Origin of the sequence: Mesorhizobium sp. B4-1-3 (assembly GCF_006439355.1) — a bacterium.
Classification (GTDB): domain Bacteria; phylum Pseudomonadota; class Alphaproteobacteria; order Rhizobiales; family Rhizobiaceae; genus Mesorhizobium.
Window position 1 is genome coordinate 109,607 of sequence record NZ_VFTG01000011.1, and the last position, 56,635, is coordinate 166,241.

Genomic DNA, 56,635 nt, shown 5'->3' on the forward strand with positions numbered 1-56,635 from the left:
TGCGATCGGCGATCCGCCTTGCGTAGAAGGTGAGGGACTGCAAGCCGAATTCCTGCGGCGAGAGCGCGAAATCGAACCCCATCGACAGCGAATGCGCCTTCGATTCCTCGACGCGCTCGACGCCGATGGCGCGCCGCACCGCCTCGCTATAACCGGTGGCCACCACCAGGAGCCTGGCTTCGATGACGGAGCCGTCGGTGAGCACCAGGCGCTGCCGGTCCGGTCCGGTCGAGACTTCGGCGACCTTGCCCACCGTCAGCGGCACTTGCGGCGGCAGCGCCGCGCGCAGGCCATTGACCAGCGGTGCGTAGGAAAAGGCGTATTCCCAAGTCTGCTTGCGCTCGAACAGCTGGCCGAAGCGGAAGATATGGAGATCGGTCATCGGCGTGACGAGCGACCTGAAAACCGGGCCGAGCCCGAGCTTCTCGAACAGCGCCATCTGCTCCGCGCGGGTTTTCTCGGCCCGGAATTCGTCGTGATGGATGCGATGCGGGTCGACCAGCGCTACCTTGCGACCCGCCTTGGCGAGCGTTGTCGCCAGAACGGTTCCGGCGAGTCCCGCGCCGACGATCGCCACTTCGACTTCTGTCCGGCCGCCCGGCACGGCAGGTGTTTCGCGATCTTCTGCGATGCTCATGTCTTTTCTCCGCCGCCCGCAGGCATGGGGTCCTGCCTCTGCGTGCGTTTCCAGCGCGGCGCCATTGCCGAACCATCGATGAATTCCAGTCCGCCCGCCTCGTTGAGCGTGTGCAGCTTGCGGCCTGCCCAGCTGGCGCCTGGGGTGAGGATCGTTTCGACGACTTGCTCGAAGCCGCTCTCGTCAAGCTGTGTTACACGCGCGATGCCAAGCGCGGCGCCGTAGCTCCTGCGGCAGTCCTGCACCGGGCGCAAAAGTTGGCCGCCGCGGTTGACCATGTGGCCCGCCGGCCGCGCCGAAGCGATGTCGATCAGCAACGGGTTCTTCGGATGCGGCGTCCACGGCCCGCGGAAATCCGGCGCCGACCACAGATGCAGCTGATCCGAGAAGGCGCCGCCGCCGTCGCGTACGGTGGCGAACATCCACCAGCGCCCGCCATGTTCGGTGAGCGTTGCGTCGCTGGCGACGATGTCCGACAGAAGCGTCGCTTCCTTGACCCAACTGCCCGGGAAGGCGGTGGCGCGGTAGAGGTCAACGGTCCGGTTGGCGGAGCTTTCCGGCACCATCCACATCTCGCCTTCGCGCTCGAACACGAAGGGATAGGAGAGGTGATAGGGCAGTTCCAGCACCGGCTTCGGGGTGCCCACCGGTCCATTCGGTCCGAAAGCCACCGCCGACAGGATCGCCTTGCCGGTGCGGTGGATATAATCCTCGACGAACAACGTCACCTGGCCGCGATGGAGCACCGGGAACGGGTCGGCGTAGAAGCGGCTGCCGTCGTCCGGGAGATCGCGCCAGCCGGATTGCGGATGGGCGCGCAACTCGTAGAGGTCCTTGCCGCCAGTCTCACGCCAGCCGACCCGCCAATGCGGGGCGTTGTAGCACAGATGGTAGATCTGCTGGACAATGCGGCGGGCCGTCGCCTTGGCCGCCCGCACGCCGAGCTTCGTGGCCGACGGCACGGCGGGGGCCGGCGCCTCCGACGATGGTTCGGGCAACACCGGAAGCGACGAGGGCGCGGCGCCGCTGACCGCCGCGGCGATCAGGCTGGCGGTGCGCGCCAGCATGTCCTGGAAGGAGGCCAGCGCAATGCCGTGATATTCGGTCCCGAGCCGTCCCTCGGAGACCGTCGCGCCGTTCTGTTCCAGACGGACGAGCGGCGTGCGGCCGGCTAGGATCAGCGCCAGCAGGGCCTCTTCGCCGCAGATGCCGTCATAGGCAAGGCGCCAGACCCGTCGGCCCTGCGGCTCGACGTCGCCGACGAGATCGATCGTGAGTTCGGCGGGCGTCGATGGTCTCGCGTGGGTGGCCAGTGTCGAAAGTGGCACACGCTTTGCCGTCCCATTGGCGGGCAGGCGATGGATGAGCGTCTCAAGCTGGAACAGCGCTTCCGCGCTGCGCGGCACACCGCCGGGCGCCGGACGGACATCTACGGCAAGCTCCACGCCGGGCAGCCGTGACAGCCGTTCGGCTAGCGCCACATGGAAAGCGCGCACGCAATCTCCGTTGAGGCGCAGGGTCAGGCGCATGGCCGATCCCCGCGCGCCTTATATCCGGTGCCGGCGGCCCTGCTGGCCAGGACAAGCTTCCGCCGCATGCGCACGATGTCTCCAATCTAGGCTGCACTTAAATTCTACTGTGTAAGTGCAAACTTCGTGCCAGCGTGGCATGAATTTATGAACATAATTAACAGTGTTTTAATCGTTGCCAGGAATAGCTAGGCCAGCGCCGCATTCTCATCCGTGCCGGCCGATGGAGCGTTGTCGGAGCGACCTTTGCAACCATCCCTGCTCATGGTGCCTCAGCAGAACGCTCCGGAGGCGATTCCGCCGGCGCCGGCCTATTACGCGCCTGCGCCTGCGCAGGCCACGGTCGAGCTTGGCGATCTCGGTCGCATCCTGCTGCGACGCCGCTTCCTGATCCTTTCCGTCACCGCGCTGCTCACCGCATTGACGCTTGTCTACAGCTTCCTGACGCCGGCGCTCTACTCCTCGACGGCGCAGATCATCATCGATCCGCAGGATCTCCAGGTCGTCACCAACGACGTCAATCCGAGCCGCATTTCTCCCGATGGCGGCATCACCCAGGTCGAAAGCCAGGTGAGCGTGGCCCAGTCGAACGGCGTCCTGCTGCGCGCCATCAAGGCGACCAATCTGACCGAGAACCCGGACTTCAACGGGCAGGGCGGGCTCGGCCGCTGGCTCGGCATGTTGTCCAGCTCCGACGACGGGGACAGGACGGCTGAGACGCTCGACGCTCTGCGCCGCCGCCTGGCGGTGAAGCGCGACGACAAGGTGCTGGTCCTCAACATCATCATCACCGCCAAGAGCGCCGATCTGGCGGCTGAACTCGCCAACGCCATCGCGCAGGCCTATCTCGACGACCAGGCGGAAGCGCGCTCGAAGGCCGCAGCCGACGCCTCCGACGCGATCAGTGCCCGGCTGGAGGACCAGCGCAAGCGCGTGGAGCAGGCCGCCAACGCGGTCGAGACCTACAAGGCCGAGCACAACATGGTGATGGCGGCCGGCAATCTGGTGAGCGACCAGGAGCTGACCGACCTCAACACGCAATTGACTGCCGCCCAGACGCGCACCGCGCAGCTCAAGGCGCAGGTCGACCAGCTGCGCCGGCAGGGCAGCGCGCCGGACGCGACGTCGGAGGCGATGCGCTCGCCGGTGATCGCCAGCCTCAGGGCGCAGGAAGCGACGCTCGTCGATCAGATATCGCAGTTCAGCACCGCGCTCGGGCCGCGCCACCCCTCGATGATTTCCGCGCAGCAGCAGCTGAGCGACCTGCGCAAGCTGATTTCCCGTGAGCTCGGCCGCCTCGTCGCCGCCGCCGAGACGGACTACCAGCGCGCCCTGGCCAACCAGAAGGCACTGGAGGCCAAGGTGGCGTCGCTGAAGGGCAAGTCGCTCGACACCGACCAGGCCTCGGTCAGACTGCGCGAGCTGCAGCGCGATCTCGATGCCGTGCGCACCGTCTATGCCAATTATCTGCAGCGCGCCCAGGAAACGCGCGAGCAGACCAATGTCAACAGCACCAACGCCCGCATTATCTCGCAGGCGATGCCGGCGCTGAAGAAGAGCTGGCCGCCGACGGGCCTGCTTGTTTTCGGCGCCACCTTCGGCGGACTGGCGCTGGGCATCGGCATGGCGCTGATCGCCGAATATCTGTCTCCGACCGTGCTGTCCGCCAACCAGATGCAGTCGGCCATCGAGGCGCCGGTGTTGGGCGTGTTGCCGGGCAGGGGGCGCCGCCGCTCCGGCGCTGCCGCCCAGAAGACCGATGCCGTGGCCGGGCTCGCGCTGCAGCGCATCGCCGCCGCCACCAGGCGCCCGGCCGACTGGCCACTGGTGCCCTCGATCCTGGTGGCGTCGCCGCCCGAGGACAAGGCGCAGCGGTCTAGGGTTGCGTGGCAGCTCGCCAACGCCGCGGCGGCCAGGGGGCGTCGCGTGCTGTTCATCGACATCAATGCCGGCAAGGGCCAGAAAGACCCGCAACCCGGCGTGCTCGACGTGCTGCGTGGCGAATATCCGCTCGAGGCGGTCAGCCGCTATGCGCCCGGCTCTTCGGTGGCGCTGATCGGCAGGGGCCGGCCGACCGCGGTGTTCCAGGAAGCCCAGGCGCTCTATTTCGCCCACCGCATGCTTGCCGAGGCCAGCCACAGCTTCGAGCTGGTCGTCATTGACGGCGGCGCGCTGGCGGACGACCTCAACGTCCTGCCGCTGGTCGCCATGGCCGACGAGATACTGCTCGTGGCCAGGCTGAACGCAACGCCGATGCGCGACGTCGCCTCGACCTCCGAAGCGGTCTCGGTCATGGGGCGGCTGCCGACCGGCGCCATGCTGGTCGACGAGGCGGCCTGACGTGGCCTCGATCCTGGCGGGTCCTGCCCGGCCTGTTTCGGCTCCGGGCTATGGCGTGGCAGGCCCGCGCACTGTCCCGGTCGACACCTTGACCCGTCTCGGCATCACCGTGGCGGTGCTCCTCCTGTTTTCCATCTCCGGCGGCATGCTGTGGCTGGCCGGCTACAATTACGACGGCTTGCAGGGCAGCCCGCTGAGCAAGATCCACCCGTCCACCTATCTCTTCGTGCTGGTCTTCGTCTGGCGCTCTTGCACCTTCGGCAATCCGATCGGCTATGTGGTCCATGTCACCAACAAGCGGCCGGCAACAATGCTGATGGCGGTGATCTCGACGGTGCTTCTCTTCGTCGTCATCCTCAGGCAGCGTCCCGGCATGGCCGGCATGATCGATACTTTCGTCGCGCCCGCGCTGCTCGTGCTGCTGCTCAGCGAGGATGACGAGAAGACCTTTGCCTGGCTGCAGCTTGTCATCCATGTCGTCATGACCGTGAATGCGCTGCTGGCGCTGTTCGAGTTCGGCACCAAGCATCTCGTGTTCCCCTACAGGTTCGACGGCGCGGTGTTCGTCAACGATCTGCGCTCCACCGCGCTGCAGGGCCATCCGCTCTCCAATGCCACGGTCACCTCGATTTATGTGCTGTCGCTGCTCTCGGGCTCGCGGTCCCTGTCGGCGGCGTTCAGGTTGGCGCTTGTCGGCCTGCAGTTCTGCGCCCTGGTCGCCTTCGGCGGCCGCTCGGGCATGGTGCTGACGATCCTGCTCGGTGGCGTCTATCTGCTCATCCAGGGCGTGGCGCAGCTCGGGACCGGGCGCATCAACCTTCTGGGCGCCGCGCTGGTGATCATGCTGGCCGCGCTGCTGCCGATGGTGATCGCGCTTGCCGGCTATTACGGCTTCTTCGACGCGCTGCTCGAACGTTTCGTCTCCGACAGCGGCAGCGCCAATGCCCGCGTCGAGATGTTCGATCTCTTCAGGCATCTAGAGTTGCGCGACCTGATCGTCGGGCCTGATGTCGACCTGCTCGACAGCATGCGCCGCATCAGCGGCCTGGAGCAGGGCATCGAGAATCCCATCCTGCGCCTGACGCTTTACCAGGGCGCCTTCTTCACGCTCCTGATCTTCTTCGGCTTCGCGCTGTTCATGCACGAAGTCGCGCGCCGCTGCCATCCGGGCATCTGGCTGCCGATGCTGGGCTGGCTGATCCTGCTCAACACCTCCGAGAGCATCGCCTCCAAGACGACGCTGATGACCAAATTCGTGGTGATCGCGCTGGCGCTGTATCGGCCGGTGAGGGCCGAAAGCAGAATGCCTGGAAAACCAAACAGCGGCTTTCGGTCCGTTCTTTCGTAAAACCAAACCCTTGAACCGGTTTGATTGTTCAAACAGTCAAGCGCGCGGCATCCTCAGCCCGAGCGCCTCGACCATGGCCGGGTCGAGCGCGCGGGTTGCGTCGTCCATCATGCCCATGCCGTCGAACAGGTTCCAGAACGCCCAGGGAAAGCCGGCTGCCTCGGCGCTTTGCCGGACATCGGCGATGTAGCGGGCGCGGTCTGGATTGGGCGCTGCGGTGTAGCGGGCATCGGTGCGAAGCGCGCCGAACTCGCCCATGATGATGCGCTCGTGCGCGATGCCATGGATGTCCGCCCAGGCGCTCACCTGCTTGAGATAGCCGTCGATGAAGCGGCGGTCGGGCTGGGCGCCGAAATAGACTTTGAGCACCTTTTCGGTTTCTTCATAGGCTGCCTTCTTGGCTTCGTCGGACCTCTCGGAATCCTGCGCCATCCTTGCCCTCACCGAAGCGAGCGTCCGCTCCAGCGAGCCGGCCGAGGCGGGCCACGGCACGTTGTTCAGCGCCCGGTAGACCGGCTCGCGCATCCATGGCGCGCCCTGATGGCTGAACAGATAGGGCTCATAGAAGTGGAAGGTGAACAGGATCGGCTCGAAATCCGCCAGCGGCGCGGGGTCGAGCGCGGCGAGGCCGCGCACCATCGAGCCGCAGCCGCCGGTGACGACGAGCGGCACGCTCGGCCCCAAAACCCTGGCGTCCGTCAGCAGCGAGGCCTGCACGGCCGGCCATGCCTCGGAGGAACAGTCTTGCGGCGGCTCGTTGACAGGCTCCAGCGCCACCATGCCGGATGTCTTGCTCTGCAGCCTCTCGGCGATTTCGCTCACCAACGCTCGATAGGATTCGAATTCCAGCGCCGCGGTGCTGGAATACATGCGTTCGGGATTCCAATAATGCGTGGCGCCATTGGCCTGCACGTTGACGATGACGGCGAGATCGGCCGCAAGCGCTGCGTCGACCGCCGCGCTCAGCATCGCCATCAGCACGGCGCGCTGGTCCGCGTCGGCGGCGAGAAAAGGGCCGGGATCGACAGGCAGACGGATGAAATCGAGCCCGCTGGCACGCAGCCGGGCAAGGTCGGCCGGCGTCGGCACCGGCCGCTGCGGCTGGAAGGGCGGCCAGCCGTAATCAGTGCGTGGCGCGGGATATTCGCGCGTCAGGGCGAACCACGGCCAGGTGTTGACGCCGCGCCTGAAGCGCCATTCGCCGGCGGCTCGCGCTTGCGATACGCGCGGTGGAACTGCAGTCGCCAGCGGTACTGTCGCCGCAGCCAGCGCCGCGCCGAGGATCCGCCGGCGCGACCAGCCGGTCATGCGTGCTTGGCGCGGTCGGCTTTCGCCGGCGCGGCGGTGGCAACGCCGAGCTGCCGCAGCGCTTCCTTCTCATAGGCGCTGAGAACGTCTTCCCAGCGGAAAGCCTCGCGGGCGCGGGTCCGCGCCGCCCTGCTGCAGCGCGCCGCCAGCGCATCGTCGACCAGCGCCTCGTCGATCCTTTCGCTCAGGCTCTCGGTGTCGCTGAAATAGATCGCCGCATCGCCGGCGACCCAGCGGTTGTAGCGGTTGTCATGCGCGATCACCATGTTGCCCGCGGCCAGCGCCTCGACCAGCGAGGGGTTGGTGCCGCCCACAGTGTGGCCGTGCATATAGGCACGCGCATGGTAGCGCAGCGCCTTCACCACCGCCTGGTCGTAGATTGCACCCGGCATCATCACCACCGAACCTGCCGCATCGCGCACCGCTCGGTGATAGGGCATCTCGTCGTTGAGCGTGCCGAGCACCACCAGCTTCATGTCGCCGCGATCGCGGCGGCGGAAGGCTTCGATGATCGGTAGGATGTTGTTGTCGGGTTCGATCCGCGCGATCGAGACCAGATATTTGCCGGGCTCGAGGCCGAGCGCGCGAATGGGTTCCTCCGGCGCCGAGGTCACCGGGTCCGCGCCATAGGCGATCGTGGCAATGGCGCTGCGCGGCCGCCTTGTCGCCAGGTGATCGGCGATCGCCGGGTGGTCGGCGACAAGCCGGTGCGAGAGCCAGGCGCCGATCCATTCGTTGAGCCAGAACCAGCTACGTGCCGCCGGGCCCCATTTCGGCCGCCGCCACTCGATGCCATCCATGTTGGTGATGATCTTGCGCCGCATGAGCCTGAGCCAGGTCAGGAAGACCGCACCGTTATAGCCGAGCACCAGGCATACGCCCGGCCGCCGGGCGGCATCGAGCACGCATTGCCAGTCGAACTCCAGCGTCGCGCGCGGCCCCTTGGAGGCGACCTCGATGCTGATGAGCTCGATGCCGCGCCAGACCTCGCTCGTCACCCTTTGGCCGACGCGCTCGACCTCCTTTTGGCAGTAGACGCCGACCTTCCAGCCGCGTCCGGCCAGGAAAAGCGCCAGCCGCTCGGCGAAGGTCTCGAAGCCGCCGTGAGAAGCCGGAATGCCGCGCGTCCCCAGGATCAGGATCGAAGGCATTTCGATCAGGTTGGAAGGTCGTTCCGGTTTCAAAATAAAGGAATCCCCGGGGTCCGGTCACGGTTGTTGTTACGTCAATGACACGCCCAGCAACTTGCGTGCCAGGGTACCCCCAGGGCGAATACTCGCATGAAGGAGTAAAATTTCTCTTCCGAAAGCATGGCTTGCTTCATTATCGGTCAACTTTCGCGACGTATCTGTACCGATACGGGGCACGGCCGGGTTCCGGGGTCGCAGCAGGGCGTTCAGGAATCCGGCATGATCCTTGCTACCGGGCCTGCAGTGGCCACCGCTGGGTAGAGCGGCGTGCGGATTTGGCATGAAGTTCTTCCGCGCTTGAAGGGTCCGGTGCTGAGCGGGCTCGGGGTGCAAGGTGGAAAGAGAGTGATGCGCATTGCCTGCGTTCATCAGGGCTACGAGCTCTATGGTTCGGATCGCAGCTTCGCGGAGAGCGTGGCTGCGTTGCGCGCGGCGTTTCCGGCCGCCGAGATCGAGGTCGTGCTGCCGCGCGACGGGCCAATTGTCGATATCCTCAAGCCAAATGCCAGCCGCATCGTGTTCGAGCCGTTGTGGGTGCTCAGGCGCCAGGCGATGCTCAGGCTCGCCACTATCGAGATGGCGCGGCTGCCGGCGGCGCTCTGGCGCGCCTGGCGGCGCTTGCGGGGCAGCGACCTGACCTACATCAACACTTCGATCATCGCCGACTATGCGCTGGCCGCGCGTCTCTTGCCGCGCAAGGCGCTGCTGCACATCCATGAGATTCCCGAGGGCGTCCTGCGCAAGGTGCTTGTCGCCTTGATGCGCTGGAGCAAGGCCGACCTCATCTTCAACTCGCGCGCCACGCGCGCCACCTTCGGCGACCCGCCGGCCATCGATGCCAAGGGACGGCGCACGCATGTCGTCTATAACGGCGTCGCCGGACCGGCAGCCGCCCTGCCGATGGCCTATGACGGCAACCGGCCGCTCAAGGTCCTGCTGCTTGGCCGCGTCAACCGCATCAAGGGGCAGGAGGTGCTGCTCGAAGCGGTCGCCTCGCTCCCCGCCGCGTTGCGCGACCGTGTCGAGGTCCGCCTGGTGGGCGGCGCCTTCGAAAGCGTCGAGCGCGAGCAGGCATTGGCGGAACTGGTCGGCCGCATGGGCCTGACCGGGCATGTCGAGGTGCTGCCTTTCGTCTCCGACCCCGCCGACCACTATCGCTGGGCGGATATCGTGGCGGTGCCGTCGCGCCGCCCGGAATCGCTTGGACGCGTCGCCATCGAGGCGATGGGCTGGGGCCGGCCGCCGCTGGTGTCGGCGATCGGCGGGCTGGTTGAAGTGGTGGCAGACGGCGAGACCGGCTGGCATGTACCGCCCGGCAACGCCGCGGCCCTTGCCGGCAGGCTCACGGAGATCATCCTGCGGCCGGACCTATGGCGCGGCTACGTCGCCGCCGGCCGGGCGCGTTACGAGGCGGTGTTCAGCGAACATATCGCCGCCGCCGCGATCGTGGCGATCGTCGCCGACAAGCTGAAGGCGGCAACGCCGAGGCAGGGGCGGGCGCGCATTGCCCGCGAGGCGGAGACGAGCCCGTGAAGTTCACCTTCCCGGCCCATCTGGTGCGGCGCCTCATGCTGATGATCGGCGGCGAGGCGATGCAGAGCGGCTTCCATTTCGCCCTCAATATCGCGCTATTGCATCTTCTGTCGGCCGAAGGCTACGGCCTCTTCGCCCTGGCCATGGTGATGGGCGGCGTCGGCCTGTCCTATATCCGCTCGCTCACCGCCGTCCCGGCCACCGTATGGATGAGCAAGAGCACCAACAGCGCCGGCGTCGACGCCCATGACGTTACCTTCGGATCGGCGGCGCTGGTGGTGGCGCTGCTGATGGGGCTGGGCACGGGATTGCTGATGCGCCTCCTCGGCGACCCGAGCGGCATCGGCGCCGCCTGCTTCGTCTGCGCCTGGTCGCTGCGCAGCCATATGCGCACGGCCTTCTTCGCGCGTCGCATGCAGCTCGTCGTCTCCATCAGCGACGCCGTGTTCACGATCGCTGGCATAGTCCTCGCAGGGGCGGCGATCTGGTTCTTCACGGACGCGCTTCAGGCCACTTTCTATGCGGTTGCCGCGGCCAATATCGTCGGCATCGCCGTGCTGGTGAGGCTGGCGCGCCGCAGGTTGCGCATCTCGTTCCGCGCGCCGACCTTGCGGCGCTATGCAAAGCTCTGGCCGCAGCTCTGCTGGTCGGGGTTCAGCGCTACCACCACTAACATCCAGGGGCAATCCCTGGCGCTTCTGGTCGCGGGCATCGCCGGGCCCGCCGCTTACGCGCCGCTGGCGGCGGTGCTGGTGCTGTTTGCGCCGCTGCGCATTTCCAGCCTCGCTTTCTCGAACATGACGCAGCCGGAACTCGCAAAGCTGGTGCGCAACAAAGAGTTCGACCGCGTATGGACGCAGGCCAAGATCTGGGCGCTCGTCATGAGCGTCGGCAGCCTGGCCTACGGCTGTGGCGTCCTGTTCGTCTTGCCGATGATCAAATCCCAGGTGCTGCAGCATGCCTCGGTCGGGCTGATCGGAATCTTCGCCATCGCCAACTTCGTGCCGATCATGGCCTATGTGATGCCGCGCGTGGTCCTCGAGATCGTCGGCGACTTCCGCATCGTCGCCTTCATCACCATGGCCGGTGCGATTGTCGGGCTCGCGACAATCGGCCTCCTGTTGGCCGTCGCGCCGTCGACATGGTCGCTGGCCGGCGCCGCGGTGTCCGAGATCTTCGTGCTCGTGGCCTCATGGTATTTCGCGGCCAATCGCATGTGGAACCTCAAGCACCCGAGCGAGCAGCGGCCCACGATGGTCGGCGCATGGCGCCGCGCGGCGACGCTCGCCGTGCAGAGACGATAGGAGAATGATGTGGCAAGCCAGGCAATGCCGATGGCCACGATGACGACGGGCTTGGCCGACGGCGAGGTCGCGCCGCACGCCGCCGGCGCCGCCAGCACAGCCTATGTGGCCGAGCTGCACACCAGCCTCGAAACGGTCAAGCCGCTCTGGCTGCGTCTCGAGGCGAGGGGCGTGTGCACCGGCCACCAGCATTTCGCCTGGGCCGAGGGGATAGTCGAAGGGCTGCTGCCGCAAAAAGCCGATCTTGCGATCGTCGAGGTGAGGGATGCGGGCACGGGCGAGCCGAGGATGCTCATGCCGCTGATGCGGCGCCGCGCCTTCCACCATTTGGTGATCGAATGGCTGAGTTGCGGCGTGTGCGACTATGCGGCACCATTGCTCGCCGACGCGACGCCTTGGACCAGGCAATCCGCCGAAGCTGCGTGGGCGGCGGTGCTTTCCGTGCTGCCGCCGGCCGACCGCATCCACATCGCCGGAATCCCGAAAGAGGTCGGCGGCGTCGCCAATCCCTTGGCGCTGATTTCGCCGGCGCGCGACTCCATCCACTCGCATTACGGCATCGCCATGGATGGCGACGCCGAAACCGTAGTCAAGCGCATCTGCCGCCCGTCCTTCGTCAAGGCGCTCAACAAGGACCTGCGCCGGCTCGACCGCAATGGTGGCCTGGCCCTGGTGGAAGCCGACACGCCGGCCCTTGTCGACTCCATCTTCGGCAAGCTGGTCGAGATGCGGCTCAGCCGTTTTCGCGAGCTCGGCCGGTTCGATCTGCTGGCGCAGCCACCGGTCGTCGACTTCTATCGCAAGGCCGCGCATCGCGGCCTGACGGATGGTTCGGTGCGCATCTTCGGCCTGCGCGCCGGCGACGTCATGGTCGCGGTCCAGTACTTGGCCGTCCATCTGGGCACCTTGCACGCTCTGCTGATCGCGATCGACCAGACCGCGGTGCCCAATGTTTCGCCCGGGCTTTGCATCATGGGCGAACTAATCAGATGGGGGCGAGGCGCCGGCTTCGACTATTTCGATCTCTCGGTCGGGAACCAGAGCTACAAGGAACATATGGGCGCGGTGAAGTCGGTTCTGTCCGAGCTTTGCTACGGCATCACGCTGAAGGGCATGGCGGCGAGCGAGGCCATCAAATACCGCGGCCGGGGCGTTGCCTTCGTGCGCGACAATCCGCGCCTGTTCAAACTCGCGCAGGAATTCATGCAGCGCTGGCGGCGGCTGCGCTCGGGTAGCTGAGCGGCGGCTTTGGCCGACAAATTGACTCACATTCCGCTCTCCGCCATGCTTACGGGCAGCCGCATTTCCAGCGGCAGCTTGTTTGAGTGAGGCCATGGTCAGTCCCGTCGCCAGAGAAAAGTCCCGCCGCGCCGCGGTGAAGACCGCGCTCGACCGCCACAAGGTCTATGTCACCGCGCAGCGCTTTTCCGGCGGTTCCTACAGCGCCCGCGTGCTGGTCGACGGCGAGGCCTACTGGGTCGACGACTTCCGGCTCTCGCAGTTGAGGCAGGGACTTTCCCCCGCCGAGCTGGAATTGACGCCGGCGATTGACGATTGATTTCTGTCCTTTGCTCCGCCGCGATATAGGAAAATCCGAGATGCTGGCGGGACAGCACCCCCCTCTGTCCTGCCGGACATCTCCCCCTCAGGGCGCCTGACCATGCCCGCCAACCTCAAACCCTACCGCGCCAAGCGCGAATTCTCCCGCACGCCCGAGCCGGCGGGCAGCCTCGCGGGCGGAGAAGGCAACCGCTTCGTCGTCCACAAGCACCACGCCACCGCCGACCATTATGATCTTCGCCTCGAAGTCGGCGGCGTCCTGAAGAGTTGGGCCGTACCGCGCGGACCGTCGCTCAACCCGGCTGACAAGCGGCTTGCCGTTGAGACCGAGGATCACCCGATCGAATATATCGACTTCGAGGGCGTCATCCCGGAAGGCGAATATGGCGGCGGGCCGATGATCGTCTGGGACACCGGCACCTGGGCGCCGATGGAGGACGTCGACAAAAGTCTGCGCACCGGCGCCTTCAAGTTCCGGCTGGCCGGCCAGAAGTTGAACGGCGGCTGGATGCTGACGCGCTTGAGGCCGAAGCCTGGCGAGGACGAGCACAAGAAGAACTGGCTCTTGTTCAAAGAGCGCGATCTCGCTTCCGACACCAAGCTCGACATCCTCGAGGCACGGCCGGAGAGCGTGAAGTCCGGTCGCCGCATCGAGGAATTGGTGGCGCCACCGAAGAGGACGGAATGCCTGCCGCCCAGGCGTGGCTCGCTGAGGCCCGACGCGCTGCCCGGCGCGGTAAAAGGCGATCCGCCCGCTCGCATCGAGCCGCAACTGGCCACCCAGGTGGCGGAGCCGCCGGGCAGCGAACACCCTTCACGGAAAACGCCGGAGCTCTGGCTGCACGAGATAAAATTCGATGGCTACCGCACCATGGCTCACGTGGTGGACGGCGAGGTGCGGCTGATCACCCGTGGCGGCATCGACTGGACAAAACGCTATGGCGATCTCCCGCAGGCCTTTTCGCGGCTGCCGGTCGGCCAGGCGATCATCGACGGCGAGATCATGGTTCTCGACGACAAGGGCATCTCGCGTTTCGCGCTGCTGCAGGACGCGCTGGCCGAAGGCGCCGGCTCGAAGCTGCATTTCTACGCCTTCGACCTGCTCCATCTCGACGGCTGGGACCTGCGCAAGGCGCCGCTGCAGAAGCGCAAGGCCCTGCTTGCCGAATTGCTCGCCGGCCAGGCCGCCAATTCCGCCATCCAGTACAGCGACCATGTCGAGGGCGACGGGCAGGGTCTTTACGATCAGGCGTCGGACCTTGGGCTGGAAGGTGTCGTCTCCAAGCGCGCCGACGCCATCTACCAGAGTGGCCGCACCAAGAGCTGGACCAAGACGAAGGCGCAAAAGACAGATGATTTCGTCATCGCCGGCTATACCGTGTCCGACCAGGCCGAAGGGCTTGCGGCGCTCGGCATGGCCGAGTTCGAAAATGGCGAGCTGCACTATCGCGGCAAGGTCGGCACCGGCTTCGACAGCGAGATGGCGCGGGATCTGCTCGCCCGGCTGGAGCGGCTGACCGCCGGCGCCAGCCCGCCCGAAGGCGTGCCGCGCGAGATCATGCGCGAGATGCATTGGGTGAAGCCGCTGCTGTCGGCCCGCGTCCGCTATTCGAACCGCACCGGCGACAACGCGATCCGCCACGGCGTCTTTCGCGGCTTGCGCGATGTTGGCGGGCTGACCACGCCGGTGGCGGTCATGCGCAAGCGGCTGATCGCCGAATCCGACCTTGCCACCATCTGGGTGACCAATCCGGAGCGGCGGCTGTTCGGCAAGACCGGGCCGACCAAGCTCGACATCGCCGTATACTACGCGCTGGTCGGCGATTTCATGCTGCCGCACATCATCGGACGCCCGGTGTCGCTGGTGCGCTGCCCGACCGGCCGGCCGCAGGATTGCTTCTTCCAGCGGCACGCCTTCACCGGCATGCCGCCTTCGGTGGCGGTGTTCGAGTCTACCAATTCGGAAGGCGAGACCAAGACCTATCTCGCGGTCGAGGACGCCAAGGGCTATCTGGCCCTGGCGCAGTTTGGCGTCGTCGAGTTCCACACCTGGGGCACGCACCGGACAAAACTCGACAAGCCCGACCAGATCGTCTTCGACCTCGACCCCGGCGAGGGAATTTCATGGCGCGAGGTGGTGGAGGCCGCCGTCCACATCAAAGGCGGGCTGGAGAGCCTCGGGCTGGTGCCCTTCGCCAAGACCTCGGGCGGCAAGGGCATCCACATCACGGTGCCGGTGACGCGCAAGCAGAACTGGAAGAAACTTCACCAGGCCTCGAGCGCAATTTCGACTTTGCTCGCCGGCACGGCGCCCGACACCTTCACCACCACGATGGGCAAGGAAAACCGCAAGAAGCGCATCTTCATCGACTTCCACCGCAACGCCCGCGGCCACACGTCCGCTGCCCCCTATTCGCTGCGCGCCCGCACCAATTTGCCGGCTTCGACCCCGGTAAGCTGGGCGGATCTGGAGACGATCGATGCCCCGGAGGACCTGAACTACGCCTCGCTGCCGGGGCTGCTGGAAACGTCAGGCGATCCCTGGGCGGAGATCGATGAGATGGCGCGGGATTTGCCGATGTTCGAGCGCTAGTTCCTCGCCCCGCGAGAGCGGGGAGAGGTGGATCGGCGAAGCCGAGACCGAGAGGGGGAGTGGCATACGCCGGCGCTGCCCCCTCTCCGGCCGCTGCGCGGCCACCTCTCCCCACATTCGTGGGACGAGGAAAAGCGCCAGGCATCGACGCTTCCTACAATTTGAATTATCCTCCGCGCTAACCTCCGCCCCGAAAAACATTTCGTCAGGAATTCGGTTGTACCATCACGGGTCGGTGTAGGATTTCCACGGCGCCAACCGTCCTTGAGCGGGAAGCGCTGCGAAGAGCATGGTCCCAAAGTGGGAACCGGTTTTTGGACAAACCATGCTCCAACATAGTGTCAGTGCATGGCCGCGTAGGAGTTCATCATGGCGCCCAGGGCAAGTTGGAAAGGTTACCTCAAGCTCAGCCTCGTCAGCTGTCCGGTCCGGCTTTACCCGGCCACCAGCGCGAGCGAGCGCATCTCGTTCAACCAGTTGCACAAGAAGACCCACAACCGCATCAACATGAAGCCGGTCGACCCCGAGCTTGGCCTTGTCGAGCGTTCGGACCTCGTGCGCGGTTACGAATACGAGGACAAGCAGTACATCATCATCGATGACGCCGACCTCGATGCGGTCAGGATCGAATCCAACCATACGATGAACATCGAGGCCTTCGTCGACGAGGCAGAAGTCGACGTGATCTACCAGGACGCGCCCTATTATCTCGCCCCCGACGGCGCCATGGCGGAGGAGACCTTCGTCGTGCTGCGCGAGGCAATGCGCAAGTCCGGCAAGCTGGCGATCGCCCGCCTGGTGCTCTCCAGCCGCGAGCGCGTGGTGACGATCGGCGCGCGCGAGAACGGCATGTTCGTCTGCACCTTGAGGAATCCCAACGAAGTGCGCGGCACCGCTGAATATTTCGGCAACATCCCGGCCGGCAAGCCGGATCCGGAAATGCTCGAACTGGCCCAGGCGTTGATCAAGCAGAAGGAAACGCATTTCGATCCGAAGAATTACGAGGATCGCTACGAGGTGGCGTTGATGGCGATGATCCGCGAGAAGCTGAAGGGCCATAAGCCGATCATCGCGGCCGCGCCCGAGCGCGGCAATGTCATCAACCTGATGGATGCGCTGAAGGCGAGCCTACAGCAGCAGGCTAAGCCCCCTGCCAAGTCGAAGAGTAAGGCCGAGGAAGCGCCGGCGAAGCCGGCCAGGAAGGCGGCTGCCGGCGGCGCGCCTGAGAACCCGCTGAAGGCGAACCTGTTAAAGGCCGTCGGCAAGAGCAAGAAGTGACGGGAAATGCAGGGCCAGTGATCGTTCCCGGCGCCGTCTTCGGCATCATCGGCGCGCTGGCCGCGTTTCCGCTTCGCCTCGCTGTCCGCGAGGTCGAGCGCCGCCATGCGGAACTGAGGCGCGGCGTCACCCGCCGCACCACGCACGTCGTGTTCGGCCGCGCGCTTCTCGCCAAGGCGGCGAAATCCGGCGATGGCGAGATTGAGCGCCGCGTGAAGGCGGAGCGCGAAGCAGGTCGCCAACTCATCAGCGAGAACGGGTTCCTGCGCCTGCTTGGACTGATGAAGGCGCCCGAGACCTCGTCGCTCTCCAGGCAGTCGCTCGTCGACCAGTCGCGGCTTGCCGACGACGATCTCGACCTGCTGTCGCTGTTCGACGCCTTCGAGCATGGCGGCGAACCCTATTCCTTCCGCGACCTGATCCTGGCCAAGAAATATGCCGGGCTGATCGCCAGCGGTGCCACCTGGGACGCGATCGCGCGCTCCGTCCACCGCTCCGGCCCGGTCGCCTCGCTCACCGCCAAATCGCTCAACCTCGGCTCACAGCATGGCCGTCCGGATGCGATCTATCTCGACGAAGGCAGGAGTGAGCTCGACGGCCAGCTTCTGTTCGACCTCGGCTCGCCGGAAGACGACACGCTGGAGGAACTGTTCGCCGAGGCCGAGATCGCGGAAGCGGAGGGGCGCCACGACGATGCGGCGGCGCTCTACCAGCGTTGTCTGGCTATCGATCCCAAGGATGCGGTTGCCGCCTTCAACCGCGCCAACTGCCTGCGCGGCGCCGGGCGCATAGCGGAGGCCGCGCACGACTATGCCCGCGCGATAAAGCTCGACCCGGGTTTTGTGGAAGCCTGGTTCAACCTCGCCGGCCTGATGAGCGATGAGGGCAAGGTCGCTTCGGCAAGGCGGCATCTGCAGAAAGCGATCGTGCTCGACAGGACTTACGCCGATCCAGTGTTCAACCTCGCGCGGCTGGAGTTCGATGCCGGCAATCTGATGGAAGCGCGGCGGCTGTGGGTGCGGTATCTGGAGCTCGACGCGGAATCCGAATGGGCGCGGACGGCACAAAAGGGGATACAGTTCGTAGATCTGCATATAGCGGGTGAGCGAGATGTTCGCGCTTGAAGAGGAACGCGGGCCCTTCGGAAAATTTACCCCATGACCTACTTCCTCTTCGACGGCCCCGAAGACGCCCCCGTCACCATCGTGCTCGCGCACGGTGCCGGCGCGCCGATGGATTCCGCGTCGATGACCGCCACCGCCAAGGCGCTCGCCACCGCCGGTTTTCAGGTCGCGCGTTTCGAGTTCCACTACATGGCCGCGCGCCGCTACGGTCACCGCAAGCCTCCGCCGCGGGCCGAGACCGTGAACCCGGAATACATCAAGGCGATCGCCGATCTGCGCGCCAAGGGCGTGACCGGCAAGCTCATCATCGGCGGCAAGTCGATGGGCGGGCGCGTCGCCTCCATGGTCGCCGACGAGATGTTCGCCAAGGGCGAGATCGCTGGTCTGGTTTGCCTTGGGTATCCGTTCCATCCGCCGGGCAGGCCGGAGCAACTACGGACAAAGCATCTCCTTGATCTGAAGACGCCGACGCTGATCTTTCAAGGCACGCGCGACGAGTTCGGTACCAAGGAGGAAGTCGCGACCTACGGCCTTTCCTCGGCAATAGAGGTGATCTGGCTGGAGGACGGCGATCACGATTTGAAGCCGCGCAAGGCGATCTCGGGATTTTCGACGGGGGATCATCTGAAGATCGTGGCGGAGACGACAAAGGCGCGGATGGCGAACTGATTGGGCCGCCGCCAAGTCTGCCGAGATTCAGGTCAGGCCGAGACGAAAATGGTGGTTTCCGAGAACCGGAGCGGAGCGTACTGAAGTACGTGAGCACCGGAAGCTCAGGAAGCCGGCATTTGCAGGCCGGCTTCACCTGAATATCGACAGACTTGAATGAAACTCGCCACCTTCAACATCAACAACATCAACAGCCGGCTGGAAAACCTTCTGGCCTGGCTCGCCAAGGCAAAACCTGACGTCGTCTGCCTGCAGGAGCTGAAATCTCGCGACGCCCAGTTCCCACTGACGAGGCTCGCGAATGCCGGCTATGGCGCGGTGTGGAAGGGCGAGCCGACCTGGAACGGCGTTGCGATCCTCGCGCGCGGCGCCGAGCCGGTGCTGACGCGCGAGACGCTGCCCGGCAACGAGGCCGACCGCCAGGCCCGCTACATCGAGGCGGCGGTCGACGGTGTCGTCATCGCCTGCCTCTACGCGCCGAACGGCAATCCGCAGCCCGGCCCGAAATTCGACTATAAGCTCGCCTGGCACCAGCGCTTTGCCGCGCATGCGGCCGAGCTGCTCGACACCGGCCTGCCGGTGGTGCTCGCCGGGGATTTCAACATCGTGCCCGAGCCACGCGACATTTACCAGACACGCTCCTATGACGACAACGCGCTGGTGCAGCCCGAAAGCCGCGCCGCCTTCGCAGCGCTGATCGACCAGGGCTGGACGGACGCGCTACGCAAGGTCTTTCCCAAGGACGAGCGGCTCTACACCTTCTGGGACTATCGCCGGAACCGCTGGCCGCGCGATGCGGGATTGCGGCTCGACCACATATTGCTGTCGAAGAAGCTGGCGCGAAAGCTGAAGGGCGCGGGCATCGACCGCGAGGTGCGGGGAGGCGACAATCCCAGCGATCATGCCCCGGTCTGGGTGGAGTTGGGGTGAGAAAACAATAATCCCCGCCGTGGCGCGGATTATTGAGAATCAGGTTCTGGGTGTGCCCGGTCAGGGCGGCGGAACCGACGGCAAGCCGGCCACAACCGCCGAAAGCTTGCCTTTGCGAACGAAAACCGGCTTCTCGTAACTCTTCTTCATGGGTTGCCCTCCTATAATCTGACAGATGATCTCATACAGCCGCTTCTGTCAAGCAAGCGGTCGGCCCGACCGTTCTAGAGCTGGGGGATATTGTTTCACCGATGGAACAGCGGCCCGATCGTATCCCGATAGACGCCCGCAGTGGCCGCTGGCGGTGGCGATGCTGATCGTCGGCATTGCCTAGGAAGTCGCCACCGCGCCGGCGAAGCCGGCAACTCAGCGGCCCGAGCTGGAGCCCGAGCCGGCAAAACCAGTACGCCGGACGCGAACATCGAGCCAGCCTCATCCGCGCAGGAAGAGGCGGCGAAGCCCGCGCCGCCAGAGCTGGTTGCAGCTCCCGCCCAGCCGATGCCGCCGGCCGCCGCGATGGCGCCGCCTCCGCCGGCGCCTCCGGCCCAGCCGACCGTGCCCGAAGGCCACCGCGACGCCGTCGTCTGGCTGGCGGTGTCGGCCGACGGCCACGAGATCATGAGCACAGCACCGACCGCATGATCAAGCTCTGGGACATCGACGGCAAGCGGCTGATCCGCGATCTCGGCATCCACAAGGACATGGCGCGCAGTGCGCTTTTCATGCCCGACGGCAAGACCGCGCTGACCGCCGGCGACGACGGCGAGATCGTGCTGCGGCAGCTAGCCGACGGGACGGCGCTGCACGTCTTCTCCTCAGGGACGAACGGCGGGGTCAGGCAATTGAAGGTCAGCCGGGACGGCAAGCTCGCCGTCAGTGGCCACGACACCGGTTCTGTCGTCGTCTGGGACCTGGAGAAGGGGACGGTGTCGCATGTGCTGCCGGCCATGACTGGTCGGTGAGCTCCGTCGCCATCTCGCCCGACGGCAGCAGGGCGCTCGCGGGCAGCATCGACGGCGAGCTGAAGCTCTGGGATATCGTTTCGGGCAAGCAACTGCGCAGCTGGCACGGCCACGACCGCGGCGCCTATGGCGCGGTCTTCCTGACCGACGGTCACCACGCGGTGACCGGCAGCGGCGACTACACGATAAAACTCTGGGATCTCGACAGCTTCAAGGAAGTGCGACGTTTCGAGGGTCATTCCGGCACGGTGTACGCGCTGGCCCTGTCGGCCGACGGCAAGCGGCTGGGCTCGGTATCGCTCGACGGCACAGCGCGGATTTGGAACATGGAGACCGGCGCCGAGATCGCCGAGTTCGACCCCGGTACCGGGCCAATGTATTCGGTGGCATTTGCAGCCGACGGCACGCTATTGACCGGCGGCATCGACCGCACCATCCGCGACTGGCCGGCGGCGGGCGGAGACGGCACGGTGCTGTTCGCGGGGGGCACCGGAATAGCTGAGGCGATTGGCGAAGGCCCGCGTGACAGCCAATCTCCTCAGGGGGAAAGATCGGCGGCTTTCGCGCCTCGCCAATTGACGACGCGTAGCTCCTGCCTAGTTCATCCGATGGCGCATTGCCGGCCGGATGTCCCGGACTGCTGCCGTGCCCTGCGCAAGGAGCCCCTTCCTTGAAACGCTTCTGGATCGGCGTTCTCATCCTCATTGTCGTCTGCCTGGCGGGCTTTGCCGCCTATGCCTGGAAGCCGGCGATCGACCCGATCGAACCGCCGCAGCGCGCCTCCTTCGACCAGGCGCTGATCGAGAAAGGGGCGGTGCTCGCTTCGGTCGGCAACTGCACGGCCTGCCATACCAAACCCGGCGGAAAGTCCTTCGCCGGCGGGCTGGCGGTGCCGACGCCATTCGGCACCATCTATTCAACCAACATCACGCCGGACCCCAAGACCGGTATCGGCAGATGGTCGGAGGCCGCCTTCAGCCGGGCGATGCGGGAAGGCGTAGAGCGCGACGGCGATCACCTTTATCCGGCCTTCCCGTTTGACCATTTCACGCTGGTGTCCGACGAGGACAACAAGGCGCTCTACGCCTATCTGATGACACGCCGGCCGGTTGAGAACCGGCGACCGGCCAACGACTTGCCGTTTCCACTCAACCTGCGTTTCGTGCTGGCGGGCTGGAAGCTGCTCTTCTTCCACAAGGGCGCCTATCGCGAGGATGCCGCGCAGAGCGCCGAATGGAACCGCGGCGCCTATCTCGTCGAAGGGCTTGGCCATTGCGGCGCCTGCCACACGCCGCGCAACGCGCTCGGCGCCGAGCGGAAAGGCGCGCATCTGGCAGGCGGCGAAGCGGAAGGCTGGGACGCCTTCGCGCTCAACGCATCGTCCGCCGCGCCGATCCCATGGACGCATGACAGCCTCTTTGCCTATCTGCGCCAGGGCTGGCATGCCGATCACGGCGTGGCCAACGGGCCGATGGCGGAGGTCACCGGCAATCTCGGCCGTCTGTCGGATTCCGACATCAGCGCAATCGCCACCTACCTGGTCTCGCGGATGGGCGAGCCGACGCCCGAGCGCGCGGCGGCGGCCGAGGACATCCGCAAGAAGCTTTCGCTCGACCAGGGCGGCACGCCGATACCGGCCAGCGCCACCGCCGGCAGCCCGACAAGCCGCGGCGGCGCGATCTACCAGGCGGCCTGCGCCACCTGCCATGACGGCAGCCGCCCGCAGCCTTTCGGCGGCATCGATTTCCATCTCTCCAGCACGATCGCCGCGCGCGATCCGCAAAATGCAATCAACGTCGTGCTCTTTGGCCTGCCGGCGGCGAGCGGCCGGGAGAGCCCGATCATGCCGGGCTTCGCCGCGATGCTGACCGACGATCAGGTGGCGGACCTGCTCGGCTATCTGCGCGAGGCCTATGCCCGGAAGCCGGCATGGGCGGACGCGAAGGCGAAGACCGCCGACACCAGGAGCGGCAAATACCGGGTCAGCGTCCGGCCTTCGGACGGCATCGAGCGCAGCCCGGACAATGTGGGAGCCAAGGACTGATGGTTAAGCTCAACGTCAATGGCACGTCACATGACCTCGACGTCGATCCGGCGACGCCGCTGCTCTACGTGCTGCGCAACGATCTGAAGCTCAACGGCGCCAAGTTCGGCTGCGGCCTCGGCCAGTGCGGCGCCTGCACGGTGATGGTCGACGGTAAGCCAGTCTTTTCCTGCCTAACACCGACCATGCTGGTCGAAGGGCGCGAGATCAAGACGGTCGAGGGGCTTGGCACCATCGACGATCCCGGCCCGATGCAAAAAGCTTTCATCGAACAACAGGCGGCGCAATGCGGCTATTGCATTGCCGGCATGATGATGCGGGCACAGGCGCTGCTCGAGGCAAAACCCGACGCCGCCGACGCCGACATCAGGCAGGCGCTGGAGCCCAATCTCTGCCGCTGCGGCACGCATATGCGCATCCTTCGGGCCGTGGCCCGCGCCCGCGACCTGATGCAGGGCAAGTCCGCCGGCATCACGGCGCCGGCCGCCGCCACCGGGAGGGGATGATGAACGCACCGAACCCGCTTCCCGACGTCACCCGCCGCGGCTTCCTGGCCGGAGCCGGCGCGCTGGTCGTGTCCTTCGCCATCCCCGCCGAGGCGCAGGAGGGCGGGGTATCGACCGCGCCGGGCGCCCAGGCGGCTAAGCCGAAACTACCCGGCAGCCTGGCCGATACGCCCTCGCTCGACGCCTGGATCCGCATCGACGCTGACGGTTCGATCACCGTCTTCACCGGCAAGGCCGAGCTTGGCCAGGGCACCAAGACGTCGCTGCGGCAGATCGCGGCCGAGGAACTGGAGGTCGAGCCCGCGTCGATCAAGCTGGTCACCGCCGACACCGCACTGACGCCGAACGAAGGCTACACGGCCGGCAGCCAGACGATCCAGAACTCAGGCACCGCCATCCGCCATGCCTCGGCGCAGGTGCGCCAGATCCTGATCGCCAAGGCCAGCCAAAAGCTCGGCGCGCCGGTCGAGGCGCTCAAGGCGCAGGCAGGCACGATCGTCGGCCCGAACGGCGCCAAGGCCAGCTATGGCGAACTGGTCTCGGCCGAGTTCCTGCATGTCGATGCGGCGGCCGACACCAAGCTCAAGCCGCCCGCCGCCTACCACGCCATCGGCAGGCCTTTCGCACGGGTGGACATCCCGGCCAAGGTCACCGGCGGGAATGCCTATGTGCAGGACATGCGGCCGCCGGGCATGGTGCATGCCCGCGTCGTGCGTCCGCCGAGCTACGGCGCCAAGCTCACCGACTTCGCCGATGCCGCCGTCAAGGCGATGCCTGGCGTCATCGCGGTGGTGCGCGACGGCGATTTCCTCGCCGTGGTCGCCGAACAGGAATTCCAGGCCGTCAAGGCCATGCGTGCGACGGCCGCCGTCGCGAAGTGGCAGGAGCAGCCAGAGCTTCCGGACCAGTACGATCTGCCGGCCTTCCTCGAAAAGTCCGTATCGGAGATCGGTACCGTGACCTCCGTCGGTGCCGAAAGCGCGCCGGGCGCCAAGACGCTGCAGGCGCAGTTCACGCGCGCCTACCAGATGCATGGCTCGATCGGCCCGTCGAGCGCGGTGGCCATGCTCGACAACGGCCTGACGACGGTGTGGACCCACACCCAAGGCGTTTATCCCGACCGCAAGGCGATTGCGCAGATGCTCGGCGTGCCGGAGGAAAAGGTGCGCTGCATTCATACCGAAGGCTCCGGCTGCTACGGCCACAACGGCGCCGACGATGCGGCGGCCGACGCCGCGCTGATCGCGCAGAAAGTGCCGGGCAAGCCGGTGCGCGTGCAGTGGATGCGCGACCAAGAGCATCTGTGGGAACCATACGGACCGGCGATGCTCACCAGGGCGAGCGCCACGCTCGATCAGAGCGGCAACATCGTCAGTTGGCACTACGACCTGTGGAGCAACAGCCACGGCACGCGGCCGGGCTCGGCCGGGTCGCTGGTCGCCGGCCGCCTGATGGCCCGGCATTTCCCGCCGGACCCGGCGAAGCTGCAGATATCGCCGCTCGGCAATGGCGATCGCAACGCCATCCCTCTCTATGACGTGCCCAACCAGCGCGTGAACTGGCATTTCATCGCCGACATGCCGGTGCGCGTTTCCTCGCTGCGCAGCTTAGGGGCCTATTGCAACGTCTTCTCCATCGAAAGCTTCATGGACGAGCTGGCGCTGGCGGCGAACGCCGATCCGGTCGAATACCGCCTGCGCCATCTGAAAGACCCGCGCGCCAAAAAGGTGATCGAAGTGGCGGCCGAAAAGTTCGGCTGGTCGAAGGATTCCCTGCCGGAAGGCAGGGGCAGAGGCTTCGCCTTCGCCAAATACAAGAACCACGCCGCTTATCTGGCCGTCGCGCTGGAGGCCGATGTCGACAGCGACAGCGGCGCAATCAAGGTGTCGCGCGTCGTCGCGGCGGTCGATTGCGGCGAGGCCGTCGCCCCGGATTCTATCATCAACCAGACCGAGGGCGGCATTTTGCAGTCGATGAGCTGGACGCTTTATGAGGCCGTGCATTTCGACCGGACGCGCATCTTGAGTCCGGACTGGTCGACCTATTCGATCCTGCGCTTCAGCGCGGTGCCCGACAGCGTCGAGGTGCAGGTCGTCGACAATCCGGGCGCGCCCTACCTCGGTGTCGCCGAAGCCGCCCAGGGCCCAACCGCAGGCGCTATCGCCAATGCGTTCCGGAGTGCCACGGGGAAGCGGATTTACGATCTGCCTTATACTCGGGAGAGGGTGAAGGGCGTGCTGGGAGTTTAGTGGGCGCGGCGATTGGCGAAAGCGGCTGCGCCATCCGATCTCCCCTTGCGCGGAAGATGCCCGGCAAGGCAGATGGGTGTGACGGAACGTAATCGTTGCAAAGGAATTCGCCCGCCACCATGCCCAGCCTCGTTATCGTCGAAGCCTCGGTCGCCGACCTGCGCCAAGCGCTTGAGGACGGCACCGTCACCAGCGTCGAGCTGGTCGCTGCGTATCTGCGGCGCATCGCCCATTACGATCGTCACGGCATCACGCTCAACGCGGTGCCGGTCCTCAACCCCAAGATGTTCGAAGAGGCGGAAGCGTCCGACCGGCGCCGCCGCGAGGGCAGGACGCTCGGACCGCTCGACGGCATCCCCTACACCGCCAAGGACAGCTACAAGGCCAAGGGGCTGACGGTTGCCGCCGGCTCGCCGGCTTTTGAGCAGCTCATGGCGAACGAGGACGCCTTCACCATCGCCAGGCTGCGCGCCGCGGGCGCGGTGCTGATCGGCCTCACCAACATGCCGCCGATGGCCAATGGCGGCATGCAGCGCGGCGTCTATGGTCGGGCCGAAAGTCCGTACAACAAGGATTTCCTCACCGCCGCCTTCGCCTCCGGCTCCTCCAACGGCTCGGGCACCGCGACTGCAGCCAGCTTCGCTGCCTTCGGGCTCGGCGAAGAAACGTGGTCGTCCGGGCGCGCGCCCGCCTCCAACAACGCGCTGGTCGCCTACACGCCTTCGCGCGGCGTAATCTCGGTGCGCGGCAACTGGCCCCTGGTGCCGACCATGGATGTGGTCGTGCCGCACACGAGGACCATTGCCGACATGCTGGAGCTGCTCGATGTGATCGTCGCCGACGATAACGAGACGCGCGGCGATTTCTGGCGCGTGCAGCCCTGGGTGAATATCCCGAAGGCATCCGAGCTCAGGCCGGCGAACTATGCTGCGCTTCCTCTGCAAGGCGCACTCAAGGGCAAGCGGCTCGGCGTGCCCAGGATGTATATCGGCAAGGACGAAGGCGCGGAGCGCCCGATCGAGACGCGCGCCTCGGTGCTGGAGTTGTGGCGACAGGCGGCGCGCGACCTGGAAGCGCTCGGCGCGGAAGTGGTCGAGATCGATTTCCCCGTCGTCTCCAATTACGAGCGCGATCGCCCGGGCGCGCGCTCCATGGTCGACCGTGGTCTCGTGCCGCCGGAATTCGCCGAGCGCGAGATCTGGGATCTGTCGATCTGGTCGTGGGACGATTTCCTGCGCGCGAATGCCGATCCGGCCATCCCGGATCTTGCTTCGGTCGACGGTGCAAAGATCTTCCCCCAGCCGCCGGGCACGCTGCGCGATCGTTACGGTGAAGCCGATTTCGATCTGGCGCAATATGTCGAGCGCGCGAAGCGGCGTGTGGCGCGACTGGAAGATATCCCCACCATAGAGGAAGGGCTGCAGGGCCTGGAGGCAACGCGCCATGCCGACTTCGAAGACTGGCTCGATGCCAACAAGCTCGACGCCGTGGTGCTGCCGGCGGTCGCCGATGTCGGCCCGGCCGATGCCGACGTCAACGAGGCTTCCGCCCGGCTTGCCTGGCGTAACGGGACGTGGGTTGCTAACGGCAATCTGGTCTGGCGGCATCTCGGCATCCCGACGGTGACGGTGCCGATGGGCGCCATGGCCGATATCGGCATGCCGGTCGGCCTCACCTTCGCCGGCAAGGCTTATGACGACGTGGCGTTGCTGAGGATTGCCGGCAACTATGAGCGCGCCACAAAGCGCCGCACCGTCCCGCCACGCACGCCGCCGCTGGCGGACGATGTGTTTGCGGCGGGCAGCGGTGTGGCGAATGCTACCGGCGATGCGCCGTTTGCCCTGATGCTGACTGCCGAAACGGTCCGCGCCGGTGACACGGACGAGATCATGATCGCGCTGGAGATCGAGGCGGGCAGGATGGGGCCGGCGGCGGCCGTGAATGTCCACGTCAACGGCGAGCCGGTGATCATGCGGGCCGACGGTAACCGCTACACAGGCCGTGCAGTCGTGCCGGCCGCGATACATCAAGGCTTCCACAGCGTCTGGCGCGGTCCCTACGGTTCGATCGTCACGGCCATCGTTAAGTCGTCGGATGGGCGTACTGCCGGGGGATATGCCGTGACGGGCGGGATCGGATAGCGCTGCGGCTACTCCACCCAATCCACCACCAGCGCCGCCACCCCGAACACAGCGCCCGCCGCGCATACCGCGTTCCAGCCGCCCCAGGCCCAGGCAATGCCGGCCAGTAGCGAACCGATCGCGCCGCCGATGAAGAAGATGCCGACGAACAGCCCGTTGATGCGGCCCCGCGCCTTGGGCTGCAGGAGATTCACCGCGCGGCGGCCCAGCGTCTGGTCGCCCGTGACACCGATATCGAGCAGCACCGCGCTGACGCCCATGAGGATGAGCGGCAGCCATGCCCCGCCGGCCTTGGCCGCGCCGGCCCATGCGGCGAGGCCGAGCGCCGCGATCAGCACGAGATGGCACAGGATCGTAGCGGAGCGCGTAAAGCCGCGGTCGCCGGCGCGGCCGAAGATCGGCGTCACCGCCGCACCCCCGGCGCCAACCAGCGCGAACAGCGCAATGCCTTTCTGGCCGAGATCGAAGGGTGGAGTGGAGAGGCGAAGCGCCACCGCGGTCCAGAACACGCTGAAGGCGGCCATCACCAGGCTGGCGGTAAAGGCGCGGCGGCGCAGCACCGGTTCCTGACCCAGAAGTCCGATCAGCGAAGCGATGAGCCCCACATAGCTCGTATGCGCCAACGGCTTCCGCCTCGGCAGCGTCAAGCCGAGCAGGATGGCGAGCAGCGCCAGCGCCGCGGCGCTGATGCCGTAGAAGGCGCGCCAGCCGAAGGCGTCGGCGACCAGGCTGGCGATCGGGCGCGACAACAGGATGCCTATCATCAGCCCGCTCATCACGTCGCCGATGACGCGCCCGTCCTGTCCCGGCGGCGCCATCGAGGCCGCGACCGGCACCAGCACCTGGATGCAGGAACAGGCCGCGCCAAGCACGAACAGCACGGCAAGCAGCGAGGCGGCCGACGGCGCGAATGAAGCGACCGTCGCGGCGAGCGCGGCGGCGCATAGCATGCGCAGCACTAGAACGCGGTTCTCGACGAGATCGGACAACGGCACCAGGAAGAACAGCCCGGCAGCGTAGCCGAGCAGCGTCGCCATCGAGACCAGGCCGCTTTCCGACGCCGCGGCGCCGAGCGAGGGTCCGATCAGACCGACCAGCGTCTGCGGCGCGAACAGATTGGTGACGATGATGCCGACCGAAGCGGCCAACAGCAGCGTCTGCGAGCGGGTGATGGTGCTGACGGCCTCGCTTGGCCGTTCCGTCAATGGCGCGTTGTGTGTGCCGTGCATCAATGAAGTCCTCGCTCTCTGCATATGTCGCAAGGACTTTATTCGGAACGATCATAATGCTACAATTGAAATGGTCTGATAATGATTATGCGAGATGCGCATGAACATCCATGACCTCGAGGCCTTCGTCGCCGTCGTCGAAACCGGCTCCATCGTCGGTGCCTCGGCCAGGCTCAATCTCACCCAGCCCGGCGTGACGCGCCGGGTGCAGAATCTCGAGGAGCGGCTGGCGACTCCCTTGCTCGACCGCCAATCGAAGCCGCTCAAACCCACCGCCTCGGGCCGCGAGGCCTATGAGCATGGCCGCCGCGTGCTGCGCTCGCTGGAGGATCTGAAGGCGGGCGTCTCGCCGGCCGGCGAGGTGAGGGGCGAGTTCCGCCTCGGCATCATGCCGTATCTCTCGACCAGTGCGCTGTCCGAGCCGCTCGACAGTCTTCGCGCGGCCTTCCCGCAATTGACGCTGAAGATCACCTCCAGCCTGTCGCCGCGCCTGGTGGAGCAGGTGCTGCACAGCGAGATCGACGCGGTCGCCGTCTGTCTGGCCGAGGGCGTCGCGCCGCCGCCGGAGCTTGTTGGCGACGATCTCGGCGTGCAGGCGGTGCTGCTGGTGGCTTCGCCAGGCCTCGGCGTGCCGAAGCCGGCCGAGCTCAACGATCTCGCGCGCTACCCCTGGGTGCTCAACGAAACCGGCTGCGGTTTCCGCGCGTTCATCCGCCACCGCTTCGAGGCGGCGCGGCTGCCTTTCCATGTCGGCGTCGAGGCGCAGGGTGCGGATCTCAGGATGTCGCTCGTGGCGCGCGGCCACGGCATCGGCGTCGTCACGCCCGGCGCGTTGTCGGGCAGCCAATGGCGCGACGCGGTCGAGGTGGTCGACTGCCCCGGCTTCAAGCCGCAAGTCCGCTGTTGGTTGCTCCACCGCCCGCCGGCCGGCAGGCTGGCGCGACCGATCGCGGTCTTTCGCGACGCGCTGGCGGAGGCGCTGAAGGGCCCGATGCCACTGATGTCGTAGGTGCGCTATCTCAACCCCGGCTAAGTCATACCGGTCGCCTGCAGGCCATCATTCCTCCTTCGGCTCTTTCACCGCTCGATGCCACGGTTGGTCCTTGCCGTCCCGCCAGGCACACCAGCCATAGGGGAGGTCCCAGAGTTCGCGGAGCGAGCTATCCAATTTCACCATCTCAGACAGGCCGACAAGCATGGCGTCGGCCATCTTGAAATCGACAGTTCGGTTCAAGAACTGCCAAGCGCCATCGTCACCATCGTGAGCAACGTAATCTACAATGTGCTCGCCCTTGATTATTTGATGTATCGTGAAGACGGCCATATTTGGCGGGTCGTCAAAAAGCCAATCAGGATCACCGGCGGTCATATGCAAGTTCCCGTGGGTTGGCGCATCGATGCTTCTCGTCAGGGAGGCAATGAGGCGAGCCAGGCGTCCCAGCATTCCTGTTGCATTCGCGGAAAGGCAGGCACCACATCGGGACCATCGGCAAAGATGTTGACCAGGTCTGTCTCTTTCGGCGGCTGTCCCATCTTTATTTTGCAGGCGATTAGTCCCCGGCTCATTTCGATCACCGTTCCCTCCGGGTAGACTCTCCCGCTGGCGCCGTAGCAGAAAGGCAGCAGCCCATCCAATTCAAGGCGCAGGCGAATCTGGAACAGCACTTCGAAATAGTCGTCCTCTTCAGCCTCGATAACCTTCTCCCGATAACTGCAGATGAGTCGGCATTTTGTCCCCGCATCATGGAGCGTAAAGACAGCCTGCTCGTCGTCGCCGTGTGTGCCCGCCCCGATCAGGAATACGGTTTATTGCTCCATCATCTTCCCCCATTGCTTGGTAACGATAGTTGCGTCGTGAGAATATTGCAACTCAAGATTGTTTGTAGGTCGCTTGTGTGTTGTACCTCGTCCTTGACCCGCCCCCACCCACGCTATCTTCGCACCAATGCCAGACGCAGCCCCCTCCGCCGCCGCGCCGCTCATCGTCATCGACCTGCAGACAGGCATGTTCGATGGCCGTTTCGATCCGCCGATCCATGACGCCGACACCATCGCCGAGCGCGCCCGCAGGCTGATCGACTGGGCGCGTCGCTCCGGCCGCAAGGTGGCGTTTATCCGCCATGACGGGCCGGAAGGCGATCCGCTGGCGCCGGGCGCTTCCGGCTGGCCTGTATGGCCGCTGCTCGATCAAGCCGCCGACGAACCGACCTTCGGCAAGAGTGTTGGCAATGCCTTTTCCAACCCAGAACTCGCCGAATGGGTGGCGGGGCAGGGCGCGAAAGACGTCGTGCTCATCGGCGCCCAGACCGATTTCTGCGTCGCCGCCACCGTGAAGGGCGCTTTTGCCGAAGGGCTTGGCGTGACTGTGGTTTCCGACGCGCATTCGACGCTGGACAGCGACGAGGAAAAGGCGCCCGACATCATTGCCCGTCACAACGAGGCCTTCGAGGAGCAGGGGGTTCGGATGATGACGACGGCGGAGTTGACCGAAGGTTGAGCGCGCCTTCTCCTTCCCCTCATCCGTCTCTCGGCGCTGCGCACCGACCCACCTTCTCACTGGGGGAGACGGAAGTACCCCAACCCAAGGAGCCCATCTTGCCAAGTCTTTGCCTGCCCGCTGAAGGAGGCTGCCGCTGCGGCCGTGTGCGCCTGAAGATCTCGGCAAGACCGTTGCTCACCATGGCCTGCCACTGCACCGGTTGCCAGTCGATGTCGTCCAGCGCCTATTCGCTGAGTGCGGCGATCCCCTCGGATGGCTTCGAGGTAACCAGGGGAGAACCGGTGGTCGGCGGTCTGCACGGCGCGTCGAAACACTATTTCTGCGGCTACTGCATGACCTGGATGTTCACGCGGCCCGAAGGGATCGACTGGTTCGTCAACCTGCGCCCGACCATGCTCGACGACCACGCCTGGTTCACACCCTTCATCGAGACCTGGACGGCTGAGAAACTGCCCTGGGCGGCGACATCGGCCGTGCACAGCTACGAAGCGCTGCCGTCCTTCGAGGAATACGAGCCGCTGGTCGCGGAATACGCCGCCACCCAAAGCTGATCGAAAACTGGACTGAGAAAAAAACGGCGACCCAGGGCAAGGTCGCCGTCGCCTTTTCCGTGCATGGTCGACGCGGCCGTTGGGGGCGCATTGTTGGGGATGTGCTTGGGCGTCCGCGTCGACCACGGCGGCCTCATACCGCAGGCTTCACCATGGCACGTTTGCCGCCCGCTGAAACTTCCGTGAAAACGGTATATGGCGGCGGTTGCATTTGCCTTCCTGCACACGGAGGAGAAAGCAAAGGGTGAAACAGTTTCTATCCTTTGCCGCATTGACCTCGTCCGCCTGAGCGGCGACGACTGACGCTTTCCTTTTCAAGGGATTGCATCGTGAACCAGACTCATTTTCTCAACGCCAAACTTGCCGACGGCACGGTCGCTGACTTCACCATAGCCGACGGCCGCTTCATTGCCATAGCGCCTGCAGCCAATACGGTCACGCCGCCATCCGGCGCTATCGACCTCGCCGGCCAGCTCGTCCTGCCGGCTTTCGTCGAGGGCCACATCCATCTCGACACCTCCTTCTACGGCGATGTCTGGCGCCCGCACATTCCCTGCACCAACGGCTTCGACGTGCGCGAGCGGGTTGCCTTCCAGATGCGCAACCTCGAGCAGGCAGCACCCATGGCGGAGCGGGCGAGAAACCAGCTCGAGCTCTGCGTTGGCAATGGCAGCCTCGCCATGCGCAGCCATGTCATGGTCGACGCCACGGTCGGGATGAAGCATGTGGAGACGATCCTCGCGGTGCGGGAGAAATACCGCGACCTGATCGACATCCAGCTCGTCGCCTTCCCGCAGAGCGGCATTCTGTCCTCGCCAGGCACCGCGGAGTTGCTCGACGAGGCGCTCAAGCTCGGCTGTGACCTGATCGGCGGGCTCGACCCGGCAAGCTTCGACCGCGACGTGAAGGGCCATCTCGATGTGGTGTTCGGCCTTGCCGAAAAACGCGGCGCCGGTATCGACATCCACCTGCATGACCGCGGCACACTCGGCCTGTTCGAGATCGAGGAGATCGCCGCCCGGACCACGGCATCGGGCATGCAGGGAAAGGTCGTTATCAGCCACGCCTACGGGCTGGGCGACATCTCCGCCGATGCGTCGGCCAAGGCTGGCGAGCGGATCGCCGGCGCCGGCGTCGCCATCATGACCAACGCGCCCGGCGATCATCCATTCCCGCCGGTGGCGGCGCTGCGCAAGGCGGGCGTCACCGTCTTCGCCGGTTCCGACAACATCCGCGATTCATGGTGGCCCTATGGCGATGGCGACATGCTCAACCGCGCCAACATGATCGGCTACCGCTCCGGCTTCTACGAAGATTGGGAGCTGGAGGCCGCGTACGACGTGGTCAGCCACGCCGGCGCCAAGGCGCTGGGGCTCGAAGGCTACGGCATCGCTGTGGGCGCCAAGGCGGATTTCGTTGCGCTGAAGGCCGAGCATGTCCTGGAAGCGGTGGTGGCGGTGCCAAAGGATCGCACCGTCTATCGCGCGGGCAGGGAAGTGGCGCGAGGCGGGAAAGTGGGGCCGAAAACCAGGTGAATTAGAAGCCGTCAATTTGTTGCCGAGCTACAACTCGCGCTATCGCCTCCTCTTGGAGACGTGAATCAAACCCATCAAGGCGACAAGCGAAGCGTCTGACATTGCAGGTCATGCAAGCTCCTGATTTTCATGCAGACCGCGTGGCTGATCCTGCAAACTAGTTTGCATGCATATGTTTCAAGCCGCTCCGGCTTCGTGAAGCATTTCACCGTTCGCGCGCTATCGACTGGTTACAGACGCATCGCAAAAGCGACGCCGGGAAGAGGCGGCGTCGGTTTTCTGCCGCTGATCGAAATATGGAGGCTCTCATGATCAAAAGTCTTAGCAGGATCCGCGCTGCCTTCGCGCAGGCCAGCAAGCGCCGCCGCACGACGCGCGAGCTCAACGAACTGCCGACGGAGATCCAGAAGGACATCGGCCGGCCCGAAAGGGCCGAGCCCGACGAAATCCGGTTGCCGTTCTAATCGCGCGGTGCCGAAGACGCGGCATCGGCGGTCGTGGTGGCTTGATGGATAATGGTCCTATCCCAGCAACCACCACAAGCCGCAAGCTGCCAGCGCGATCAGCACCGCGACGCCGGCAAGCATCAGATAGGATCCCATGATCATCTCTTTGATGATCTTCTTGATGCTGGCACGGTCGTTGAGATTGGGAAAGGGCTCGTTGGGCAAAGCGACGCCGAGAAAATCGCAGAGGGGCGCCCAGCCGTCGCTAACCTTGAAGACCAGCAGTTTCTCAGGCGGCACTGCCGCTTTCACCTCTTCGATATAGGAATTGTAGCGCGCCACTGCTTTGTCGCGGTCGTTCATCACGCCCTTCAGCGTCCGGCCCCATACCAGCTTGCGTGACATGTCGCCGAACTTGCGGCCGAACGGCGTTAGCCATTCCAGCACCTTGAACTGCCAGACATTCTCGGTGAAGTAGATCGTGTCGATGGTGCTGTCATACCAGGCTTCGGCGCCGCGCGGATGCAGGGTCAGAAGCACCTTGGCCTCCGGATAGGCAGCCATCAGCTCGCGCCATACGCAGCAGCCTGGATTGTCGACGGTCGCCCGGTAATTGGCAAAGACCCTGTTCCAGTCCTGCGGCGTGCCGGGCGGGCTGTTCGCAACCTTGCGCCAGAAATCCAGGTGGCCCTTATTTGCCTTGTTGATGATGACTTCCTGCATATGATAGCTCGGAAAACCGAGCCGGTTCAGCGCGGCGAAAGTCGACCATGTGCCGGTGCGACCGAAGCCGGCCCCGATGAGCTCGAGTGTCATACCCGTTTCCCCCGTTGGTCCGGATTGATTTTCTATCAACTTCCGGTTCCGGGTTATGATCGTGCGCTAGTCCCGCCGACCGCGCAATGGCAATCCATTAGCATTTGCGAAAATCTGTGGGCCAAATGTCGCCTCGTCGATGCGCCATGACCGTTTTGTGTATTCACGCGAAACGCGCCGCCTGATAATAGGTCAACTAAGCTGACCTAAATAAGCACTGCGGGAGGTGCGCCTTGACCCTGTTGAACCTTCTGGCCTCGCGCTCTTCGCGCATGAAGGCTTCGGAAATCCGCGAGCTGTTGAAGCTGCTCGACCAGCCGGACATCATCTCCTTCGCCGGCGGCATTCCCGACCCGTCGCTGTTTCCTGCCGAGGCCATCGCCGACGCTTACCAGGCCGTCCTCGGCGGCGCCGAGGCGGGGGCGGCCCTCCAGTACCAGGTCAGCGAAGGCTTCCTGCCGCTACGCAAATGGCTGGCCGCCTATATGGGCAAGCTCGGCGTTCAATGCGACGAGGGCAACATCTTCATCACCTCCGGCTCGCAGCAGGCGCTCGACTATCTCGGCAAGCTGTTTCTGTCGCCCGGCGACACGGCCCTGGTCACCTGGCCGACCTATCTCGGCGCGCTGCAGGCCTTCAACGCCTATGAGCCGCGCTACGACCGGCTGAACACCGCCGGCGGCAACATGACCCCGGAGGCCTATCGCGCGGCCGCCGGTGCTAACGGCGGCAAGGTGAAATTCGCCTATCTGGTGCCGGATTTCGCCAATCCGACCGGCAACACGCTGGACGTCAAGCAGCGCGAGGCGGTTCTCGACCTCGCCGGCGAGCTCGACATCGCCGTCATCGAGGACGCCGCCTATCGCGCGCTGCGCTATGACGGGGAAAGCGTGCCGCCGATCCTGGCGCTCGACTGCGCCCGCGCCGGCGGCATCGATCATGCGCGCACGCTCTATTGCGGCTCCTTCTCGAAGATCCTGTCGCCCGGCATGCGCGTCGGCTGGGTGTGCGCGCCGCGCCATGTCGTGGAGAAGCTGGTGCTGATGAAGCAGGCCTCCGACCTGCACAGCCCCTCGATCAACCAGATGGTCATGCACCGCGTCGCCGAGACCATCTTCGACGCCCAGGTTGACAAGCTGATCGGCGCTTACCGCAAGCGACGCGATGCACTGCTTGGCGCGCTCGAAGCCGATATGCCGGACGGCATTTCCTGGAGCCGTCCGGACGGCGGTATGTTCGTCTGGCTGACGCTGCCGGAGGGTGCTGACGCCACCGAGCTCCTGGCGCGTTCGGTCAAGGAGGCGCGCGTTGCCTTCGTGCCGGGCAACGCCTTCTACGCCGACGGCACCGGCCGCAACACGCTGCGCATGTCGTTCACCCTTGCCGACGACCGCGCGGTGAACGAAGGCGTGCCGAGATTGGCGAAGCTGCTGCGGGGATAGCCTTCAATCACCGCCGTCTCGCGCAGGCGTGATTGATAGTGCGCAGGCGTGATTGTCCGCCCGGCCGATTCCTCGGCTAGTGTCGCGGCCGATCCAACACCCCCTGGATCAATCCGACCGTGGGGTCCCACCTCCATGGTCCGAACGAAAGAGCCCCGACGGCCTCCACCGGCGGGGCTTTTTCGCTGTCTAGGCAGGCGGTCGCGCCAGCTTGCCCTTTTTTCGGGCCGCTTTTTCGCTACGCTGTGTTATCCAGGGAGGATCAAATGACCTTGCGCGTCTGCTTCACCATGCTTGCCCTCATCGCCTTGGCCACCCAGGCGCGGGCATTCGAGATCTCCAGCACGTCGGTCTCCGACGGCAAGTGGGACGCGAAATATCTCGGCGACAAGGCCGGCTGCGGCGGCAAGAGCATCTCGATCGCGCTTGCCTGGAGGGATCCGCCGGCCGGAACGAAAAGCTACGCGCTGACCATGTTCGACACCGATGCAAACGGCGGCAAGGGATTCTGGCATTGGCTGGCCTGGAACATCCCGGCGAGCGCCAAGGGACTGCGCGAGGGCGCCGGCGCGCAAGGTGGCAAGCGCATGCCCAAGGGCGCGGTGCTTGGCAAAGGCGACGTCGGCCGAGCCGGCTATTTCGGCCCGTGCCCGCCGCCCGGCAGCGGCGACCATCACTACATCTTCACGCTCTACGCGCTGGGCGACAAGACGCTGCGCATACCGGCCAACCCGTTGCCGGAAATGGTCTCGGTGGCGGCGAAGAGCTCCGCACTCGGCCAGGCGACGGTGACGTATACTTACGGAAGATAGCAGGGCGCCCGTGACAGCCAATCTCCCCCACGACGGGAGAGATCAGCAGCCTCACGCTTTACTCCGCCGCCTCCAGCTTATCCTGCGTCTTCGTCTCGAAGTCGCTGGCGTCGTGGCGCTCGCGCAGCTGCAAGGCCGGATCGCCGGACATGCGGTTGACCATGCGCCCGCGTTTCACCGCAGGCCGCGCATCGATCGCGTCGGCCCAGCGCTGCACGTTCTTGTATTCGTGCACGGACAGGAACTCGGCGGCGTTGTTGTAGCTGCGGCCCTTCGCGAGCCCGCCATACCAGGGCCAAACCGCAATGTCGGCGATGGTGTAATCGGGGCCTGCGAGATATTCGCTTTCCGCCAGCCTGCGATCGAGCACGTCCATCTGCCGCTTGGTCTCCATGGCGAAGCGGTCGATCGCGTATTCGATCTTGTGCGGCGCATAGGCGTAGAAATGGCCGAAGCCGCCGCCAAGATAGGGTGCGGAACCCATTTGCCAGAACAGCCACGAAAAGGTTTCCGCCCGCGCCGCGCGCTCGGTCGGCAGGAATTCGCCGAATTTTTCGGCGAGATAGGTGAGGATCGAGCCGGACTCGAACACGCGCAACGGCTTCGGCTCGCTGCGGTCCATCAGCGCCGGGATCTTCGAGTTCGGGTTGACCTCGACGAAGCCGCTGCCGAATTGGTCGCCGTCGCCGATCTTGATCAGCCAGGCATCGTATTCCGCGCCCTTATGGCCGAGCGCCAGAAGCTCCTCCAGCATGATCGTCACCTTCTGGCCGTTGGGAGTGGCCAGCGAATAGAGCTGCAGCGGATGCCTGCCGACCGGCAGTTCCTTCTCATGCGTCGGGCCCGCGATCGGCCGGTTGATCGAAGCGAACTCGCCGCCATTCGGCTTGTTCCAAGTCCAGACTTTCGGCGGGATATATTCATCCATGTGCGGAGGCCTTGTAGGTTCGGAGAACTGCGACGTCTGCTGATGGCGATAGACTTAGGTGCGGTTGCGCGCGCGTCAAAGAAAAAAGTTCAATCTTCGTTGAACTAGCGCTTGTGCCAGCATGCGGGGCTTCCCTTCTCCCACAGAAGGACGAAGGCCCTTGCGCCGCGCGCCTCCGGCCATACTTAATAGGGAAGACCCGCAATGCAGGATGGATCGATGACCATCGGGAAAATTTCGCGCTCCGTCGTTGCCGTGCGCGCCATGGTGCCGGACGACGCTTTCACCGCCAATGCGCTGGGCACGCGCCGCGAGGGCAGCGGCGTGGTGATCCGCGACAATGGCCTTGTGCTCACCATCGGCTATCTCATCACCGAGGCCGAGGAAGTGTGGCTGACGGACCAGGACGGCCGCGTGGTCGCGGCGCACGCGCTGGCCTACGACCAGGAGACCGGCTTCGGCATTGTCCAGGCGCTGGCGCCGCTCGGTCTGCCGGCGGTCCAGTTTGGCAGCGCCAGGAAGGCCGATATCGGCGATGCCGTGACGCTCGCCGACGGCATCGGCCAGCAGGTCGACGCCCACATTGTCACCAAGCAGGAATTCGCCGGCTACTGGGAGTATCTGATCGACGAGGCGATCTTCACGGCGCCCGCGCATCCGTCCTGGGGCGGAGCCGCGCTGTTCGACCGCGACGGCAAGCTGCTCGGCGTCGGCTCGCTGCGGCTGCAGATGAGTCGCGCCGGCGAGGTCGCCGACATCAATATGGTCGTGCCCATCGACCTTTTGACGCCGATCCTCGATGATCTCATCAGGCGCGGCCAAGCGGCGAAGGCGCCGCGCCCGTGGCTCGGCGCCTTCTCGGCCGAGTCGAACGGCATGGTGGTGGTGATGAGCGTGGCAGAAGGTGGCCCGGCCGCCCAGGCGGGCCTGCGTCAGGGCGACATCATCTCCGACGTCCGCGACGGCGAGGTCGACGGTTTGGCCGATTTCTACAGAAAGCTCTGGCAGAACCCGGCCGGCTCGGAAATTCCGCTGCGCGTCGTGCGCGACGGCCGCGAAACCTGGCTGCGCGTCAAATCCGCCGACCGCAATTCCTTCCTGAAGAAGCCGCAACTGCAGTAGGTTCGGCGTCCTTATGCATCCCAGACTGCTGAAGACTTTTCTCGCGGTCGCGCGCGCCCGCAACGTCACGCGCGCGGCGCAGGAGGTCAATCTCGCCCAATCGAGCGTCAGCGACCAGATCCAGTCGCTGGAGACCGAGCTTGGCGCCAGCCTCTTCACCCGCTCGCGGCAGGGACTCACCCTGACGCCGGCGGGCGAGGCGCTGAAACCCTATGCCGAGGATTTGCTGGCGCTCGCCGACGACGCGCGCGCCGCCATCGATGCCACCAGAGCCGGGACGGCCGGCAGCCTGTCGCTCGGCGCGCTGGAGACGATCGCCTCGGCAAGGCTGGCTCCGTGGCTCGCCGGTTTCCGCGCCGCCCACGCCGGCATCGACATCAAGCTCCGGATCGCCGGCAGCAGCGAGTTGCTGCGCCGGCTGGGCGACGGCGAGATCGACGTCGCCTTCTGCTTCGAGCGATCCCCTGAGCTCGAAGATCAGCGCTTTGCCAGGCGCGTTGTGGCGGCCGAGCCGCTGGCGCTGATCGCGCCGCCCGGCGAAAATCGGGCGGACATCGATCTGGCGGCGCTGGCCGAAAGGCATTTTGTCGCCACCGAGACCGGTTGCGTCTACCGCGCCATGGTCGACAGGGCCTTTGCCGAAGCGGGCCTGGGCGAGCCAAGGTTGGCGGCAGAAGCCGGCAGCATCGACGCCATAGCCGGGCTGGTGGCGGCAGGCGCCGGCTTTGGCCTTGTGCCGCGGCTGGCGGTCGCCGCCGCGATCGAGCGCGGGGCAGTGGCCGAGCTTGCCTGGCCCGGCCCGGTCCGCTCGGCCGACATCGTGATGATATGGCGTCGCCGCCGCGTCCAGCCGCCGACTCTGAAGGCGCTGCTCACCGCTCTTGGGGAGGGCTTCGTCCCGGTCACACCAGCCGGTGCCCGCCCTCGACATGCAGCGTCTCTCCCGTCGTGAAACCATTGCCGATCAGGAATCGGATCGCATCGGCGATGTCCTCCGGCTTTCCGATGCGCCTCGCGGGTAACCGCTCCGCCATGGCGGCCAGGATCTCGGCCTTCCGGTCGCCAGCGACGAATTCCCAGATCGGCGTGTCGATCCAGCCTGGCGAGACGGCGTTGACGCGGATCGGCGCCAGTTCGATGGCCAAAGCCCGCACCAGCCCTTCCAGCGCCGCGTTGACCGCAGCGACCACCGCGCCGCGCGCCGCCGGCCGGTAGGCGGCAATGCCCGAGACGAAAGTGAGCGAGCCGGTCGGCGGCAGCGTCGGTGAGCCATGCTTGGCAAGCAGCAGCGGTCCGTAGAACTTGCTTTCCACCACACGCTGCGCGGCTGAAAGCTCGACCTCGGGCAACAGCCGGTAGGCGCCCCCGATGTCGGCCGCGGTGCTGACGATATGGTCGATCCTGCCGATGCGCTGAAACAGTGCGGCGACCTCATCCTCGCGGCTGATGTCGGCTACCGCCGTTTCGAGTGTATCGCGGCGGCCGAGCGCTTCCCGCGCCGCGCTCAGCTTCGCTTCGCCGCGCCCGGCGATGATGACGCGCGCGCCTTCCGCGAGGCACTGTCCGGCAAGTGCCAGCCCCATGCCCGAGCTGCCGCCGACGACCAAGATTCTTTGCTTGTCCATGTCCATGCCTTTCCTTGCATGGAAAGGGTTTGGCAGACGCTGGCCCGAAGCGGAAACGGAAGAAACCGATGGCGCCATCGGAAACTCCGATGGCGAGGCACGCCGACTGCCAGCGCAACCCCTGGCATAACCGGTCGCGAGACCTGGCCGCGCGGGAAACCCGGCTCCCCGCCGTCCTTCGCGAGGCAACCACAATTTCGGCAATCTTGACTTGGGCGCCACCCGATCCAGATGCACAGGTACGGGCTTCGAGTTCATGCTTTGCGCGCACTCCTGATCGTCGACGTATTTCAGGCTGACGAATGCCCGCCGAAAGGAGACATCTGTGAACAACAAGTCGATCATCATGCTGGCCACGTCGCTGGTTTCCGGCCTCCTATTTTCGTTCGGCGCCACGCCCATGGCGGCGGCGCAAAGTGCTGCAACCAACATCGTTGTGGGCGCCGACACGACCTTTCCGCCATTCGAGACCGAGACGAACGGCGAAGTAACCGGTTTCGACATCGACATGATCCAGGCGATCGCTAAGGCCGAGAACATGACGGTCAGCCTGAAGACTCTGCCGTTCAACGGGATTATCCCGAGCCTGCAGGCCGGTTCGATCGACGCCGCGGTTGCCGGGATAACCATCAAGACCAGCCGGATGCAGAACGTCGACTTCAGCGACGCCTATTACAAATCCGGCCTTTCGGTGCTGGTGAAGAAGGACTCCGGCATCAAGGGCTTCGACGATCTCAAGGGCCACGTGGTCGCAACCAAGAAAGCAACCTCTTCCGTCGACTATCTGACCAGCCACGGTTTCGCGCCTGATTATGTGAAGCAATTCCAGAGCATCGATGCGGCCTATCAGGCGCTCGAAACCGGCGGAGCCGACGCGGTCATCTTCGACAACCCCGTCAACGTCAATTTCAAGGCCGGCCACGACAACGTCGAGACCGTCGGTCCGCTGCTGACCGGCGAATATTACGGCATCGCCATCAGCAAGCAGAAGCCGGAACTGGTCGAGAAGATCAATGCCGGCCTCGCCAAGATCAAGCAGAGCGGCGAATACCAGAAGCTTTTCGAGAAATATTTTGGAGGCGACACCAGCGGCGTCGTCAATGAGGTGCAAAAACCGGCCTCCGTTGCGATTTCGGGCTGAGGACCGCTCGGATCAACCGAACGGCAGATTCTTCGGCCTTCCCGGCTTGTCCGACCGGAGGGTGCATGGCTCGAGCCATGCGTTCCTCCGGCGAGGCGGCGGGAATTAGCATTCCAAGGTACGGTGCATGGGCCCTATCTGGCAAAACCTACCCGTCATCCTCGATGGCCTGCGGCTTACCATCCAGTATTCGATCGTCGCCATCCTGCTGATGGTGGTGATCGGCCTGTTCGCGGCGCTGATGCGCCTGTCGACGGTTGCGCCGCTGCGCTGGCTCGCCACCGGCTATGTCGAGATTTTCCGATCCACCCCGCTCCTGGTGCAGCTCTTCTTCATCGTGCTCGGCCTGCCGGCGATCCTGCCCGTCAACCAATGGTTCGGGCAGCTCACCTATCCTATCCTCGCCGCCGCCTTCACGCTGAGCCTGAACGAAGGCGCCTATGTCACAGAGATCATTCGCGCCGGCATTCTCGGCGTCGACCGGGGCCAGAAGGAGGCGGCGCAGTCGATCGCCATGAACGGCTTTCAGACGATGCGCTACATCGTCCTGCCCCAGGCGTTCAAGCGGATGATCCCGCCGCTGGTCAACCAAGCGGCCCAGACGATCAAGGACACCTCGCTGCTGGCGCCGGTGGGCATCGCCGAACTGGTCTACAAGGGCGAGATCGTGATCGCCGAGACCTTCGCGTCCTTCGCCATCTGGGGGCTGATCGCCGCCCTCTACTTCGTCCTCATCTTCTCGCTGTCGAAGTTCTCGTCCTATCTGGAGAGGAGGCTTCAAGTTGATAAACGTTAAGGACCTTCACAAGTCCTTCGGCCACAACGAGATCCTCAAGGGGATAACCACTCATGTGGAGGAAAAGGAGGTCGTCGTCGTCATCGGCCCGTCGGGAAGCGGCAAAAGCACGTTCCTGCGCTGCCTGAACGGGTTGGAGAAGGCAACCAGCGGCGAGATCGAAATCGCCGGCATGGTTCTGACCGATCCGAAGACGAATATCCATCAACTGCGCCAGCATGTCGGCATGGTGTTCCAGCAGTTCAACCTGTTCAAGCACCTGACCATTCTGGAGAACGTCACGATCGGCCCGCGCAAGGTCAAGAAGATCCCTGTCGAGGAGGCCAACAGGGTCGCCCGCGAATTGCTGGCCAAGGTCGGCCTTGTCGGTAAGGAGGCGAGCTATCCCGATGAGCTTTCCGGCGGCCAGCAGCAGCGCGTGGCCATCGCCCGCTCGCTGGCGATGGGACCGGCGGTCATGCTCTTCGATGAGCCGACCTCCGCGCTCGATCCCGAAATGGTGGGCGAGGTGCTTCAAGTCATGAAGACCCTCGCCGTCGAGGGCATGACGATGGTCGTCGTCACCCATGAGATGGGTTTTGCCCGCGAGGTCGGGCACCGGGTGATCTTCATGGATGACGGCATGATCGTCGAGGAAGGGGCGCCGAAGGCGCTTTTCTCCGATCCGCAAAGGGAGCGCACGAAGAGCTTCCTGGCGAAAATCCTGTAGCGTCAGACCCGCCGATTCCCTCCATTGACCTTAGTGCCAGCTTCTGCTGACAGAACTGGCAGCAGACGAGGCTACTTGGGCCGCGGAATCGGCGAGACTGTCTTGCGATCAGCAATGTGGCAGAGGTGACGATGGCCCCCATCAAAGTCGATCCGGACAAGGTGCGCGAGTTCCCGGACGCGGAGAGTTTTTATGCCTGGCTGGCCGACAACCATGCCGGCGAAAGCGAGGTCTGGATCAAGATCCACAAGGTCGGTTCGGGTCTGCCATCGATCACGCCGAAGGAGGCGATCGACGTCGTGCTCTGCTTCGGCTGGATCGACGCGGTGCGCAAGTCGCTTGACGATAAGAGTTTCCTGCAGCGCTACACGCCGCGCGGCAAGAAGAGTATCTGGAGCAAGATCAACATCGACAATGTCGCGCGCCTGATCGAGGAGGGCCGCATGACCGAGCACGGCCTGCGCGAGGTCGACGCTGCCAAGGCCGATGGCCGCTGGGACCGCGCCTATGCCGGCTCGAAGGGAATGACCATCCCGCCCGACCTGCAGGCCGCGATCGATGCCGAGCCGAAGGCGAAAGCGATGCTGAAGAAGCTTTCCGCCCAGAACCGCTTCGCGTTCGCCTTCCGCACCCACAACATGAAGACCGAGGCGGGGCGCAAGAAGAAGATCGCCGATCTCGTCGCCATGCTGGCGCGCGGCGAAACGATCCACCCGCAGAAGAAGTAAGGCATGATCCCGAACCGCAGGACCGCGTTAGCGAAAAGTGGTTGCCGGTTTTCGGAGAAGATCATGCCTCACTAAAGCATGTCTCCCGAAAGTGGCCCCGGTTTCGGGACAAAGACATGCTTAAAATCAAAAAAATTTAAAGCAGGTCGCGTGAATCTTTCTTCACGCGACCTGCTTTAAGGCAACCAAAAACGCCGCCCAGAAGGGAGGGGCGGCGTTTTCGGGAAGCGATGGTCCTGAACCCTCTGCAAGCGGTTCCGGATCATCCGGTCATGAAGTTCGAAACGCGTCGGGCCTTACGCGGCCTTCTCCGCATGGTGCTTGCGCGCGTGATGCTTCTTCACGTGATGCTTCCTGGCATGATGCCTCGAGTGCTTCTTCACGTGATGATGCTTGCGGGCATGATGACGATGATGCTTGCGGTGATGCTTCTTGTGCGGGCCATTGCTGGCCGGCTTGGCGGCATCCGTCGCTGCCGGCTTCGCGGCTTCGGTGGTCGCAGCCGGAGCCGTGGTCGCCGCCGGAGCCGTCGTCGTCGTGGAGGTCTGGGCATTGGCGGCCGGCACCGCGAAAGCGAGCGCGACGGCGAGGCCGAGTGCGGAAAGAAGGGTCTTTTTCATAATCGGCAATCCTTGGGTTTAAGATCGATGTCTTTGTCGCGCGCCGAAATTCGGCTGCTCCGGTACCGGTTATGACAGCCGCTTTTTTCGCGAGTTTTTCTCGAATGTTGAATCTTGTTTCCGGATTGTGTCTGCCGGGCCCCCAACGCTTAGGCGCCATTCATGAATCCGATCGAACAATGCAGTGGACGCGATCACCGCTCACATGGGGAGATGGCCAATCTCAGCAGACGCGCGCTGGTAGAGCTGCTCGGGTCAGCGTCGCGCATCTGAGATTCTAGTCCACAAACCGGCGCTGACGATGGACATGGCTTTCAAGCTCGATCGCGAGTGGCATATCCCGCAGAGGTCCTGATCGTCCGTATCACTTGGCCGACCAAGGCGACAAAAAAGGGAAAAACCTGCCACTCGGGCTTGATCTTCTTCGCCAACCGGTCATCCCATTCATCCGCCATGCTACGAAAATAGCATTCGAGGCTCGCGAAATGTGATGCTAAGTTCGCGCATGCAGGGCGGTGGCGCGGTCGTGCAGAGGAGGGGCAATCGGGGCGAGAACACCGCATTTTCCAAGATATCGGACGCAACCATTGAACCATCGCGAGGCCGCCGCGTTTCCCGTGGTTGGCCACCAGGGAGGAACCACCAGTGAAAGCATCCTGTCTCGTCTCGGCCGCGCTCCTTGCGGCATCTGCAATGCCGGCCGCTGCCGGCCAGATTTCCGACGGCAAGGTCAAGATCGGCATCTTGAACGACCAGTCGGGCGTCTATGCCGACTTCGGCGGCAAGTGGTCGGTCGAAGCCGCCAAGATGGCGGTCGAGGATTTCGGCGGCAAGGTGCAGGGCGCGCCGATCGAGATCGTCAGCGCCGATCACCAGAACAAGCCCGACATCGCCTCCAACATCGCGCGCCAGTGGTACGACACCGAGCAGGTCGACGCGATCATGGAGCTCACGACATCCTCCGTGGCCTTGGCCGTCCAGGGGCTTTCCAAGGAAAAGAAGAAGATCGACATCGTCACGGGCGCTGCCGCAACCGACCTCACCGGCAAGCAGTGCTCGCCCTATGGCTTCCATTGGGCCTATGACACCCATTCGCAGGCCGTCGGCACCGGCGGCGAGTTGGTCAAGCAGGGCGGCGACAGCTGGTATTTCATCACCGTCGACTACGCTTTCGGCTATTCGCTGAAGGACCAGACCGCCAAGCTCGTCGAGGCCAGCGGCGGCAAGGTGCTGGGCGAAGTGCGCTATCCGCTCGGCTCCACCGACTATTCCTCCTTCCTGCTCCAGGCGCAGTCCTCCGGCGCCAAGATCGTCGGGCTCGCCAATGCCGGCCTCGATACCTCGAACTCGATCAAGCAGGCGGCCGAGTTCGGCATTGTCGCCGGCGGCCAGCGGCTGGCCGCGCTTCTCTTCACGCTCGCCGAAGTGCATGGGCTCGGCCTGCAGGCGGCGCAGGGCGTGGTGCTGACCGAGGGCTTTTACTGGGACCGCGACGACAAGAGCCGCGAATTCGCCCAGCGCTTCTTCAAGCGCACCAACCGCATGCCCAACATGATCCAGGCCGGCACCTATTCGGCGGTGACGCAGTATCTCAAGGCCATCGACAAGGCCGGCACCGACGAAACCGAGGCGGTGGCCAAGCAGTTGCATGAAATGCCGGTCAACGACGTCTTCACCTCAAACGGCAACGTGCAGGCTGACGGCTCGATGGTGCACGACATGTATCTCTACCAGGTCAAGAAGCCGGAAGAGTCGAAGAAGGACTGGGATTACTACACCTACCTGGCGACCATTCCCGGCGACAAGGCCTTCATGAAGGCCGAGGACAGCGGCTGCCCGCTCGTCACCAAGTGACGCTCGACACCGCCACCGCTGTCCGCCAGGGCAGCACGGAAGAGATGCCGCGGGTGGTGCTTTCCGCCCGCGGTTTGCGGCGCGACTTTGCCGGCTTCGTCGCGGTGAAGGATGTCGACCTCGACGTCCATCACGCCAGGATCCACGCGCTCATCGGCCCGAACGGCGCCGGCAAGACGACTATCTTCAACCTTTTGACCAAGTTTCTGCAGCCGACCAGCGGCAGGATCGAATTGCTCGGCACCGACATCACGCGAACGCCGCCTGCAAAAGTGGCGCGCATGGGCCTCGTGCGCTCCTTCCAGATCTCCGCGATTTTTCCGCACCTTTCAGTGCTAGACAATGTCCGCGTCGCGTTGCAGCGCCCCGGCGGGCTCGGCTACCAATTCTGGCGCTCGCTTTCCGCGCTCGATAAGCTCACGCCAAGGGCGCGCGAACTGCTTGATATCGTCGGTCTGCACGACGCCGCGCATCGCCTTGCGGGCGATCTCTCCTATGGCCGCAAGCGCGTGCTGGAGATCGCCACCACACTCGCCCTCGACCCGAAAGTGCTTCTGCTCGACGAGCCGATGGCTGGCATGGGATATGAGGATGTCGGCATGATCTCGGGCATCATCCGCTCGCTCGCCAAGAACCGCGCCGTGCTGATGGTCGAGCACAACCTCACCGTCGTTGCCGATCTCTGCGACTGGATCACCGTCATGCAGCGCGGCCAGGTGCTTGCCGCCGGCGACTACGCCACCGTCAGTCGGGACGAGCGCGTACGCGTCGCCTATATGGGGACAGCGCACGAAGAGGGCGGGCATGAATGAGCCGCTGCTTGCCGTTCGCGATCTCCACGCCTGGTACGGCGAGGGCCATGCGTTGCACGGCGTCAACCTCGACGTCATGCGCGGCGAGACCGTGACGCTGCTCGGACGCAACGGCGTCGGCAAGACGACGACGCTGCGCGCCATCATGGGCCTGATCCGCAAGCGCAGCGGCAGCGTCATATTCAACGGCAAGGAACTGATCGGCCTGCCGCTGCACCGCGTCGCCCATCAGGGCATCGGCTTCGTGCCGGAGGAGCGCGGCGTCTTCGCCACGCTGACCGTCGACGAGAATCTCATCCTGCCGCCGGTTGTGGCCCAGGGCGGCATGAGCGTGGAGGAGATCTTCGAGCTCTTCCCCAATTTGAAAGAACGCCGCAACAGCCAGGGCACGAAGCTTTCCGGCGGCGAGCAGCAGATGCTGGCGATCGCCCGCATTCTTCGGACCGGCGTCGAAATGCTTCTGCTCGACGAGCCGACTGAAGGGTTGGCGCCGGTCATCGTCCAGCGCATCGGCGAGTTGCTGGCAACGCTGAAGAAGCGCGGCATGACCATCCTCCTGGTCGAGCAGAACTTCCGCTTCGCCGCCAGCATCGCCGACCGTTTTTATCTGATGGACCACGGCAAGGTGGTCGAAGGTTTCCCGGTCGGCCAGCTTTCCGCGCACACCGACAAGCTGCACGAGGTGCTGGGGGTATGATCGCGCAATGTTGACGGTCTTCGGCATCCCCATCCAGGCGCTTCTCGGCCAGCTCCTCGTCGGCCTGATCAACGGCTCCTTCTACGCCATACTCAGCCTCGGCCTCGCCGTCATCTTCGGCCTGCTGCGCATCATCAACTTCGCCCATGGCGCGTTCTATATGCTGGGTGCCTTCATTGGCTATTTGTTGCTGGTGCACCTCGGCATCGGCTACTGGCCGGCGCTGGTCCTGGTGCCGCTCATCCTCGGCCTGCTCGGCATGCTGGTCGAGCGCCTCGCCCTGTCTCGGCTCTACCAACTCGACCCGCTTTACGGCCTGCTCTTCACTTTCGGCCTCGCCTTGGTCATCGAAGGCGTGTTCCGCTATTATTACGGCGTCTCCGGCAATCCCTATGCCGTGCCAACCTTGCTTGCCGGCGGCACCAATCTCGGCTTCATGTTCCTGCCCAATTATCGCGGCTGGGTGGTGGTGGCCTCCCTGATCGTCTGCTTCGGCACCTGGCTGCTGATCGAGAAGACCAGGCTCGGCTCGTATCTGCGCGCGGCGACCGAGAACCCGGAACTGGTGCAGGCCTTCGGCGTCAACGTGCCGCTGCTCCTGACACTCACCTATGGGTTGGGCGCCGCGCTTGCGGGCCTCGCCGGCATTCTCGCCGCGCCCGTCTATCAGGTCAGCCCTCTGATGGGTTCGGATCTCATCATCGTCGTCTTCGCCGTCGTCGTGGTCGGCGGCATGGGCTCGATCCTCGGCGCCATCGTCACCGGTTATATGCTCGGCCTCGCCGAGGGCCTGACCAAGGTTTTCTATCCCGAGGCCTCGAACCTCGTCGTCTTCGTCATCATGGCGATCGTGCTTTTGCTCAGGCCGGCCGGCCTGTTTGGAAGGGACGCCTGAGATGAGCGAGGCCACCCTTCACCAGAAACGCGCCGCAGCCTCGCTCAGACTGGAACGGGCGCTGATAGCGCTGGGCATCGTGGCGCTCATAGCCGCGCCCTTCGTCATCTACCCGATCTTCGTCATGAAGATGCTGTGCTTCGCGCTGTTTGCCTGCGCCTTCAACCTTCTGCTCGGCTATACCGGTCTGCTGTCCTTCGGCCACGCCGCCTTCTTCGGCGGCGCGGCCTATTTCTGCGCCTATGCGGTGAAAGCCTGGGGCTGGCCGCCGGAGGCCGGCATCCTGCTCGGCACCGCCGGAGCTGCCGGCATGGGCCTCGTCATGGGTTTCCTCGCTATCCGTCGGCAGGGCATCTATTTCGCCATGATCACGCTCGCGCTGGCGCAGATGTTCTATTTCTTCTGCGTGCAAGCGCCCTTCACCGAAGGCGAGGACGGCATCCAGGGCGTGCCGCGTGGGCACCTCTTCGGCGTCGTCGATCTCAGCGTCACCATCAACATGTATTTCTTCGTGCTCGCCGTCTTCCTCATCGGCGTCTTCGCCGTCTGGCGTATCGTCAACTCGCCCTTCGGCATGATCCTGCGCTCGATAAGGGAGAACGAGAACCGCGCCATTTCGCTCGGCTATTCCGTCGGCCGCTACAAGCTCGCCGCCTTCGTCATGTCGGCGGCCCTGGCCGGCTTTGCAGGCGCTACCAAGGCGATCGTCTTCCAGTTCGCGACACTCACCGACGTCACCTGGCAGATGTCGGGCGAGGTGATCCTGATGACCCTGCTCGGCGGTATCGGCACCATGGTCGGCCCTGTGGTCGGCGCGGGTCTCGTCGTGGCGCTGGAAAACACACTGGCCACCTCAGGCTTCCCGGTGACCATCGCCACCGGCCTGATCTTCATGATCTGCGTGCTGATCTTCCGCCGCGGCATTGTTGGCGAGATTTATGCGCGCTGGCTGGCGCGGGCAGGCAAAGGAACGGGCTGAGTTAAGCGAGGCGCTATGCCGCGCGCTTTGGTTCGATCGCGAACGGGCTCAGGCCGAGCCAGGTCTGCATCTTCTTTCCGATCGCCTGGTCGCCGGTCAACGCGACCTTCGCGCCGGCCCTCTCGACCGTGAGCATCCCCATCCAGATCTCCGTCATCGTGCAGAGGTCGGTCGACACGTAAAGATCGACGTCGAAGCCCGGATCGTACCAGCAAAGGTCGACTTCGCCATGCTTCTCGACAATCAGCCACCATGACCGTTTTGAAACCGGCAGATCCTGGTACAGGAATTGTATCACTGTTCGTCCTTCAGGCAGCGGCGAGGGATTAAGGTTCCGCCGCATGTCCCACATCAGCAGTGATGGATCGAGGTTCTTCAATGATAGCCGGGACTCGACCCATTTCTGTCCCCAAAAGCCCATCGCCTCGACAACAGGACGCAGGTCGCGGCCCGCTTCAGTCAGCCGATAGTCGAAGATGCCCTTCTCGCCCGGGACCTGCTTGCGCTCCACGATTCCGGCCAGCTCGAGCTCCTTGAGCCGTTGCGAGAGAAGGGTCGGGGACATCTTTGGCACGCCCCGACGCAGGTCGTTGAAGCGGGTCGAGCCGGCAACCAGCTCGCGCATCAGCACCATCGTCCAGCGAGTGCACAGCACCTCGGCGGCCATCGATAGCGGGCAGAACTGCTTATATCCGTGCTGAGTCATATTCGGTGTCCTCTTCGAAACCGGCGGAACATTAGACCTTCATGAATGAAGCGGCGAGTACGGAAACTGTACCGGCCCGGTACAGATCCCGGACTGGTTGGCGCCAGCCCTGCCGTGCGACCCATGTGGCCGTCGCACGGGATATCCCTGTGCGCAGCAACAGGAGAATGACCATGACCGCTTATCTTATCGCGGACATCAAGGTGAAAGATCCGAAATGGATACCGGACTACGCCGCGACCGTGCACGACCTCGTTCACAAGTACGGCGGCAGATATCTGGCGCGCAGCGGCAATGTGAAGACGCTCGAAGGCAAGCCGCTCGACACCACGCTGATCGCCCTGATGGCGTTTCCGTCGGAAGCGGCGGCGCACGCTTTCACCAATGATCCGGCCTACGTCCCCTTCATGTTGGCCCGCCAGGGCGGCAGCGACAGCCGCTTCCAACTGATCGACAACACCGACCTGGCCGGAACGATTTCGTACCTGCCGAAGGGATGATCGGGCAGCTGCGGCACACCCAATCCGGGATCATCAAGCACAAACAGCCACGGCGCTTGCCTGTCGCGTCGCCTTATTGTCGGCGGCCGGCCAGCCGTGCTTTTCAGGAAGAACGGAATGAACATGACACCACAGTTTTGTAACAGGCTTCTCATGGCAGCGGCCGCGCTGACGGCCTGTACGACCTTCGCCCAGGCGCATCAGAACGCTGCTGCGTCCGTGTCCGGCGCCAGCCCGCTGGCCGACAAGGTGCGAGCGGCCAACAGCCGGTTTCTCGACGTCAAGGCCGCTACGGCCGAGGGCTATGCGCCCATTCCTTGCGCCAGCGGCATCTCCGGCGGTGCCATGGGCATCCACTATGTCAACGGCCAGTATCTGAAAGACGATAAGATCGATATCGCCCGTCCGGAAGCGGTCATGTATGAGCCGATGGCCGACGGCACGCTGAAGCTGGTGGCGGTCGAATACATCACCTCGAAGGGGCCCGCGTCGCTCGACGGCCAGCTGTTCAATTTCAACAGCGCGCCCAACCGCTACGGTCTGGGCGAGTTCTACGAACTGCATGTCTGGGCCTGGAAAGGCAACCCGACCGGCACATTCGCCGACATGAATCCGAAAGTTTCGTGCGAACACGCGGCGTCGCTGACCCAGTAGATTGGCGAAAGCCAAGACGACTGCCGATCTCTCCTCTTGTTGGGGAGATCGGCGGCTGCGACGCCTTACCCAACCGGCACCTCCAGCCCCACCTTGACCCGGTCCATCGCGACGAACGTGCGAAATCTTTTGACGTTGTTGTTCTCGAAGAACAGCCGCCTGGTCAGCGCCTCGTAGTCGGCCATCGTCGCCACGGTGACGACGAGGATGAAATCGGCCTCGCCGGTGACGTAGTAGCATTGCTGCACTTCCGAAACCGCCGCGAAGCCGCGCTTGGCGGCGTCGATCAGTTCGGCGCGCTCGCTCTCCACCTCGACCTCGACGAAAATGGTGATCGGGTGGCCGACTTTGGCCGGGTCGACCAGCGCGACATTGGCGCGGATGACGCCCGTTTCCTCCATACGCTTGATGCGCCGCTGCACTGCCGGCGCCGAGAGATTCACTGCTTCGCCGATCGTGCGTTGCGGCGTGGCATTGTCTTTCTGCAGGACGGCGAGGATGGCGCGGTCGAAGGCGTCGAGTTCGGGCGAAATTGACATGGCAGCGCTCCACACGAAACAAACTTGCATTTCAAGCATCGAAACAGAGCGCCTTTCTCGCTTGGCTTGCAATAATTTCAGCCGTAACACGGAGAGAACCTATGTTCCTGCTCAACCGCCATCCGGACCATCGCCAGCCCCTGACCGAGGAAGACGCCGCGACGTTGGGGCTCGCCGGGGCCGCGGAGGCCGAGCGCTTCCTTGCCGCGCGCGACAACCATGCCGAGACGCCGCTGCACGCCATGCCCGCACTGGCGGATGAACTCGGCATCGACGCGCTCCACATCAAGGACGAGGGCAAGCGCCTCGGCCTTGGCAGCTTCAAGGCGCTGGGCGGCGCCTATGCGGTGATGCATCTGGTGCTGGAGGAGGCCGGCAGGCGGCTCGGCCGCGCCGTCGCGGTCGAGGAACTGCACAAGCCTAAGGTGAAGGCGATCGCCGCGCAAATGACCTTCGCCTGCGCCACGGACGGCAATCATGGACGCTCGGTGGCGCAGGGCGCCGGCCTGATCGGCGCGCGCTCCGTCATCTTCGTCCATTCGGGCGTCAGCAACGAACGCGTGGCGGCCATCGCCCGCTTCGGCGCCGAGATGGTCCACGTCGCCGGCGATTACGACCAGTCGGTCAGGGAAGCCGCCCGCGTCGCCGCCGAGCGCGGCTGGACCGTCGTCTCCGACACGTCCTGGCCGGGCTATGAACGCATCCCGGGGCTGGTGATGCAGGGCTATACGGTGATCGTGCGCGAAGCGCTGAAGCGTTTGCCCGAGCCGCCCACCCACGTCTTCCTGCAGGCCGGCGTCGGCGGCTTCGCCGCGGCGGTCGCCGGCCATCTCACCATCATGCTTGGCGAGCATCGGCCGACGGTGACCGTGGTCGAGCCGGCGCGGGCGGCCTGTGTCTATGAGACGGCCAAGGCCGGCCGCCCGGTCACGATAGCGCACAGCAAGCCGACCGTCATGGCGATGCTCGAATGCTACGAGCCGTCGCTGGTCGCCTGGCGGGTTCTGTCGCGGCTCGGCGATGCCTTCATGACCGTGGATGAGGAAGATGCCGTCGCGGTGATGAACCGACTGGCGCGGCCTTCCGGCAATGATCCGGCGATCGTCTCCGGCGAGAGCGGCGGGGCAGGGCTCGCCGGGCTGATCCGCGCCGCCGGCGACAGGAAGACGCGGGCCGCGCTAGGCCTCGATGGGAACTCCCGCGTGCTGATCGTCAATTCCGAAGGCGCGACCGATGCCGGCCGCTATGCCGAGTTGGTCGGCATGGCGCCGGACGAGGTCGCCAACGCGAGGCAGCCGGCATGAGCAATCTGACGATCGATGCCGACCGGCTTCTACGCCGCGTCCAGGAACTCGGCGGAATCGGCCGCGACGCGCAGGGCAGGCTGGTCCGCGTCGCCGCCTCCGACATGGACAGGCTTGGCCGCGACCGCCTCGTTGGCTGGCTGGAAGAGGCGGGACTGGAGGTCGCCATCGACCGCATCGGCAACATCTTCGGCATCTGGAAGGATGGCGCGAACGAAAGCCAGGCGCCGATCATGCTCGGCTCGCATATCGACACGGTGATCGACGCCGGCATCTATGACGGCTGTTACGGCGTGCTCGCCGGCCTCGAAGCGATCGAGAGCCTGAAGGAGGCCGGCTTCGCGCCGGCCCGCCCGCTCGTCGTTGCCGCCTTCACCAATGAGGAGGGCGTGCGCTTCTCGCCCGACATGATGGGCTCGCTGGTCTTTGCCGGCGGCCGGGACCTCGAGGAAGCGCTGGCCTCGGTCGGCACAGATGGCACTGTGCTGGGCAAGGAGCTCGAGCGCATCGGTTATGCCGGCAACCACGAGCCCGGCTTCCTCAAGCCGCATGCCTATGTCGAATTGCATGTCGAGCAGGGGCCGGTGCTCGAGCGCGAGGGCATTGCCGTCGGCGCGGTCGAGAACCTTCAGGGCATCTCGTGGCAGCGCATCACCATCGACGGCGAGGCCAACCATGCCGGCACCACTCCCATGTCGATGCGCCGCGATGCCGGCGTCGCCGCCGCGCGGGTGATCGGCTTCCTCGCGGACCGTGCCGGCGCCTCGTCGACGCGCACGGTCGCGACTGTCGGCACCATCGCCTTCGAGCCGAACGCCATCAACGTCATTCCGTCGCGGGCGACCTTCACCATCGACCTTCGCGATCCCAACGAAACGCACCTTCGCGAACAGGAAGCAGCGCTCGCCGCCTTCCTGGAAAAACTTGCCGCAAGCGCCGGCGTCACCATCCATGCCGAAAGCCTGGCGCGCTTCGAGCCGGTGACCTTCGATGCCCGCATCGTCTCGCTGGTCGAGGACGGCGCCAGGGCCGCCGGACTTTCGTGCCGGCGCATAACGTCGGGCGCCGGCCACGACGCGCAGATGATCGCGCGCATCGCGCCGTCCGCGATGATCTTCGTGCCGAGCCGGGGCGGCATCAGCCACAACCCCGCCGAGTTCACCGCTCCCGGCGAGCTGGTCGCCGGCGCCAACATCCTGCTTGGCGTCGCCGCCCGGCTGGCGGCCGATTGATCGCGCGAGGAACGCAATGGGCATCGCCGGCATCCTGCAACCGAGGCGAAATATCCCCAAAAATAATCACGTCGGCAGTGGCGGGTCGTGCCGAAGCGAACATTCGGCGACATCCAATCGAAACAAACTTCAATCACTTAGCCAATTAAAGCGTCCAACATCACGCCTGTATCGCGCCCGCCGACAGAATTCAGTGCCTAGCAGGAAGATTAGCATGCTGCTTCTCAACCAACGTCCGGAACACAACCAGCCGTTGGTTGCCGCCGATGCCGAGTCGCTCGGTATGGCGGGAGGCGAGCGGGCCGAATGTTACCTGGAGGCGCGCCACAACCATGCCGAGACGCCGCTGCACGCCTTGCCGGCGCTGGCTGGCGAGCTCGGCATCGCGGCGCTTCATGTCAAGGATGAAGGCCAGCGTCTTGGCCTTGGCAGTTTCAAGGCGCTGGGCGGCGCCTATGCCGTCATGCGGCTGGTGTTGGAAGAGGCAGGCAAGTGGCTCGGGCGGGACGTCGATGTTTCGGAGATCGGCGAGCCGAGAGTGCGTGAGATCGCCTCCGGCATGATCTTCGTCTGCGCCACCGACGGCAACCATGGCCGCTCCGTGGCGCAGGGCGCCAGCCTCGTCGGCGCGCGGTCGGTGATCTTCGTCCATGCCGGTGTCAGTGCCGAGCGCGTTGCGGCTATCGCCGGCTTCGGCGCCGAGATCGTTGAGGTCGAGGGCGGCTATGACCATGCGGTGCGCGAGGTCGCCCGCGTGGGCGCCGAGCGCGGCTGGAAAATCGTCTCCAACACGTCCTGGCTGGGCTATGAGCGCGTTCCCGGACTGGTTATGCAGGGCTATACGGTGATCGTGCGCGAGACACTGCGGAGCATGCCCGAGCCGCCGACGCATGTCTTCCTGCAGGCTGGCGTCGGTGGCTTCGCGGCGGCGATCGCCGGCCATATGGCGGTCATGCTAGGGCCCAGGCGGCCGAAGGCGATCGTGGTCGAGCCGCAGCGCTCGGCTTGCGTCTACGCCTCGGCTGAGGCCGGACGTCCGGCAACGATCGCAAACCCAGAGCCGACCGTGATGACGATGCTCGAATGCGCCGAGCCGTCCCTCGTCGCCTGGCGCGTGCTGGCGCGCGTCGGCGATGCTTTCATGACGGTGGACGAAGAGGACGCGATCGCGGTGATGAAGCGGCTGGCGCGGCCCCTGGGCAACGATCCGGCGATCGTCTCCGGCGAAAGCGGCGGAGCAGGCCTCGCCGGGCTGGTCCGCGCCGCCGGCGACAGGGACATGCGCGCGGCGCTCGGCCTCGATGGGCATTCGCGCGTGCTCGTCATCAACTCGGAGGGCGCGACCGACCATGGCCGCTTTGCCGAGCTGGTCGGGATGGCGCCCGAAGAGGTGTTCCCGCAGACTACCTGAGAGCAGTTCCAGTGCGATGCTGGTTTTCCGTCCGGAATCGCGTCGAGAAAAGGTTTAAGAGGCGACGATGGCCAAGCTCGACCTTGAGGCACTGCGTGGCGAGATGACGGCGTGGCGGCGCGATCTCCACGCCCATCCCGAGTTCGGCTTCGAAGAAAAACGCACTGCGGCGTTCGTCGCGCAAAAGCTGCGCGACTTCGGGCTTGAGGTGGCCGAAGGCGTCGGCGGCACCGGCGTGGTCGGCACGCTGACCAGGGGCAGCGGCAATCGCGCCATCGCGCTGCGCGCCGATATGGATGCATTGCGCATCGCCGAGCAAGGCACGCATGCCTGGCGCTCGCAGACGCCCGGCACCATGCATGCGTGCGGCCATGACGGCCACACATCGATGCTGCTCGGCGCGGCCAAGCTGCTCGCCGGCGAAGGTGGCTTCGACGGCACAGTCCGCTTCATCTTCCAGCCGGCCGAGGAATGGGGCAGGGGCGCGCTGGCCATGCTGGACGATGGCCTGCTCGAGCGCTTTCCCTTCGAGGAGATCTTTGGGCTGCACAACATGCCGGGCCTTCCGATCGGCCATTTCGAGACCCGCGGCGGTCCGGTGATGTCGGCCGAGGACAATTTCGAGATCGTGTTGAAAGGCCTCGGCGGCCACGCGGCGCGGCCGCATGCCGGCCAGGAGACGCTGGTCGCCGCCTGCGCGCTGGTGGTCAACCTGCAGACCATCGTCTCACGGCGCCTGAGCCCCGCCGATATCGGCGTTGTCTCGGTGACCGAGCTCATCACCGACGGCACCCGCAACGCGCTGCC

At 65.0% G+C, this 56,635-nt stretch carries 55 protein-coding genes (2 of these 55 cut by a window edge); 42 read left to right on the forward strand and 13 right to left on the reverse strand.

What is annotated here, in order from left to right:
- Together FJW06_RS16425 and FJW06_RS16430 are read right to left on the reverse strand one after the other, a co-directional pair.
- Positions 1–637 carry the start of an NAD(P)/FAD-dependent oxidoreductase gene (locus tag FJW06_RS16425; RefSeq protein WP_140753282.1) on the reverse strand. Its footprint begins 644 nt before the window's first position, so 637 of the gene's 1,281 nt are visible here — the first part of the coding sequence; its start codon is at positions 635–637; its stop codon lies off the left edge, out of view.
- Entirely contained in the window at positions 634–2,166 is a 1,533-nt protein-coding gene (locus FJW06_RS16430; protein WP_140753283.1) for a formyl transferase, read from the reverse strand. Before FJW06_RS16430 ends, FJW06_RS16425 begins: the two co-directional genes overlap by 4 nt.
- A gap of 246 nt (positions 2,167–2,412) precedes the next feature.
- Between FJW06_RS16430 and FJW06_RS16435 the strand changes: the two genes are divergently transcribed.
- Together FJW06_RS16435 and FJW06_RS16440 are read left to right on the forward strand one after the other, a co-directional pair.
- Positions 2,413–4,506 carry a Wzz/FepE/Etk N-terminal domain-containing protein gene (locus tag FJW06_RS16435; RefSeq protein WP_140753284.1) on the forward strand — a complete coding sequence of 698 codons (2,094 nt, stop codon included), beginning with the start codon at positions 2,413–2,415 and terminating at the stop codon, positions 4,504–4,506.
- A gap of 55 nt (positions 4,507–4,561) precedes the next feature.
- Positions 4,562–5,854 carry a VpsF family polysaccharide biosynthesis protein gene (locus FJW06_RS16440; protein ID WP_281404887.1) on the forward strand — a complete coding sequence of 431 codons (1,293 nt, stop codon included), beginning with the start codon at positions 4,562–4,564 and terminating at the stop codon, positions 5,852–5,854.
- Positions 5,855–5,890: 36 nt separating this feature from the next.
- On the opposite strand, the gene FJW06_RS16445 is transcribed toward FJW06_RS16440, so the two are convergent.
- On the reverse strand, positions 5,891–7,162 hold the full coding sequence (locus tag FJW06_RS16445; RefSeq protein WP_140753285.1) for a cellulase family glycosylhydrolase: 1,272 nt from the start codon (positions 7,160–7,162) through the stop codon (positions 5,891–5,893).
- Complete coding sequence (locus FJW06_RS16450; protein WP_140753334.1) at positions 7,159–8,313, reverse strand: DUF1972 domain-containing protein; 1,155 nt, start codon at positions 8,311–8,313, stop codon at positions 7,159–7,161. Before FJW06_RS16450 ends, FJW06_RS16445 begins: the two co-directional genes overlap by 4 nt.
- Before the next feature lie 387 nt (positions 8,314–8,700).
- On the opposite strand from FJW06_RS16450, the gene FJW06_RS16455 reads away from it, so the two are divergent.
- The 16 genes from FJW06_RS16455 (at position 8,701) to FJW06_RS16520 (ending at position 27,245) form a co-directional block, all read left to right on the forward strand.
- Positions 8,701–9,885: a glycosyltransferase family 4 protein gene (locus FJW06_RS16455; protein ID WP_140753286.1), complete on the forward strand. Its 1,185-nt coding sequence runs from the start codon at positions 8,701–8,703 to the stop codon at positions 9,883–9,885.
- The gene (locus FJW06_RS16460) at positions 9,882–11,189 is read left to right on the forward strand and encodes a hypothetical protein (RefSeq protein WP_140753287.1); all 1,308 of its coding nucleotides are present in this window, start codon (positions 9,882–9,884) and stop codon (positions 11,187–11,189) included. Before FJW06_RS16455 ends, FJW06_RS16460 begins: the two co-directional genes overlap by 4 nt.
- A 9-nt stretch (positions 11,190–11,198) precedes the next feature.
- A complete protein-coding gene (locus FJW06_RS16465; protein ID WP_140753288.1) occupies positions 11,199–12,428 on the forward strand; it encodes a GNAT family N-acetyltransferase in 1,230 nt (409 codons plus the stop codon).
- Between the two features lie 94 nt (positions 12,429–12,522).
- Positions 12,523–12,747, forward strand: coding sequence for a hypothetical protein (locus tag FJW06_RS16470; protein WP_140753289.1), 225 nt, complete (start codon positions 12,523–12,525; stop codon positions 12,745–12,747).
- 102 nt (positions 12,748–12,849) lie between these two features.
- On the forward strand, positions 12,850–15,342 hold the full coding sequence (ligD, locus tag FJW06_RS16475; protein WP_181178349.1) for a DNA ligase D: 2,493 nt from the start codon (positions 12,850–12,852) through the stop codon (positions 15,340–15,342).
- Between the two features lie 369 nt (positions 15,343–15,711).
- Positions 15,712–16,620 carry a Ku protein gene (locus tag FJW06_RS16480; protein ID WP_140753291.1) on the forward strand — a complete coding sequence of 303 codons (909 nt, stop codon included), beginning with the start codon at positions 15,712–15,714 and terminating at the stop codon, positions 16,618–16,620.
- Complete coding sequence (locus FJW06_RS16485) at positions 16,617–17,744, forward strand: tetratricopeptide repeat protein (RefSeq protein WP_246674645.1); 1,128 nt, start codon at positions 16,617–16,619, stop codon at positions 17,742–17,744. The genes FJW06_RS16480 and FJW06_RS16485 overlap by 4 nt, the downstream gene beginning before the upstream one ends.
- A gap of 33 nt (positions 17,745–17,777) precedes the next feature.
- Positions 17,778–18,413 carry an alpha/beta family hydrolase gene (locus FJW06_RS16490; protein WP_140753292.1) on the forward strand — a complete coding sequence of 212 codons (636 nt, stop codon included), beginning with the start codon at positions 17,778–17,780 and terminating at the stop codon, positions 18,411–18,413.
- A gap of 156 nt (positions 18,414–18,569) precedes the next feature.
- Complete coding sequence (gene xth / locus FJW06_RS16495) at positions 18,570–19,343, forward strand: exodeoxyribonuclease III (protein WP_140753293.1); 774 nt, start codon at positions 18,570–18,572, stop codon at positions 19,341–19,343.
- A gap of 516 nt (positions 19,344–19,859) precedes the next feature.
- On the forward strand, positions 19,860–19,985 hold the full coding sequence (locus tag FJW06_RS30835; RefSeq protein WP_281404886.1) for a hypothetical protein: 126 nt from the start codon (positions 19,860–19,862) through the stop codon (positions 19,983–19,985).
- Positions 19,982–20,305: a hypothetical protein gene (locus FJW06_RS30580; RefSeq protein WP_246674646.1), complete on the forward strand. Its 324-nt coding sequence runs from the start codon at positions 19,982–19,984 to the stop codon at positions 20,303–20,305. The genes FJW06_RS30835 and FJW06_RS30580 overlap by 4 nt, the downstream gene beginning before the upstream one ends.
- Entirely contained in the window at positions 20,302–20,979 is a 678-nt protein-coding gene (locus FJW06_RS30585) for a hypothetical protein (RefSeq protein WP_246674647.1), read from the forward strand. Before FJW06_RS30580 ends, FJW06_RS30585 begins: the two co-directional genes overlap by 4 nt.
- Positions 20,976–22,349: a cytochrome c gene (locus tag FJW06_RS16505; protein WP_140753294.1), complete on the forward strand. Its 1,374-nt coding sequence runs from the start codon at positions 20,976–20,978 to the stop codon at positions 22,347–22,349. Before FJW06_RS30585 ends, FJW06_RS16505 begins: the two co-directional genes overlap by 4 nt.
- Positions 22,349–22,855: a (2Fe-2S)-binding protein gene (locus FJW06_RS16510; RefSeq protein WP_140753295.1), complete on the forward strand. Its 507-nt coding sequence runs from the start codon at positions 22,349–22,351 to the stop codon at positions 22,853–22,855. Before FJW06_RS16505 ends, FJW06_RS16510 begins: the two co-directional genes overlap by 1 nt.
- On the forward strand, positions 22,855–25,104 hold the full coding sequence (locus tag FJW06_RS16515) for a molybdopterin cofactor-binding domain-containing protein (protein ID WP_140753296.1): 2,250 nt from the start codon (positions 22,855–22,857) through the stop codon (positions 25,102–25,104). Before FJW06_RS16510 ends, FJW06_RS16515 begins: the two co-directional genes overlap by 1 nt.
- 119 nt (positions 25,105–25,223) lie before the next feature.
- The gene (locus FJW06_RS16520) at positions 25,224–27,245 is read left to right on the forward strand and encodes an amidase (protein ID WP_140753297.1); all 2,022 of its coding nucleotides are present in this window, start codon (positions 25,224–25,226) and stop codon (positions 27,243–27,245) included.
- Between the two features lie 8 nt (positions 27,246–27,253).
- Here the strand turns inward: FJW06_RS16520 and FJW06_RS16525 are convergent, their stop codons facing one another.
- Positions 27,254–28,474 carry an MFS transporter gene (locus FJW06_RS16525; RefSeq protein WP_140753298.1) on the reverse strand — a complete coding sequence of 407 codons (1,221 nt, stop codon included), beginning with the start codon at positions 28,472–28,474 and terminating at the stop codon, positions 27,254–27,256.
- Between the two features lie 100 nt (positions 28,475–28,574).
- Between FJW06_RS16525 and FJW06_RS16530 the strand changes: the two genes are divergently transcribed.
- Complete coding sequence (locus FJW06_RS16530) at positions 28,575–29,483, forward strand: LysR family transcriptional regulator (protein ID WP_140753299.1); 909 nt, start codon at positions 28,575–28,577, stop codon at positions 29,481–29,483.
- Between the two features lie 48 nt (positions 29,484–29,531).
- Here the strand turns inward: FJW06_RS16530 and FJW06_RS16535 are convergent, their stop codons facing one another.
- Entirely contained in the window at positions 29,532–29,843 is a 312-nt protein-coding gene (locus FJW06_RS16535; protein ID WP_140753300.1) for a hypothetical protein, read from the reverse strand.
- 38 nt (positions 29,844–29,881) lie between these two features.
- Positions 29,882–30,139, reverse strand: a complete 258-nt coding sequence (locus FJW06_RS30590) for a hypothetical protein (protein WP_246674648.1) — start codon at positions 30,137–30,139, stop codon at positions 29,882–29,884.
- A 280-nt stretch (positions 30,140–30,419) separates the two neighbouring features.
- Between FJW06_RS30590 and FJW06_RS16545 the strand changes: the two genes are divergently transcribed.
- The 4 genes from FJW06_RS16545 to FJW06_RS16560 all read left to right on the forward strand — a co-directional run bounded on the left by FJW06_RS16545 (position 30,420) and on the right by FJW06_RS16560 (position 33,524).
- Positions 30,420–30,971: a cysteine hydrolase family protein gene (locus tag FJW06_RS16545; RefSeq protein WP_140753301.1), complete on the forward strand. Its 552-nt coding sequence runs from the start codon at positions 30,420–30,422 to the stop codon at positions 30,969–30,971.
- 98 nt (positions 30,972–31,069) lie between these two features.
- Complete coding sequence (locus tag FJW06_RS16550; protein WP_140753302.1) at positions 31,070–31,525, forward strand: GFA family protein; 456 nt, start codon at positions 31,070–31,072, stop codon at positions 31,523–31,525.
- A gap of 329 nt (positions 31,526–31,854) precedes the next feature.
- On the forward strand, positions 31,855–33,060 hold the full coding sequence (locus FJW06_RS16555) for an amidohydrolase family protein (protein WP_140753303.1): 1,206 nt from the start codon (positions 31,855–31,857) through the stop codon (positions 33,058–33,060).
- A gap of 308 nt (positions 33,061–33,368) precedes the next feature.
- A complete protein-coding gene (locus FJW06_RS16560) occupies positions 33,369–33,524 on the forward strand; it encodes a DUF1127 domain-containing protein (protein WP_140753304.1) in 156 nt (51 codons plus the stop codon).
- Positions 33,525–33,581: 57 nt separating this feature from the next.
- Here FJW06_RS16560 and FJW06_RS16565 read toward each other — a convergent pair whose 3' ends face one another.
- Positions 33,582–34,322, reverse strand: coding sequence for a sulfotransferase family protein (locus tag FJW06_RS16565; RefSeq protein WP_140753305.1), 741 nt, complete (start codon positions 34,320–34,322; stop codon positions 33,582–33,584).
- 272 nt (positions 34,323–34,594) lie between these two features.
- Here FJW06_RS16565 and FJW06_RS16570 point away from each other — a divergent pair, with 272 nt between their 5' ends.
- Positions 34,595–35,764: a PLP-dependent aminotransferase family protein gene (locus tag FJW06_RS16570; protein WP_181178356.1), complete on the forward strand. Its 1,170-nt coding sequence runs from the start codon at positions 34,595–34,597 to the stop codon at positions 35,762–35,764.
- 266 nt (positions 35,765–36,030) lie between these two features.
- On the forward strand, positions 36,031–36,576 hold the full coding sequence (locus FJW06_RS16575; protein ID WP_140753307.1) for a YbhB/YbcL family Raf kinase inhibitor-like protein: 546 nt from the start codon (positions 36,031–36,033) through the stop codon (positions 36,574–36,576).
- A gap of 58 nt (positions 36,577–36,634) precedes the next feature.
- Here FJW06_RS16575 and yghU read toward each other — a convergent pair whose 3' ends face one another.
- Positions 36,635–37,504 (reverse strand): glutathione-dependent disulfide-bond oxidoreductase, encoded by an 870-nt coding sequence (yghU, locus tag FJW06_RS16580; RefSeq protein WP_140753308.1) that lies wholly within the window; start codon positions 37,502–37,504, stop codon positions 36,635–36,637.
- Positions 37,505–37,723: 219 nt separating this feature from the next.
- Here yghU and FJW06_RS16585 point away from each other — a divergent pair, with 219 nt between their 5' ends.
- Positions 37,724–38,626 (forward strand): S1C family serine protease, encoded by a 903-nt coding sequence (locus FJW06_RS16585; RefSeq protein WP_140753309.1) that lies wholly within the window; start codon positions 37,724–37,726, stop codon positions 38,624–38,626.
- Between the two features lie 13 nt (positions 38,627–38,639).
- On the forward strand, positions 38,640–39,578 hold the full coding sequence (locus tag FJW06_RS16590) for a LysR family transcriptional regulator (protein ID WP_140753310.1): 939 nt from the start codon (positions 38,640–38,642) through the stop codon (positions 39,576–39,578).
- On the opposite strand, the gene FJW06_RS16595 is transcribed toward FJW06_RS16590, so the two are convergent.
- Entirely contained in the window at positions 39,529–40,257 is a 729-nt protein-coding gene (locus FJW06_RS16595) for an SDR family oxidoreductase (protein ID WP_140753311.1), read from the reverse strand. The genes FJW06_RS16590 and FJW06_RS16595 overlap by 50 nt on opposite strands.
- A 319-nt stretch (positions 40,258–40,576) precedes the next feature.
- Here FJW06_RS16595 and FJW06_RS16600 point away from each other — a divergent pair, with 319 nt between their 5' ends.
- The 4 genes from FJW06_RS16600 (at position 40,577) to FJW06_RS16615 (ending at position 43,625) form a co-directional block, all read left to right on the forward strand.
- Complete coding sequence (locus FJW06_RS16600; protein WP_210238965.1) at positions 40,577–41,392, forward strand: transporter substrate-binding domain-containing protein; 816 nt, start codon at positions 40,577–40,579, stop codon at positions 41,390–41,392.
- A gap of 127 nt (positions 41,393–41,519) precedes the next feature.
- Positions 41,520–42,188: an amino acid ABC transporter permease gene (locus FJW06_RS16605; RefSeq protein ID WP_140753312.1), complete on the forward strand. Its 669-nt coding sequence runs from the start codon at positions 41,520–41,522 to the stop codon at positions 42,186–42,188.
- Positions 42,175–42,897, forward strand: a complete 723-nt coding sequence (locus FJW06_RS16610; RefSeq protein WP_140753313.1) for an amino acid ABC transporter ATP-binding protein — start codon at positions 42,175–42,177, stop codon at positions 42,895–42,897. Before FJW06_RS16605 ends, FJW06_RS16610 begins: the two co-directional genes overlap by 14 nt.
- A gap of 131 nt (positions 42,898–43,028) precedes the next feature.
- Positions 43,029–43,625 carry a YdeI/OmpD-associated family protein gene (locus tag FJW06_RS16615; protein WP_140753314.1) on the forward strand — a complete coding sequence of 199 codons (597 nt, stop codon included), beginning with the start codon at positions 43,029–43,031 and terminating at the stop codon, positions 43,623–43,625.
- Between the two features lie 296 nt (positions 43,626–43,921).
- Here FJW06_RS16615 and FJW06_RS16620 read toward each other — a convergent pair whose 3' ends face one another.
- Entirely contained in the window at positions 43,922–44,245 is a 324-nt protein-coding gene (locus tag FJW06_RS16620; RefSeq protein WP_140753315.1) for a hypothetical protein, read from the reverse strand.
- A gap of 645 nt (positions 44,246–44,890) precedes the next feature.
- Between FJW06_RS16620 and FJW06_RS16625 the strand changes: the two genes are divergently transcribed.
- From FJW06_RS16625 to FJW06_RS16645, 5 genes are read left to right on the forward strand one after another with little or no spacing between them, the layout of a single operon-like run.
- The gene (locus tag FJW06_RS16625) at positions 44,891–46,099 is read left to right on the forward strand and encodes an ABC transporter substrate-binding protein (RefSeq protein WP_140753316.1); all 1,209 of its coding nucleotides are present in this window, start codon (positions 44,891–44,893) and stop codon (positions 46,097–46,099) included.
- 44 nt (positions 46,100–46,143) lie between these two features.
- Entirely contained in the window at positions 46,144–46,911 is a 768-nt protein-coding gene (locus FJW06_RS16630; protein WP_140753337.1) for an ABC transporter ATP-binding protein, read from the forward strand.
- Positions 46,904–47,608 (forward strand): ABC transporter ATP-binding protein, encoded by a 705-nt coding sequence (locus tag FJW06_RS16635; protein WP_140753317.1) that lies wholly within the window; start codon positions 46,904–46,906, stop codon positions 47,606–47,608. The genes FJW06_RS16630 and FJW06_RS16635 overlap by 8 nt, the downstream gene beginning before the upstream one ends.
- Positions 47,609–47,615: 7 nt before the next feature.
- Positions 47,616–48,503: a branched-chain amino acid ABC transporter permease gene (locus tag FJW06_RS16640; protein ID WP_140753318.1), complete on the forward strand. Its 888-nt coding sequence runs from the start codon at positions 47,616–47,618 to the stop codon at positions 48,501–48,503.
- 1 nt (position 48,504) lies between these two features.
- Positions 48,505–49,482 (forward strand): branched-chain amino acid ABC transporter permease, encoded by a 978-nt coding sequence (locus FJW06_RS16645; protein ID WP_140753319.1) that lies wholly within the window; start codon positions 48,505–48,507, stop codon positions 49,480–49,482.
- A 13-nt stretch (positions 49,483–49,495) separates the two neighbouring features.
- On the opposite strand, the gene FJW06_RS16650 is transcribed toward FJW06_RS16645, so the two are convergent.
- Positions 49,496–50,188 carry a helix-turn-helix domain-containing protein gene (locus tag FJW06_RS16650; RefSeq protein ID WP_140753320.1) on the reverse strand — a complete coding sequence of 231 codons (693 nt, stop codon included), beginning with the start codon at positions 50,186–50,188 and terminating at the stop codon, positions 49,496–49,498.
- Between the two features lie 173 nt (positions 50,189–50,361).
- On the opposite strand from FJW06_RS16650, the gene FJW06_RS16655 reads away from it, so the two are divergent.
- Together FJW06_RS16655 and FJW06_RS16660 are read left to right on the forward strand one after the other, a co-directional pair.
- Positions 50,362–50,688, forward strand: coding sequence for a DUF1330 domain-containing protein (locus FJW06_RS16655; RefSeq protein ID WP_140753321.1), 327 nt, complete (start codon positions 50,362–50,364; stop codon positions 50,686–50,688).
- 153 nt (positions 50,689–50,841) lie between these two features.
- On the forward strand, positions 50,842–51,342 hold the full coding sequence (locus tag FJW06_RS16660; protein ID WP_140753338.1) for a hypothetical protein: 501 nt from the start codon (positions 50,842–50,844) through the stop codon (positions 51,340–51,342).
- 65 nt (positions 51,343–51,407) lie between these two features.
- On the opposite strand, the gene FJW06_RS16665 is transcribed toward FJW06_RS16660, so the two are convergent.
- Positions 51,408–51,881 (reverse strand): Lrp/AsnC family transcriptional regulator, encoded by a 474-nt coding sequence (locus FJW06_RS16665; protein ID WP_140753322.1) that lies wholly within the window; start codon positions 51,879–51,881, stop codon positions 51,408–51,410.
- A 101-nt stretch (positions 51,882–51,982) separates the two neighbouring features.
- Here FJW06_RS16665 and FJW06_RS16670 point away from each other — a divergent pair, with 101 nt between their 5' ends.
- The 4 genes from FJW06_RS16670 to FJW06_RS16685 all read left to right on the forward strand — a co-directional run.
- Positions 51,983–53,185, forward strand: a complete 1,203-nt coding sequence (locus FJW06_RS16670; protein ID WP_140753323.1) for a diaminopropionate ammonia-lyase — start codon at positions 51,983–51,985, stop codon at positions 53,183–53,185.
- Positions 53,182–54,417: a Zn-dependent hydrolase gene (locus FJW06_RS16675; RefSeq protein ID WP_140753324.1), complete on the forward strand. Its 1,236-nt coding sequence runs from the start codon at positions 53,182–53,184 to the stop codon at positions 54,415–54,417. The genes FJW06_RS16670 and FJW06_RS16675 overlap by 4 nt, the downstream gene beginning before the upstream one ends.
- A 214-nt stretch (positions 54,418–54,631) precedes the next feature.
- The gene (locus tag FJW06_RS16680) at positions 54,632–55,828 is read left to right on the forward strand and encodes a diaminopropionate ammonia-lyase (RefSeq protein ID WP_140753325.1); all 1,197 of its coding nucleotides are present in this window, start codon (positions 54,632–54,634) and stop codon (positions 55,826–55,828) included.
- Positions 55,829–55,895: 67 nt separating this feature from the next.
- Positions 55,896–56,635: the 5' portion of a M20 aminoacylase family protein gene (locus tag FJW06_RS16685; RefSeq protein WP_140753326.1), read on the forward strand. The gene runs 421 nt beyond the window's last position; the window shows 740 of its 1,161 coding nt (coding positions 1–740); its start codon is at positions 55,896–55,898; its stop codon lies off the right edge, out of view.

Bases quoted from the DNA above. Each gene is read 5' to 3' on its own strand.
- FJW06_RS16430 (WP_140753283.1), bottom strand. From the start codon at position 2,166: ATGCGCCTGACCCTGCGCCTCAACGGAGATTGCGTGCGCGCTTTCCAT.
- FJW06_RS16445 (WP_140753285.1), bottom strand. From the start codon at position 7,162: ATGACCGGCTGGTCGCGCCGGCGGATCCTCGGCGCGGCGCTGGCTGCG.
- FJW06_RS16450 (WP_140753334.1), bottom strand. From the start codon at position 8,313: ATGCCTTCGATCCTGATCCTGGGGACGCGCGGCATTCCGGCTTCTCAC.
- FJW06_RS16455 (WP_140753286.1), top strand. From the start codon at position 8,701: ATGCGCATTGCCTGCGTTCATCAGGGCTACGAGCTCTATGGTTCGGAT.
- FJW06_RS16470 (WP_140753289.1), top strand. From the start codon at position 12,523: ATGGTCAGTCCCGTCGCCAGAGAAAAGTCCCGCCGCGCCGCGGTGAAG.
- ligD (WP_181178349.1), top strand. From the start codon at position 12,850: ATGCCCGCCAACCTCAAACCCTACCGCGCCAAGCGCGAATTCTCCCGC.
- FJW06_RS16480 (WP_140753291.1), top strand. From the start codon at position 15,712: ATGGCGCCCAGGGCAAGTTGGAAAGGTTACCTCAAGCTCAGCCTCGTC.
- FJW06_RS16490 (WP_140753292.1), top strand. From the start codon at position 17,778: ATGACCTACTTCCTCTTCGACGGCCCCGAAGACGCCCCCGTCACCATC.
- xth (WP_140753293.1), top strand. From the start codon at position 18,570: ATGAAACTCGCCACCTTCAACATCAACAACATCAACAGCCGGCTGGAA.
- FJW06_RS30835 (WP_281404886.1), top strand. From the start codon at position 19,860: ATGGCGCCGCCTCCGCCGGCGCCTCCGGCCCAGCCGACCGTGCCCGAA.
- FJW06_RS30580 (WP_246674646.1), top strand. From the start codon at position 19,982: ATGATCAAGCTCTGGGACATCGACGGCAAGCGGCTGATCCGCGATCTC.
- FJW06_RS16510 (WP_140753295.1), top strand. From the start codon at position 22,349: ATGGTTAAGCTCAACGTCAATGGCACGTCACATGACCTCGACGTCGAT.
- FJW06_RS16515 (WP_140753296.1), top strand. From the start codon at position 22,855: ATGAACGCACCGAACCCGCTTCCCGACGTCACCCGCCGCGGCTTCCTG.
- FJW06_RS16520 (WP_140753297.1), top strand. From the start codon at position 25,224: ATGCCCAGCCTCGTTATCGTCGAAGCCTCGGTCGCCGACCTGCGCCAA.
- FJW06_RS16525 (WP_140753298.1), bottom strand. From the start codon at position 28,474: ATGCACGGCACACACAACGCGCCATTGACGGAACGGCCAAGCGAGGCC.
- FJW06_RS16530 (WP_140753299.1), top strand. From the start codon at position 28,575: ATGAACATCCATGACCTCGAGGCCTTCGTCGCCGTCGTCGAAACCGGC.
- FJW06_RS16535 (WP_140753300.1), bottom strand. From the start codon at position 29,843: ATGACCGCCGGTGATCCTGATTGGCTTTTTGACGACCCGCCAAATATG.
- FJW06_RS16545 (WP_140753301.1), top strand. From the start codon at position 30,420: ATGCCAGACGCAGCCCCCTCCGCCGCCGCGCCGCTCATCGTCATCGAC.
- FJW06_RS16560 (WP_140753304.1), top strand. From the start codon at position 33,369: ATGATCAAAAGTCTTAGCAGGATCCGCGCTGCCTTCGCGCAGGCCAGC.
- FJW06_RS16565 (WP_140753305.1), bottom strand. From the start codon at position 34,322: ATGACACTCGAGCTCATCGGGGCCGGCTTCGGTCGCACCGGCACATGG.
- FJW06_RS16570 (WP_181178356.1), top strand. From the start codon at position 34,595: ATGAAGGCTTCGGAAATCCGCGAGCTGTTGAAGCTGCTCGACCAGCCG.
- FJW06_RS16575 (WP_140753307.1), top strand. From the start codon at position 36,031: ATGACCTTGCGCGTCTGCTTCACCATGCTTGCCCTCATCGCCTTGGCC.
- yghU (WP_140753308.1), bottom strand. From the start codon at position 37,504: ATGGATGAATATATCCCGCCGAAAGTCTGGACTTGGAACAAGCCGAAT.
- FJW06_RS16585 (WP_140753309.1), top strand. From the start codon at position 37,724: ATGACCATCGGGAAAATTTCGCGCTCCGTCGTTGCCGTGCGCGCCATG.
- FJW06_RS16590 (WP_140753310.1), top strand. From the start codon at position 38,640: ATGCATCCCAGACTGCTGAAGACTTTTCTCGCGGTCGCGCGCGCCCGC.
- FJW06_RS16595 (WP_140753311.1), bottom strand. From the start codon at position 40,257: ATGGACATGGACAAGCAAAGAATCTTGGTCGTCGGCGGCAGCTCGGGC.
- FJW06_RS16605 (WP_140753312.1), top strand. From the start codon at position 41,520: ATGGGCCCTATCTGGCAAAACCTACCCGTCATCCTCGATGGCCTGCGG.
- FJW06_RS16615 (WP_140753314.1), top strand. From the start codon at position 43,029: ATGGCCCCCATCAAAGTCGATCCGGACAAGGTGCGCGAGTTCCCGGAC.
- FJW06_RS16620 (WP_140753315.1), bottom strand. From the start codon at position 44,245: ATGAAAAAGACCCTTCTTTCCGCACTCGGCCTCGCCGTCGCGCTCGCT.
- FJW06_RS16630 (WP_140753337.1), top strand. From the start codon at position 46,144: ATGCCGCGGGTGGTGCTTTCCGCCCGCGGTTTGCGGCGCGACTTTGCC.
- FJW06_RS16635 (WP_140753317.1), top strand. From the start codon at position 46,904: ATGAATGAGCCGCTGCTTGCCGTTCGCGATCTCCACGCCTGGTACGGC.
- FJW06_RS16640 (WP_140753318.1), top strand. From the start codon at position 47,616: ATGTTGACGGTCTTCGGCATCCCCATCCAGGCGCTTCTCGGCCAGCTC.
- FJW06_RS16645 (WP_140753319.1), top strand. From the start codon at position 48,505: ATGAGCGAGGCCACCCTTCACCAGAAACGCGCCGCAGCCTCGCTCAGA.
- FJW06_RS16650 (WP_140753320.1), bottom strand. From the start codon at position 50,188: ATGACTCAGCACGGATATAAGCAGTTCTGCCCGCTATCGATGGCCGCC.
- FJW06_RS16655 (WP_140753321.1), top strand. From the start codon at position 50,362: ATGACCGCTTATCTTATCGCGGACATCAAGGTGAAAGATCCGAAATGG.
- FJW06_RS16660 (WP_140753338.1), top strand. From the start codon at position 50,842: ATGGCAGCGGCCGCGCTGACGGCCTGTACGACCTTCGCCCAGGCGCAT.
- FJW06_RS16665 (WP_140753322.1), bottom strand. From the start codon at position 51,881: ATGTCAATTTCGCCCGAACTCGACGCCTTCGACCGCGCCATCCTCGCC.
- FJW06_RS16670 (WP_140753323.1), top strand. From the start codon at position 51,983: ATGTTCCTGCTCAACCGCCATCCGGACCATCGCCAGCCCCTGACCGAG.
- FJW06_RS16675 (WP_140753324.1), top strand. From the start codon at position 53,182: ATGAGCAATCTGACGATCGATGCCGACCGGCTTCTACGCCGCGTCCAG.
- FJW06_RS16680 (WP_140753325.1), top strand. From the start codon at position 54,632: ATGCTGCTTCTCAACCAACGTCCGGAACACAACCAGCCGTTGGTTGCC.